This is a genomic window from Geodermatophilus sp. SYSU D00525, from assembly GCF_054050475.1.
In genome coordinates this window covers 1-57,671 of record NZ_JBJGZK010000015.1, presented here as the reverse complement: position 1 = coordinate 57,671, position 57,671 = coordinate 1, and the positions used below count along the sequence as shown (strand labels likewise).

Genomic DNA, 57,671 nt, shown 5'->3' with positions numbered 1-57,671 from the left:
GTAGGGCATCGTCGCGACGATCCCGGTGAGGGCCACCAGCAGAGCCATCGTCGGGGAGTCGAACCGGGAGCGCACGAAGTCGGCCGGCGTCACGAACCCGCGCACGTGGCTGACCGACCACAGCCGGATGACGACCAGGAAGACCAGCGGGTAGATCACGACCGTGTACGGGACGGCGAAGAACCCGGCCGCCCCGGCGCCGAACATCAGCGCGGGGACCGCGACGAAGGTGTAGGCGGTGTACAGGTCACCGCCCAGCAGGAACCAGGTGATCCAGGTGCCGAAGCTGCGCCCGCCCAGCCCCCACTCGTCCAGGTGCATGAGGCTCTCCGCCCGCCGCCAGCGCGACGCGACGAACCCCATCACCGTGACGACCAGGAACAGGACGACGACGATCGTCAGCTCGACGACGTTGACCCCGTCCACGGCTCAGCGCTTCCTGTCCCGCTCGATGGCGGCACGGGCGGCGGCCTGCTCCGCCGGGCTGCGCCGGGTGGCGCGGTAGACGACCACGGTGGTCAGCACGCCCAGCCCGACGAACAGCAGCTGCAGCCAGTAGAAGAACGGCCAGCCGAACAGGGTCGGCTCGACGCGGTTGTACAGCGGCACCAGCAGCGGCACCACGATCGGGACCAGCAGCAGCCAGTTCCAGGGGCTGCGGTCGCTCCTCCGGGGGACCGCACCCCCCGTCGGCGGTCGTTCGGCGGTGGCCACGGCGCCCCTCCCCGTCTCAGCCGGCCGTGCGGGCCGGGTCCCCTCCTGCCGTCCGGTCCCGGTGCACCGTCCACGGGTCGGTGCGGCGCCGGGAGGCGACCGCCTCGACCCTGCCGGACAGGTCCGTGGCCAGCACGTCGGCGACCACGGGCACCCAGGGCCACTCGGACGCGAAGTGTGCCACGTCACACAAGGCCGGTCCTGCCGCCTCCCCGGACTCGGAGACCGGGTGGTGCCGCAGGTCGCTGGTGAGGAGGACGTCGGCGCCGGCCGCCGTCGCCTCGGGCAGCAGCGAGCCGCCGCTGCCCCCGCAGACGGCGACGGTGCGCACCGGCCGGTCCGGGTCCCCGGCCGCGCGGACCCCGCCCGCGGTCTCCGGCAGGACGGCCGCGGCGTGCGCGGCGAACCCGGCCAGCGTCGTCGGCTGCGCCAGCTCCCCCACCCGGCCGAGCCCGGCGCGGGAGCCCGGTGCGACCGGCTGCAGCGGGCGGGTGCCGGTCAGCCCGAGGACGGCGGCCAGCGCGTCGTTGACGCCGGCGTCGGGGGCGCGGTCGGCGTTGGTGTGCGCGACGAACAGCCCGCAACCGGCGCGCACCAGCCGGTGCACCAGCCGCCCCTTCGGGTCGTCGGCGGGGACGCCGTGCACCGGGGTGAGGAACAGCGGGTGGTGGGTGACCAGCAGCCCGGCGCCGAGCTCGAGCGCCTCGTCGACGACGGCGGCCACCGGGTCGACGGCGACCAGCACCCGCTCCACCGGCTCGGCGGGGTCCCCGCAGACCAGGCCGACGGCGTCCCAGCCCTCCGCGAGCGCCGGGTCGTAGCGGGCCTCCAGCGCGGCGACGACCTCGCCCAGGGTGGCGGTCACGGGCGCCGACCCTAGGTCAGACCCCCGGCCGCGCGGTCAGCCGCCGCAGCACCTCGGGCAGGAACCGGCGGCGGAAGGGCCGCGTCAGCGCGAGCCGGGCCCGGCCGAGCGCGTCGTACCGCTGCGCGACGGTCACCGCCACCAGCTCGTGCCACCCGGCGACCGGCCGCACGTGCAGCACCAGCCGCAGGTCCAGGTGCCGGTCCCCGCCGCCGGCGACCACCGTGTCCGCCGTCGCCGCGCGGACCGTCCACGGGGTGCGCCGCCCGGCCGGCGCGCGCGCCGACGACCGGTCCGCGGCCGGGCCGACCAGCGCCCACCACTCGCGGGCGTCGACCGGGGACCCGGCCGGCAGCGGCACGGTGAAGGCGTCGGTCGCGTCCGGGGCGGCCAGGCCCGCGGCCGCGACCAGGCCGGGCGGTGCGAGCACCGGGCGGACCCGGGTGGCCGGGTGGCCACGCAGGCCCCGGGGACCGCTCCGGACGGGGCGTTCGTCACCGGGTCGGGCGTGGATGTCCACGGTGGGCCTCCGTAGGCGGGGGACGGCTCCGGCCACCGTGGCGCACAGGAGTCCGGGCGGACGAGGACGTCCGCGACCGTCGGGGTCCGCCGCGCTGCCCTGCCGCCGCGTCGCCACGTGCCGTGCCCCGCCGGTGCCGACGCGCTGCCGGACCGCGGGGCCGGCGTCCGGCCGGAGCCCCTCGTCGTCCGCACCGCCGCGTGCACCGGGTGAGAGGCTGCGGGGCGTGGCGGACAGGTCGCTGCGCGCACCGGCGTGGCTCGAGGAGCTGCTCCGCACCACTCCCCCACCGGTGCCCTGGCGCGACGTCGTCCGCTTCGCCGTCGTCGTGCCCGCGCCGCTGGCGGTGGCCCTGGCCGTCGGCGGGCAGACGGCGCTGGGCGCCGGCGTCTTCGCCACCACCGGCGCGCTCGCGGCCACCCTCGCCCCGCAGGGCGGCCCGCTGCGCGACCGGCTGCGCCGCACCGCCGCCGCGGTCGGCCTCGGCGCGGTCGGCCTGGTCGCCGGGCAGTTCGCCGCCGGCGGCGGCGTGTGGCCGGTGGTGGTCGTGGCGGTGCTGTCGGTGGCTGCCGCGGTGATCAGCGCCGTCAACTCGGCGATGTCGCTGGGCGCGCTGCAGCTGCTGGTCTACACCGCGCTGGCTTCCGGGTTGGTCACGCCGCTGCCCCAGGCGGCCGAGGTGGCGTTCTTCGCCGCCGGCGCGGCCTGGGCGACGCTGGCCACGCTGGTGCAGGCCGCGACCGAGCCCAGCGACCCCGACCGCAGCGCCGTCGCCGCGGTGTTCACCCGGATCGCCGGGCTGCTCACCGCCGTCGGCACCGAGGGCACCGACGACGCCCGCCGCGAGCTCACCACCGCGCTCAACGCCGCCTACGACCGGGTCATCCGCACCCGCAGCCTCGCCGCCGGCCGCAACCGGCAGCTGTCGGAGCTGGCCGGGGTGCTCAACGCCGCCGCCCCGCTGGTGGAGGCCGCGGTCGCCGCCGCCCGCGCCGGGGTGCACGCCGACCCGCACGACGTGACGGCGGTGCACGCCCTCGCCGCCGCCGTCTCCGGCAGCCGCGAGCTGCCCGCCGAGCGCCCACCCGCCCTCGACGACGGGCCCGCCGTGCGCCGCGCGGTGCGCCACGGCGTGCGGCTGGCGTGGGCCGTCGTCGGCGACCCCGAGGAGCGCGCGGGGGCCGCCGTCACCCCGCCCCGGCCGCCCTGGCGGGACCGGCTGCGCGACCTCGCCGACCGCACCCTCGGCAGCACCGACACCCGCGAGTTCGCCCTCCGGCTGACGCTGTGCATGACCATCGCGGAGGTCGCCCGCCAGCTGCTGCCCATCGAGCGGCCCTACTGGGTGCTGCTCACCGTCGCGATCGTGCTCAAGCCCGACTACGGCTCGGTGTTCACCCGAGCGGTGCAGCGCGGCGCGGGCACGCTGCTCGGCGTCCTCATCGGCTCGCTGCTGCTGTCGGTGCTGCCCCGCGACGGCTGGGTGGTGGTCGCCATGGCCGTCGCCGCCGGCCTGCTGCCCTGGGCGCGCGGCGCCAACTTCGGCCTGTTCTCCGTCTTCCAGACGCCGGTGATCATCCTGCTGCTCGACCTCGCCGTCCCCGGCGGGCCGGAGCTGGTCGGCGCCCGGCTGGTGGACACCCTCATCGGCTGCGCGATCGTGCTGGTCGCGGGCTACCTGCTGTGGCCGCAGACCTGGCGGGCGCCGCTGGAGGACGCCCTGCGCGCGGCCGCGCTGGCCCTCGACGCCTTCGTCGGCGCCGCCTTCGGCGAGGACCCCGTCGCGCGCCGCCGCGCCCGCCGCGCGACCTACCGGGCGCTCACCGAGCTGCACACCCAGCTGCAGCGCCGGCTGGCCGAGCCGCCGCCCATCAGCACCCGCGCCGCGGCCTGGTGGCCGGTCATCGTGCAGCTGGAGCGGACCGCCGACGCCGTCACCGAGGCGGTCATCGCCGTCCGCGGCGGGGAGCCCGGGCCCGACCCGGCGCAGGTCGCGGTGCTGCGGCGGGCGCTGCGCGAGCTGGAGGACGACGTCCGCGCGCACCGGGTGCCCGACGACGCCGAGATCCACGCCGACGGCGTCCTCGCCCCGGTCGCCCGCGAGGTCGACGCCGCCCGCCGGATGGTCCGCGACGCCGCGCCGGGCCGCCGCCCGGAGACGGCGGCGCCCGGGAGCTGAGCCCCCGCCGATCCCCACGGGACGGCGGCGCCCCGGAGCTGAGCCCCGGTCCGCCCTCCGCGCGAGAGGCGGCTGAGTCGCCGCTCCCCCGGAGCTGCGCTGTCATGGACGGGTGCCGCTCCGCCGCTACCGCCCCGCCCCCGTCCCGCCCCGCATCCCCGTCGTCCCGGGGATCGACGGACCCCCGCCGCCGGGCTCGCGCACCGTCCGCACCGACGACGGCGTGGACCTGCACGTGGAGTTCGACGGACCCGAGGACGCCCCGGTCACCGTGGTCTTCTCCCACGGGTTCACCGCCCGCCTCGGCGAGTTCCAGCTGCAGGTCGAGGCGATCCGCGACCGCGCCCGGATCGTGCTGTGGGACCAGCGCGGCCACGGCCGGTCCCGCTGGGTCGACCCGCGGACGGCGACCATCGACCGCACCGCCCGCGACCTCGGCCAGGTCCTCGACGCCGTCGTCCCCGCCGGGCGGCCGGTGGTCCTCGCCGGCCACTCGATGGGCGGCATGACGATCATGGCGCTGGCCCGGCAGCGGCCCGAGCTGTTCGGCACCCGCGTCGTCGGCGCGTTCCTGCTGGCCACCTCGGCCGGCGGCCTGGTCGCCCGCGGGCCCCTGGGGTTCGCGGTGAAGGCGATGCGCGCGCTGCACCTGCTGGGCCTCTACCTGTGGTGGCTGCGGCTGCTGGCCCCCGGGCTGGAGCGGTTGCGGCGGCGCGGCACGCGGCTGGGCCACCGGTTCACCCGCCGCTACCTGTTCGGCCGCGACGACGCCACGCGCGAGGCCGTCCGCGTCGTGCAGGCGATGCTCGAGGAGACGCCGCTGACGGTGACCATGGCCTTCTACGGAACCTTCCTCGACCACGACGAGACCGCGTCCCTGCCGGTGCTCGGGCGGGTCCCGTGCACCGTCGTCGCCGCCGAGTACGACCGGCTGACCCCGGCCGAGCACGGCCGGCAACTGGCCGAGGGGATCGGCGAGCGGGCCGAGCTGGTCGTCGTCCCGGGGGCCGGGCACAGCGTCAACCTCACCCGCACCGCCGTCGTCGACCGCGCCCTCACCGACCTGCTCGACCGGGTGGCAGCGGCTGGCCCCGGCAGCGTCCGGCAGGCAGGCTGACCGCGGACCTGCCTACCGTGTCCGGCACCACACGACCGTGTTCCGACGGCCGGGTCGCTGGATACGGGACCGGCCGACACCGTCTCGACGAGTTGGGGAGCGACCGTGGACCGCCTGAGCGCGACCGATGCCGGCTTCTACTACGCGGAGACCGAGAACGCACCGCTGCACGTGGGCTCGGTGGCGGTCTTCGAGGGACCGGCGCCGTCCTACGGCGACCTGGTGCGGCTGCTGCTGAGCAAGCTGCCGCTGGTGCCGCGCTACCGGCAGCGGGTGCGCGAGGTGCCCTTCAACCTGGGCCGCCCGCTGTGGGTCGACGACCCGCACTTCCAGATCCTCTACCACGTGCGGCACACCGCGGTGCCCAAGCCCGGCGGTGAGGAGCAGCTGCGCAACCTCGCCGGGCGGGTGCTCGGCCAGCGCCTGGACATGGCCAAGCCGCTGTGGGAGGTGTGGCTGGTCGAGGGCCTGGAGGACGACCGCTGGGCGATCATCTCCAAGGTCCACCACTGCATGGTCGACGGCATCGCCGGCACCGACCTGATGCAGGTCATGTTCGACCTCGACCCGAACGCCGAGCACAAGGCGCCGCGCGACTGGTCGCCGCAGCGCAGCCCCTCGGGCGTCGAGATGATCGCCGGCGCGCTCACCGAGACCCTCACCGCTCCCCTGCGCCAGCTCGTGCACGGCCCGGAGGCCGTCAGCACCGGCGCGAAGGGGCTGGTCGACAGCGCGAAGGCGGCGGTGTCGTCGGTCCCGCAGCTGGCCCGCCAGGCGCTGACCCCGATGGCCCGCACGCTCACCGGCCCGATCGGCCCGCACCGGCGCTGGGCGTGGGCCGACGCGGAGTTCGAGGACCTGCGCACCGCCCGCACCGCGCTCGGCGGCACGGTCAACGACGTCGTCCTCACCGCCATCACCCGCGGCTTCCGCGACCTGCTCAAGGGCCGCGGCGCGCTCGGCGGCGACACCGTCGTCCGCACGATGGTGCCGATCTCGGTGCGCAAGGAGGGCGAGCGCGGGTCGCTGGACAACCGGGTGACCGCCGTCTTCGTCGACCTGCCGGTCGGCGAGCCCGACCCGCGGGCCCGGCTGGCCGCCGTCAAGCAGCAGATGGACGAGTACAAGAGGACGATGCAGGCGGTCGACGCCCGCTCGATCATCGGGATGGGCGACTACGTCGCGCCGACGCTGCTGGCCCTCGGGGTGCGGTCGGCCATGCAGACCGGCCAGATGTGGTGCCAGGCGGTGACGACGAACGTGCCCGGCCCGCGGGTGCCGCTGTACGTGCTCGGCAAGCGCATGGTGTCGGCGCACCCCTACGTGCCGATCGCCGGCGGCACCCGGATCTCCATCGGGATCTTCAGCTACCTCAACTCGATGACCTTCGGCATCAACGCCGACTTCGACGCCTTCCCCGACGTCGACGTGCTGGCCGAGGGGATCTGCCGCGGCATCGCCGAGCTCGTCGGACTCGCCGCGGAGCCGCAGCCGGCCGCGGCCGCGCCGTGACCCGGCGGTCGCCGGGCGTGACCCGGTTCACGCCCGGCGACCGCGGGTAGCGCGCCGTCGTGACCGTTTCCGAGACCGATCTGACCGTCGCCGTCACGGGCCCCACCGGCACCTTCGGGGAGGGCCTGGTCCCCCTGCTGCAGGCCGACGACCGGGTCCGCCGGGTGGTCGGCATCGCCCGCCGCCCCTTCGACCCGGCCGCCCGCGGCTGGACGAAGATGGAGTACCGCCGGGGCGACGTGCGCGACGCCGACGCGCTGAAGGACGCGTTCGCCGACGCCGACGTCGTGGTGCACCTCGCGTTCCTCATCACCGGCAACGCCTCGCGGCAGACCACGCGGGCGATCAACGTCGACGGGACGCTCAACGCGTTCCGCGCCGCGGCCGCCGCCGGCGCACGCCGGTTCGTCTACGCCTCCTCGCTCGCCGCGTACGGCTTCCACCGGGACAACCCGGTCGGCATGACCGAGGACTGGCCGGTACGCCCCGCGTCCCGGCTGTTCTACGCGCAGGAGAAGGCCGAGCTCGAGCAGCTGCTGCGGCAGGAGGCGCAGGCCCACCCGGAGCTCGGGCTGTACCTCCTGCGCCCGCCGGTGGTGCTCGGCCCGCACACCGTCGGCGCCAAGGACCTGCTGCCCGGCCCGCTGGCCCCGCTGGGACGGTGGCTGGCCGAGCAGAGCACCCGGCGGCTGCCGGTCCCGGTGCCGGTCGCGGTACCGGCCCTGCCGCTGCAGTTCGTCCACGAGGACGACGTGGGCTCCGCGCTGCTGCAGTGCGTCGTCGCCGCCGGCCCGCCCGGGGCCTACAACATCGCCGGCGACGGCGTCCTGACCGCCGCCGACGTCGCCCGCGAGTACGGCGCCCTCCCGGTGCCGCTGCCCGCGGCGCCGGCGCAGTTCGCCGCCCGCGCGGTGTCCCGGCTGCCGTTCCTGCCGCCGGCCGCCGAGTGGGTGGAGGCGGTCAGCCACCCGGCGATCATGGACACCACCAAGGCCAAGCAGGAGCTGGGCTGGCGCCCCAACTACTCCGGCCTGGAGGCGCTGCGCGCCACCCTCGACCAGCGCTGAGACCGGCCCGCGCCACGCCGGGCGGGAGCAGGATCGGCTGCACCCGCCGGCGCCGGCCCCGTGACCGGCGGGGCGTCCCGACCGTTGTACCCGGCGCCGGCGAGCCGTGACGAGCCCCGAGGAAGGAGTGCGCATGAGCCCCGGAGCGGACGACGTCCCCCGCATCGTGCTGGTCGACGCCGCGAGCGAGGTCGAGCGGCGGATGGCGACCGAGGGGCTGCCCCCGGGCGGGACGGTCCTGCCGCTGAGCGGCTCGGCGCTGGCCAGGCCGCTGGCCGACGCCGACCCCGCCACCGTGGTGACCGCGACCCGGGTGGCGTGGACGCCGCGCGGCGGCGCCGAGGTGACCCGCCGCGGCCCCGGCCGGCGCGGGCGGTGGTCGGCGGCCCGGCCCTCGCTGCTGCGCCGCCCACCGGCCCCGCTGCAGGCGGCGGCGGTGCGCCGCGACCCGGACCGGGCGCGGGTCGTCGTCGCCGAGCCGGCCACCGTGGGCGAGCTGACCGGCCGGTGGGACGGCACGGGCAGCCTCGCCGCGTTCGTCGCCCACCAGGCGGCGCTGGCCCTCGACCGGGCCGAGCGGCAGGTGGTCGGCGACCGGGCCAAGGTGCCCCGGCACGTCGCCGAGGCGATCCGGCACAGCCCCGAGTGGCGCGCGGAGGTCGCCGCGCTGGCCGGGCGGCTGGAGCTGCCCGAGGAGGAGGTGGCCGCCGAGGCCGCCGCCGACCTCGACGAGCTGGTCGCGGCGATGGACCCGGCCGCCGTCGAGGTGTTCACCGGGCTGCTGCGGCCGGTGCACGCCCGCGCCTGGGACGTGCAGGCCGACACCGCACGGCTCACCGACCTGCGCGAGCTCAACCGGACCCACCCGCTGGTGTTCCTGCCCAGCCACCGCTCCTACGTCGACCCGCTGGTCCTCGCCGACGTCCTGGCGCAGCACGACTTCCCGCGCAACCACGTGCTCGGCGGGGAGAACCTGCGGTTCTGGCCGGTCGGGTCGATCGCCAAGCGGGCCGGGCTGATCTTCATCCGGCGCAGCTTCGGTGACGACCAGGTCTACAAGACCGCCGTCCGCGAGTACCTGGCGTTCCTGCTGGCCAAGCGGTTCAACCTCGAGTGGTACATGGAGGGCGGCCGCTCCCGCACCGGCAAGCTGCGCCCGCCGCGGCACGGGCTGCTCGGCTTCGTCGCCGACGCCGTCGAGCGCAAGCGGGTGGAGGACGTCTACCTGGTCCCGGTGTCGATCACCTACGACCAGCTCCGCGAGGTGTCGGGCATGGCCGCCGAGCAGGGCGGCGCGGCCAAGCGCGGCGAGGGCCTGTCGTGGATGGCGTCCTACATCCGCGAGCAGGTGCGCACGCCGCTGGGCACGGTGCACGTGGGCTTCGCCGAGCCGCTGTCGCTGGCCGCGGCGCTGCGCGGCGCCGACCCGGCCGACCCGGGCTCGCGCCGGCTGAGCCTGCAGAAGGTGGCCTTCCGGGTCGCCGTCGGCATCAACGACGTCACCCCGGCGACGGCTACGGCGCTGGTGACCCTCGCCCTGCTCGGCGTGCGGGACCGGGCGCTGACGCTGGCGCAGGTGCAGCGGGTGCTCGAGCCGCTGCTGCGCTACCTCACCGAGCGGGGCCTGCCGCACTCCGGCGCCGCGCTGGGGACGCCCCCCGGGGTGCGGCGGGTGCTCGGCGCGCTGGCCGGGCAGGGCGTGGTGACCGTGTACGAGGGCGGCGAGGAGCCGGTGTACGCGATCGAGCGCGGCCAGCACCTGGTGGCCGCCTTCTACCGCAACAACGCGATCCACCACTTCGTCGACCGGGCGATCGCCGAGCTGGTGATGCTGCGCGACCCAGCCGACCGCTGGGACGAGGCCTACCGGCTGCGCGACCTGCTCAAGTTCGAGTTCTTCTTCGAGGACCGCGACGCCTACCGCGCCCGGCTGGCCGCCGAGCTGGAGCGGCTGGACCCGGGATGGGAGACCGCCGACGGCCGCGACGTCCTCTGCCGCGCCGACCTGCTGGTGGCCCACCGGGTGCTGCGGTCCTTCGTCGACGCGCAGCTCGTCGTCGCCGAGCGGCTCGCCGCCCGCGACCCGCGGACGCCGGTCACCGAGCCCGAGTTCCTCGCCGAGTGCTCCGGCGTCGGGCAGCAGATGCTGCTGCAGGGCCGGTTGCACGGGCCCGAGTCGCTGTCCCGCGAGCTGTTCGCGGGGGCGCTGCGGCTGGCCGCCAACCTCGACCTGGTCGACCCCGGCCGGGAGGACGTGGCCCGCCGGCGGCAGGAGTGGGCCGCTCAAGTCCGGGACGTCGTCGGCCGAGTAGTGGTGATCGACGAGTTGGACGCCGCGGCGCGGCGGGAGAACGTGGGGGTGGAACCGTGACGGCCGAGACGTCGACGGGGGGCGGGCTGCGCGACCAGGCGGCCGCGATGGCCCGGAGCAACGTCTGGACCGAGGAGCAGCTGGTCGCCGACGTCGAGGCGGCGCCGCCCGGCCCACGGGTCGGGGCGTTCTTCGACTTCGACGGGACGGTGATCGACGGCTACTCGCTGGCCGCCTTCGCCCGACACCACCTGCGCTCGCTGCACGTCACCCCGACCGACCTCGGCCAGCTGCTGCTCACCGGCCTGCGCGGGGTCACCACCGAGGAGGACTTCGAGCGGTTCACCGTCGCCGGCATGCGCGCCTGGGCCGGCCGCAGCGAGGACGAGCTGGCCGAGCTCGGCGAGCGGCTGTTCGTCCAGGGCATCGCGGGCTCGCTGTACCCCGAGGCCTGGCGCCTGGTCACCGCCCACCTGCAGGCCGGGCACACCGTGGTCCTGGCCTCGTCGGCGACCCGCTTCCAGGTGGAGCCGGCCGCCCGCGCGCTGGGCGTGCAGCACGTGCTGGTCTCCCCCGTCGAGATCGTCGACGGCGTCTGCACCGGCCGCCCCGGCGGCCCGCTGCTGTGGCGGGCGGGCAAGGCCGCGGCCGTGCGCGCCTTCGCCGAGGAGCACGGCATCGACCTGCTGCAGAGCTACGCCTACTCCAACGGGGACGAGGACGTCCCCTTCCTGCGCACCGTCGGCCGCGCCCGCGCGCTCAACCCGGGCAAGGGGCTGACCGCCGCGGCCCGGCACTACTCGTGGCCGGTCGCCCGCTTCAAGCGCCGCGGGAGCACCTCCCCGGCCGACGTCGCCCGCACGCTGGCCGGCGTCGGCGGCATGTTCGGCGGCTTCGCCACGGGCCTCGCGGTCGGCGCGCTGGGCGGCTCGCGGCGGGAGGCGGTCGACCTCGGCCTCACCCTCGCGGGTGAACTCGGCAGCGCGCTGGCCGGCGTCCGGCTCGACGTCCAGGGCGCCGAGCACCTGGCCACCCGGCCCGCGGTGTTCCTGTTCAACCACCAGAGCCAGCTCGACGTCCTCATCCTCGCCAAGCTGCTGCGCGGCGGGTTCACCGGCGTGGCCAAGAAGGAGCTGGCGCGGACGCCGGGCTTCGGCCTGGCGTTCCGGCTGGCCGACGTCGCCTTCGTCGACCGCAGCGACCCCGCCCAGGCCCGCCGTGCCCTCGAGCCCGCCGTGCAGCGGCTCGAGGAGGGCATCTCGCTCGTCGTCGCCCCCGAGGGCACCCGCTCGGCCACCCCGACCCTCGGGGCGTTCAAGAAGGGCGCCTTCCACGTCGCGATGCAGGCCGGCGTGCCGGTCGTGCCGGTGGTCATCCGCAACGCCGGCGAGCTGATGTGGCGCGGCGCGACGACGATCTCCCCCGGCACCGTGCAGGTGCGGGTGCTGCCCCCGGTCGACACGGCCGGCTGGTCGGTCGAGGACCTCGACCGGCACGTGACCGAGGTGCGCGACTCCTTCGTCGCCACGCTGGCCAACTGGTCCGGGCGCACGCAGCGGCCGGTGGTCGCCGAGTCCCCCACCGCCGAGGAGGCCGGGCCCGCCCCCGCGGTCCCCGCCGCGCCGCTGGACTGGGGCACCTCGCCGGAGATGAACCCCATCGAGACGGCGATGTGGCGCGCCGAGGCGGCCGACCCGCGGCTGCGCGCCAACGTCACGCTGCTGGAGGTGCTCGAGACCGCGCCGGACTGGGACCGCTTCCTCGGCGCGCACGAGTGGGCCTCGCGCATGGTGCCGCGGATGCGCCAGAAGGTGGTCGAGCCGGCGCTGGGCGTCGGCGCGCCCCGCTGGGTGACGGTTGACGACCTCGACCTGGCCCGGCACGTGCGCCGGGTGCGGCTGGAGGAGCCCGGCTCGACGCGGCAGCTGCTCGACGTCGTCGGGGAGTTCGCCTCCGCCCCACTGGACCGCGGCCGGCCGCTGTGGGAGGTGCTGCTGGTCGAGGGCCTGGCCGAGGGCCGCGCCGGCTACGTCGTCAAGACCCACCACAGCACCACCGACGGGCTGGGCGCCGTCCAGCTCATGGGCCTGCTGCACCGCCGCAGCCCCGACCGCGACCCCGCCCGGCCCGAGCCGCCGGCCCCGGTGCCCGGCGAGGTCTCCCGCGTGGGCGCGCTGACGGAGCAGCTGGTCGGCACCGCGCGCTCGGTACCGCTGGCCGCGCTGCGCCGCGGCGTGGAGGCGCTAAGCACCCTGCGCCACCCGCGGGACGTGGCGGCGCAGGCGCTCGACGCCGCCCGCGCGGCCACGAAGACCCTCGCGCCGCCGCGCGGCAGCTCCCCCGCACTCGCCGCCCGCGGCGGCGACTGGCGGTTCGAGGTGCTCGAGGTGCCGCTCGCCGACCTCAAGCGCGGCGCGAAGGCGGCCGGCGGGAGCCTCAACGACGGGTTCCTCGCCGCGGTGGTCGGCGGCTTCCGCCGCTACCACGAGCGCACCGGCGCCCCGCTGGGCACGATGACCGTCGGCATCCCGATCAGCCTGCGGGCCCGCGACGACGCCCAGGGCGGCAACCGGTTCACCGGCGCCCGGTTCACCGCGTCGCTCGCCGAGGCCGACCCGGCCGCGCGGATCGCCACGATCCGGCAGTTCGTCCTCTCGGCCCGCGAGACCAGCGCCAGCGGCGTCACCGACGACCTGCTCGGCCCGGCGCTGCACTGGCTCCCCGCACCGGTGGTCGGCGCGGTCTCCGGGCGGCTGACCAGCGCCAACGACGTCCAGGTGAGCAACATGCCCGGCGTCGCGCACCCGGTGTACATCGCCGGCTCGCGGATCCTGCGGATGTACCCGTTCGGCCCGCTGCCGGGCTGCGCGGCGATGGTCACGCTGCTCTCGCACGAGGACCAGTGCTGCATCGGCGTCAACCTCGACTCCGCCGCCGTCACCGACCCGGCGGGCCTGGTGGCCGACCTGCAGGCGGGCCTGGACGAGGTGGTGGCACTCGGTCAGGTGTGAGCCAGGTCTCCTGCGGTACAGCACCGGGCGGAAGCCGGTGTCCCAGCCCAGGAGAGGCCATGACCTTCAACCTCGCCACCATGCTGCGCGAGTCCACCGCCGCGCAGCCGGACAAGCCGATGCTGCGGCTCGGCCCGCTCACCCTGACCTACGGGCAGGTCGACCAGCTCTCGGCGCAGGTGGCCGGCGGGCTCCGGGAGGCCGGGCTGCAGCGCGGCGACAGCGTCGCGCTGCAGCTGCCCAACGTGCCGCAGTTCGTGCTCGCCTACTTCGGGGCGCTGCGGGCCGGGATGACGGTCGTGCCGCTCAACCCGCTGCTCAAGGCGCCCGAGGTGAGCTACCACCTCTCCGACAGCGGCGCGAAGGTGCTGGTCACCTTCGACGCGTTCGCCGAGGAGGCGGTCAAGGGTGCGGCCGAGGCCGGCGGCGTCCGGGTGTACGTGGTCTCCGCGCCCGGCGGCCCGGACGCGCCGCCGGACACCACCCCGTTCGACGCCCTGGTCGCCGCCGGTGCCGGCGCCGACCCGGCCGACGTCGAGCAGATGTCCCCCGACGACACCGCCACGATCATCTACACGAGCGGGACCACCGGCCGCCCCAAGGGCGCCGAGCTCACCCACTTCCAGATGTACATGGCGGCGTCGGTGGCGGCGGAGACCTTCCAGTACCGGGACGACGACGTCGGCATGGCGGTGCTGCCGCTGTTCCACGTCTTCGGGCTGTCCAGCGTCATGAACTGCGCGATCCGCGCCGGCGCGACGCTGTCGCTGGTCCCCCGCTTCGACGTCGGCGCCGTCCTCGACGCGATGGAGGAGCACCGGGTCACCGTGTTCTGCGGCGTCCCCACCATGTTCGTGGCGCTCATGCACGCCGACCTGTCCGGCCGCGACGTCTCCCGGCTGCGGGTGTGCGTCTCCGGTGGCGCGTCGATCCCCGGCGAGGTCATCAAGGGTTTCGAGGCGGCCTACGCCGGGGCGACGATCCTCGAGGGCTACGGGCTGTCGGAGACCTGCGCGCTGGCCACGTTCAACCGCAGCGCCGAGGAGCGGCGGGTCACCTCGATCGGCAAGCGCATGTGGGGCTGCGAGGTCCGCGTCGTCGACGGCGAGGACCGGCCGCTGCCGCCCGGGCCGGACAACGTCGGCGAGATCGTGCTGCGCGGGCACAACGTCATGAAGGGCTACCTCGGGCGGCCCGAGGCCACCGCCGAGGCGATGCGCGGCGGCTGGTTCCACACCGGCGACCTCGGCTACGTGGACGAGGACGAGTTCTTCTACATCGTCGACCGCAAGAAGGACCTGGTCATCCGCGGCGGCTTCAACGTCTACCCGCGCGAGATCGAGGAGGTCCTGCACGCCCACCCGGCGGTGATGGAGGCCGCCGTCGTCGGCCGGCCCGACGAGCGGCTCGGCGAGGAGGTCGTGGCCTTCGTCAGCCTGCGCTCGGGCGCCTCGGTCGAGCCGGACGAGGTGATCGCGTTCTGCAAGGAGCGGCTGGCCGCCTACAAGTACCCGCGCGAGGTGGTCGTCATCGACGAGCTGCCCAAGGGCCCGAGCGGCAAGGTCCTCAAGACCGAACTGCGCGGCCGCTGACGGTCTCGCCCATCCAGGAGAGCACCAGGTCGGCCAGGCGGTCGGGCACCTGCAGCTGGGGCACGTGCCCGACCCCGGCCAGCTCCTCGTACCGCCAGCCGGGGTGCGCCTGCGCCAGCTCGCGGGCGGCGTCGACGGGGACCAGCCGGTCGCGGTCGCCGTGCACCAGCAGCACCGGCGCGGCCACCCGCGCCATCGCCGCCCGGTAGCGGCGCGGGTCGGCCAGGATCCCCAGCAGCGAGCGGGCCGCGGCGAGGAAGGCACGGTCCATCCCGGCGACGTCCTCGCGCTGCTCGAGCAGGGTGACCGCGCGGTCGACCACCGGGGCGGGCAGCTCGTCGGGGTCGATGCCGACCAGCTCGAGCATCTTCCGCACCCGGGTCAGCGGCGTCGAGCGGGCCCGCCGCAGCGCGAGGAACCGCTCCCCCAGACCCGGCAGGGCGTAGAGGGCGAAGGTGCCCGCGACGAGGGGGTCCAGCCGGCGCCGGCCGCCGGGCAGCGCGGGGTCGAGCAGCACCAGGCCCCGCACGAGGTCCGGCGTCGCCGCGGCGGTGAACAGCGAGACCATCCCGCCCATCGAGTTGCCGACCAGCACCGCCGGCTCGCGCACCACCTCGCGCAGGAAGCGCTGCAGGACCGCGACGTTCGCCGGCACGGTGGCGCGGCGCTCGCCCGGCTCGCTGCGGCCGAAACCGGGCAGGTCCAGGGCCCACACCCGGGCCGACGGCGTCAGCAGGGGCGCGAACAGGTCCCAGTTGCCGTGCGACCCGCCCAGCCCGTGCACCAGCACGACCACCGGGCCGTCGTCGGCGCCGCCGTGGTCCACGACGTGCACCGGGCCGCCCAGGTCGACGGTCCTGCTGGTCCCCGGCACCTCGTCCACCCTGACGGTCCCCTCCCGCTGCGCGTGCCGGCGGCACCCGGTGGGCCGCCGTCCGGTCATTGATACGGCACAGGAAAGTGCCCTGGTCGCGCGCCTGGGACCCCTGTGACGCATGTGATCGGGGCCACACTGGACACCGCGAGTCGTCGCAGTCAGGTGTGACCGGTACTCCAGGGTGGGTACCGGCCCGGGCGAGGCGGTGAGTGCCGCCGGCGAGGAGGACGACGTGTCGCGACAGCCCCACGACGGGCCCGGCCTGCCCCTGTACCTGACAGAGGTGAGCCGTGCGATGGCCGACTACGGCCTCTACCTGGCGGCCCGCCCGCTGCTGCCGCGACTACCGACCGGTGACGGCCACCCCGTCCTGGTGCTGCCCGGCCTCATGGCCGACGACATGTCGACGGCGACGCTGCGCCGCACGCTGCGGCGGCTGGGCTACCGCGTCCACGGCTGGCGGCTCGGGCGCAACATCGGCCCGACGCAGGAGTGCGTGGAGGGCATGAGCCGCCGGATCGAGGACCTCAGCGACCGCTACGGCCGCCCGGTCACCCTCATCGGCCAGAGCCTGGGCGGCATCTTCGCCCGCGACCTCGCCCGCAAGACCCCCGACGCGGTACGCCAGGTGATCACCCTGGGCAGCCCCTTCGGCCTGAAGCGCGACAGCCAGACCCGCGCGCACAAGGTGTTCGAGCGCTACTCGCACCTGCACGTGGAGAAGCGGACGCTGCCGCTGGAGAGCGAGTCGACGCCGCTGCCGGTGCCGTCGACGTCGATCTACTCGCACCAGGACGGCATCGTCGCCTGGCAGGCGTGCCTGGACCGGCTCTCGCCGCACGCCGAGAACATCGCCGTGTACGCGAGCCACCTGGGCATGGGCCACAACCCGGCGGTCATCTACGCCGTCGCCGACCGGCTGGCGCAGCGGGAGGGCACCTGGCGGCCGTTCCGCCCGCCGCTCACCCTGCGCCCGGCCTTCCCGCGCCCCGACGTCCCCGAGGTCCCGCTGCACCCGGCCGCCGCGGCCTGAGCCCACCGGTCGATCAGCTGTGGTGGTCCCCAGACGTCCGTGACCACCACGGCTGACCGCTGGGTGCCGGGACGTGCCGGACGGCGGGTCGCGGCGACGGGTACGGAGTGGTCGCGGCAGGGATCGGACGCGCGACCGCTCGCTCGTGGGCGTCGGGTCCGGTGTCACTCGGCCAGGGCCGCGAACTCACCGAGACGACGGAGTCCGAGACCGTCGACCGTTCGGCGTGCCTGTCGCAGGTGCTCAGCACGGGCAGCGGACCCCTCCGGGAGCTGCCCGGCCAGGCACAGCCGGAGCCGGGCTCCGTCGAGGAGGAGCCGGTCGTCCTCCGCGGTCCGCAGCCCACGACGCCAACAGCGCCGGGCGGCGTCGTCCCTGCCCTGGGCGGCTCGGTACCGACCGAGGAACAGCTCGTACCGGGTTCGCGCGAACGGGTAGATCCGCTTGTACGTCCTCAGCGCGCGGAGGGCCCGCCGCGTCACGTTGCGGACGTCCTTCTCGCGGGGAGTCCCCCGCTCCTGGTCGAGCATCTCGAGGCAGGCCTGCAGCAGCGCGGTCAGGCCGGCGAGGTGGGTGTAGGGGACCATCCCGAACGCATCCATGACCCGCCGGGCACGGGTGAGCGCAGCGGCCGGTCCCCCCCGGGCGAGGAGCGCCCGGACGTGGCCACCCTGGAGGACCGGGGCGAACAGCTTGTACTCGTCGCTGGACACCTCCATCGCCTCGTCGTCCACGGCCAGCGCCTCGGCGGTGCGGTCCAGGCTGAGCAGCAACGGCAGCAGCAGGGCCATGCCCCAGAGGACGTGCTCGGTGTTGCCCCGCCGCCGGGCCGAGGTGATCAGCTCCTCGAAGTCCGCCCGGGCCGAGCGCAGCTCCCCGGTCACCTCGAGGAAGAACCCCCGGACGACCAGACAGATCTCCACGGCCCAGTTCTGGCCGGAGCTCCGGTACTGGCGCAGGACGTCGTCCAGCATCGGGGTCACGTCCACGCTGCGGTTCATGGTCCGCAGGTAGACGGCTTCCGAGACGGTCGCCGTGAGGTCGTGCTCCCACACCGCGTCCGGCAGGACCTCGACGGTCAGCGGACCCGGACGGCCCGTGGACTCGCGCGCGAACTTCCACCGGGCCCGGTCGAAGTACCGCACCGCGAGCCGGTGCAGGCGCATCGTGCCCACGAGATAGGCCAGCTCGCCGTAGGCCCGGCCGGCGAGACCCTCGTTGCCGGCTCGCTCCGCCAGGTTGATGGCCGCCAGCTGGCTGGCGGCCGACGGCACAGCCTGGGCCCTGAAGTAGAGGATCTCGCCTAGCCTCGACAGGATCCAGGCGGCCTGGCCCAGCAGTGCGACGTCCCCCCGTGGCCTCCACCGGCGCGGGAGGACCAGGTGCACGATCTGCCCGACGACCTCCCGTCCGAGCCGTGTGGCCCAGCCGAGCCGGCTCGTCGGCACCCGGTGCCCCACGAGTGCGAGCGCCCTCCGGGAGTGGGTGACGGCATCCTCGAGCCGGTTCTGGGTGGCGAGGGCCTCGGCCAGCGCGTCCTCCCAGAAGGCCCTCCTGGCGTCCGGGACCGCGGGCAGGGGCACGTCCAGCCGCCCGTCGACCGCGAGTGCGGTCTCGAGGAGGGACGCGGCCTCCTCGGCCGCACCCTTGGCGAGCGCGTCGGTCGCCGCGGCCTCGAGGTACTCGATCTCGCGCGCCGGTTCGCCCGCCTCGGCCCAGTGGTGGGCGAGTACGGCGTACGTCTCGGAGCGCCGCCCCTGGGCCTCGTACCACTCCGCCAGCGCACGGTGCCTCTGCCTGAGCTCGGAGGGCAGCAGGGACTGCTGTGCGACGTCGCGGATCAGGCCGTGGACGAACCGCCAGCCCTCGGGCCGAGCCGCGATCACCTTCTTGCGCCCGAGGTCACGGAGGTCCTCGGCGAGGGACGCCGCATCGAGCCGGGGATCCGCGGCCAGGATCCGCTCGGCGTCGAAGCTGGTCCCGATGACGCTCGCCGCCCCGATCACCATGCGTTGGCGGGCGGACAGCGCGCTCAACCGGGCGCGGAAGACCTCCTCGACACGGACCGGCAGCCGGAGCCGGTCCAGGTCGACGGAGGGCACCGCCAAGCGGGCCCGCGCCAGGTCGCCGCGCCCGACGACCGAGATCAGCTCGTCCGTCCGCAGCTGGTACGCCAGCTCGACGGTGAACAGCGGGCTGCCGTCGACCTTGCCTCGAAACAGCGATCGAACCGGTTCGTCCAACGTCTTCACCTGCAGGAAGTCACGGGCGATCTGCTCGGTGACGTCCGCCGGGAGCGGACGCAGGCGCAGCACCAGGGCGCCGTGCTCGCGCAGGTGGGTGAGGACCTCCGCCGCCGTGCGGACGAGCCCCTCGTCCGGTCCGGGGGGCGGCGCGGGATCGGCCGGCTCGACGTCCTGTGGCGAGGGTTCCTGCACCGGCCGCGTGAACAGCGCGAGCATGCTGGGGGCGACACTGCGGTGCACCGCCCTGACCAGCTCCCAGGACGCCGAGTCCATCCAGTGGCAGTCGTCCAGCACGATGAGGAGCGGGGTCGTGGCGGCCACCTCGCTCAGCAGCTGGACCAGGACGCGGACGGTGTTCTCCCGCCGCGCCCGGCCGGTCATGCCCCGGAGCGCCGAGTCGTCGAGCGCGAGGTCGAGGACCTCGTTGAGCAGCGGCGTCCACTCCACGAGCTCGGGCCACTTCGCGAGCCGCTCCGTGACCAGGAGCGCTCGCCGGTGCGGGTCCCGCTCGGACGAAAGCCCCAGCGCCTTGCTGAACGCGCGCTTCCAGACGTGGTACGGACGCGGATCCACGTCGTCGCCGCTCCCGACCAGGACGGTGACGTGCTCATAGCTCTCGCTGGCCTGCAGGAGGTCCACGGCCAGGTGGGTCTTGCCCACCCCTGGCTCACCCTCCACGACCACGGCGGTCGAGGTCCCGAGGCCGAGCGCGACCAACCGCCCCATCAGTTCCTCGCGCTCGTGATCGCGCCCTCGGGTGAGCACGGCCGGTTGTTCGCCGGCCAGTCGGCGGATCGTCGGGAGCCCCGGCTCCGGTTCGTGCCATTCGGGCCGGTACACCTCCACCGGATCGGCGAAGCCCTTCACCCCCATGCGGCCCCGGGCGGAGAACCGAAGCCGATCACGGCTCAGGTGCTGACTCACGTGATCGCTGAGGACCTCGTTCTGGGCCCGCTGCATCAGTCGCGCCGCGAGGTTGACGACGGGGCCGACCATCATGTACTGCCGGTAGGCCGGACTCCCGCGCACCCCGCAGAAGGCGTGGCCCGTGGCGACGCCGATTCCGTGCTCGACGACCTGGCGCATGGCCCGGCTGATCTCTAGGGCCGCCTGGTTCGCCCGCGCTGCCTCCCGTTCCCGCACCAGCGGAGGGAGGCCGAAGCCTGCGACCAGCGTGAGGCCCTCTACGTCCTGGGCCGCGTTGACGACCGTGCCGGCGTAGCGGTCGAGGACGTCCAGCACCTGTTTCGAGGCCTCGGCCACCGCCCGGACCCCGTCCTCGTCCCACGGCCGTGGCCGGAGCGAGACGAACATGACGGTGATCGGGGCGAGTTCCGCGAAGTCCTCGTGGCCGGAGCTGACGACCTCGGCGACCCAGTCGGGCACGTAAGGGATGGCCAGGGCCGGAGGCACCGGCACCCGGGCGTGCGGAGGAGTCGCCAGCGAACGGGGCGCCGACCCGGCGATCGGGGCACGGACGAGCGGTTCCCCCTCTCCCGCGGCATCCCGACCCCCGCCTTCCCGGATCAGACGGCGCACCTCGGCGCTCATGCCGATCTCGCCCGCTGCCACGGCCTTCTGCGCCTGGGCCATCTCCTCCAACGCGGGCCCCACGGGGACGAAGAGCCGGTGCCCGAGTTCGTCCCCGACGTCCAGCAGCCAGGCCCGCCCCACTCCGAGCCCCGCGCGCAGGCGGATGGGGTACCCCCCCACCGGTGCGAGGCCGCCCACCTGGTCCCGGACGGCCGTGGCGGCGCGCGCGGCCCAGGCCACAGAGGCGACCGCGCCGCCCGTCTCGGCGGTCGGCCACACCGCGACGACCTCGTCGCCCGCCAGCGTGGCGATCGAGCCGCGATGCGCCGTGACCACGTCCGCCAGCAGCGAGAAGACACCGTCCAGCGCCCGTGCGATGGTCTCGGGTCCGTCCGGGGTCCACCGCACGAGGTCCTCGATGATCGCGGTGGACTCGGAGATGTCGAGCCCGAGCACCACCAGCTCGGCCGCCTCGCTCGTCCACGTGCCAGGAGGTTCCGAGCGGTCGAGGATGCGACGTGCCAGTACCTCCGGCACGAAGCTCGTCAGGACGTCGCTCGGAACCGTCATGACTCTCCGTTACGACGGTAGTCGCTCTCCGTGGGTGCGATCCGGGCAAGACTAGCGCTGTTCACCGGGGCAGGCGTACGGTCGACCGCCCCGTTTCCTGACGAGCGGTGAGGCGACCGTGCTCGACAGCCGGACGATCAAGTCCCGTGTGGACCAGCGGTTGATCGAGGCGCGGGACGAGATGCGGCCGCGGATCCGCGGGGCGTTCGACGGACTGCTCGACGAGCGCGGCCTGCTCCGCCTCGATCCCGCCCCGTACTCCCACCCCTTGGGGCATCCCGTCCTCGACCTCCCGGTCTGGGTGGTCGACCGCCTGGGTGACGAGGGGATCGAGATCCCCGAGAAGATCCTGACGGACGTCCTGGAGATCAGCGCCCTGGGTTACCTGTACGTCCGGGCGCAGGATGACTGGCTCGACGGCGCGTCACGGGACGACCCCACCCTCGTCGCCCTGGGTGAAGCACTCCTGGCGCTGTGCACCCGACGGCTGGTGGAGGTGGTGGGTGACTCCGCCCGGTTCTGGGAGTTCTGCTGCAGCGTGCTCCAGGGGTACTCGGAGTCGCTCCTGCACACCCAGGAGCTCCGGAGGGAACAGGCGCCGGTTCCGCAACGGGCCTTCGAGCAGCTCCTGGCGCAGTCCCGGCCGCTCGTCCTCCCTGCCGCCGCGCTGCTCGCCCGAGCGGACCGGTGGCAGTTCCTGCCTCTCCTCGAGGAGTTCGTGTTCACCGCGACCGCGGCGTCGCAGCTGTTCAACGACCTGACGGACCTCTACCCGGACCGCCGGCGAGGGCATCGCTCGTGGACCCTCGACGCCGTGGGCGGTCCGGCGACGGACCCCCTGCGACCGGAGACGGTGTGGGCCCCGGCCGGGCAGTCGTCGGGACGGGTCCACGAGCGGATCGACGAGGCACTGTCCTACCACGGACGTTCCGAGCGTGCTGCGGGGGCGCTGGCCCTCGCATCGGCCGAGGAATGGCTCGCCGTTCGACGGGCGCTGCTCGAGCAGCTGCCCTCGGCGCTCGATGAGCGCCTGCTCGCCACCTTCCTGGAGCGGATGAGCGGTCGGTTGCCGGACCGGGAGGACGAGCGGACGCAGGGGTCCTGAGAGGGGTGGGCGATGACGACACCGAGTGGATTCGCGCCGGACGGGATGACGGAGGAGGGAGGGCGGCGCTTGGCCGGGATCCCCGCGACGGTCGTGCTGAGAGCTGTGCAGAACAGGGACTTCGCGCTCGCCCTCCTGCACGAGGACACGCGGCGCCCGGCGCTCGACGACCCGACGCTGGGTCTGACGGACGAGCAGCGGACCGAGCTCTCGGCCCGTCTCGACGAGATGGCGCAGTTGTCCTTCGCCGAAGCCCTGGGGCAGTTGCGCGAAGAGGGCTTCCCCTTCCTGTGACGGGCAGGTCGTCCGCCCCGCACATCGAGGTCCGCCGGTTCTACGACCGCTGGACCCCGGTCATGGTGGAGGCCGCCGGCCCCATCCTCCAGGGCGGCCTCGTCAAGGCGTCGGCCGACGCCCCGATCCGGCCCGACTCGTCGGTCCGGTACCTGGCCGAGCTCGCCGGCATCGCTCCGGGCGACCGGGTCCTGGACGCCGGGTGCGGTGTCGGCGGCCCGGCGATGGCCATCGCCGGGGCGCTCCCGGGCGTCGTCATCGACGGAGTCACCGTCTCCGAGGTCCAGGCGACGATGGCGCGGGGGCTCGTCGCGCAGGCCGGCCTCGCCGACCGGGTGCGGGTCCACGTCGGCGACTTCCAGCGCCTCCCGTTCCGCGACGGGGCGTTCGACGTGGCGCTCTACCTGGAGGTGACCGGCTACTCGCCGGACCGTGGCGCCCTGTACTGCGAGTCGGCGCGGGTCCTGCGGCCCGGTGGCACCGTCTACGTCAAGGACGTCTTCTGCCGTGAAGGCCCCCTGACGGAACGGCAGCGCCGGTCGATGCAGGACTTCGACCGACTCTGGGCCTGTGTCCGGAGCCCCACCTTGAGCGAGACCGAGACGGCGATGCGCGCCGCGGGCTTCGTCGACGTCCGCGTGCGCGAGTACCCCTTCGTCGACATGAGCCACCACTATGAGTCGATGGTGTCCAGGGACGAGGGAGGGATGCGCCTGAACGCGTTCGGGGACGCCTTCCTCCGCTTCCTCCCCGATCTGCCGATCTTCTTCGGGGAGGCGACGGCGCACACGTCAGGCGGCTCCGCCACGGGGCCGGACGAGGCGTAGCGGAGGGTCCGCGATGAGCGCGCGGTACGACGCCGTCGTCGTCGGGGCCCGTTGTGCGGGTGCACCCACGGCCATGCTGCTGGCTCGCAGGGGGTGGCGGGTGCTGCTCGTGGATCGCGCGCGCTTCCCGAGCGACACCCTCTCCTGCCACTTCCTCCACCAGTCGGGGGTCGCGTCGCTCGTGGGCTGGGGCCTCCATCCGGTGCTCGCTGGCTCCCCCTGCCCACCGATCCGCTCGCTGGTCCTCGACACCGGCACCGTCGTGCTCCGGGGAACGCTGCCCGCCGCCGAGGGCGCGTCGGACGCCTACGCGATGCGGCGGACCGTGCTCGACGCCGCGCTCGTGGACGCCGCCGCGGCGGCGGGCGCCGAGGTCCGGGAGTCGTTCGACGTCCGGGAACTCCTCACCGACGACGACCGGGTGACGGGCATCCGTGGCCGGGGAGAGGCCGGCCGCGCAGTGACCGAGAGGGCCTCCGTCGTGATCGGCGCGGACGGCATGAGGTCGACGGTCGCCCGGGCCGCGGGTGCGCCGGCCTATCACGTGCACCCCTCGCTGACCTGCGCCTACTACAGCTACTGGCGCGACGTGGAGGTGGACGGCCTGGAGATCCACCTCCGACCCGGCCACCTGGTCATGGCCGCACCGACCAGCGACGGCCAGGTCTTCGTGGTCGTCTACTGGCGGGCCGCGGAGTTCAGCCGGGTCCGGCGCGACGTCGAGGGCAGCTTCGGAGACGTCCTGCACCTCGTCCCGGACCTGGCCACGCGCCTGCGCACCGGCACCCGGACCGAGCGTTTCCGCGGCACGAACGCCCTGCCGAACTTCTACCGGCGTCCCCACGGGCCCGGCTGGGCGCTGGTGGGCGACGCCGGCCACCACCAGGACCCGGTCACGGGTCTCGGGATGACCGACGCGTTCCGCGACGCCGAACTGGTCACCAACGCCCTGCACGCCGGCTTCTCCGGTGCCGAGCCGCTCGACGAGGCCCTCGCCGCCTACGAGCGCCGGCGCAACGAGTCGACCGGCCACACGCACGCCGCAGCCGTCCGCTGGGCCGAACTCGAACCCCTGCCGCCCGGGATGCAACTGCTGGCGGAGGGTCTGCGCGGCGACCCGGTGGCGGTGGGACGGCTCTTCGGGACGGCCGTCGGAACGGTTCCGCCCAGCGACTTCTTCTCCGAGGAGAACCTCGCGCTCCTGGTCCTGCGCGCTTCGATGCAGCAGGCAGCCGCACCCGCGGCGACGGACCAGGACCCCGGGCGGTCCGCCGGGAACGCGTGAACCGGGCAGCGTGACGCGCACGCCGCGGGACCGGGGGGTGGGCGCGGCCGGGATCGAACCGGCGACCGCTCGCTTGTAAGGCGAGAGCTCTCCCGCTGAGCTACGCGCCCCGCCCGCCCAGGGTAGGTGCCCCCGGGCGGTGGGTCCGGGACCCGGCCTCAGGCCGCGATCTTCTCGACGGCGTCCTTCCAGCCGGACTGCTCGCGCGCGTCACCGGGCGCGTTGACCTCGGCGAAGGCGATCGTGCCCTCGGCGTCGACGAGGAAGGTGCCGCGCAGGGCCATGCCGGCCTTCTCGTTGAACACGCCGTAGGCCTGCGCGGTGGCGCCGTGCGGCCAGAAGTCCGACAGCAGCGGGAAGTCGAGGCCCTCCTGCGCCTTGAACGCCTTGAGGCTGAACACCGGGTCGGTGCTGATCGCCACGACCTTCACGCCGGCGTCGGTGTAGGTGGTCAGCTCGTCACGGAGCTGGCACAGCTCGCCGGTGCAGATGCCGGAGAAGGCGAACGGGTAGAAGACGACGAGGACCGGCGTCCCGCGCAGCTCGGCGAGCGAGACGACCTGGCGGTCCTGGTCGGGGAGGCTGAACTCGGGCGCGACGTCACCGACGGAGAGGCTCATGAGCCCGATCGTGCCGCACGGGCGCGAGCGCCCCCGCGGCGGGACGGCGTCACCGTCTGCTGCGGGCGGCCTTCGGGGTGACCAGCCGGATCCCCGACCAGTCCTTGGCGGCCGAGATGCTGCTGGTCTGCGCGAGCCCGGCGGTGGGCGCCACCTCGGTGACGTCGCCCGGCTCGACGTGGCCCGGCCGCCCGGACTTGGGCACCAGCAGCCACACGACGCCCTCGTCGGCGAGCGAGGTGAGCGCGTCGGTGAGGGCGTCGAACAGGTCGCCGTCGTCCTCCCGCCACCACAGGACGACGACGTCGGCGACCTCGTCGGTGTCCTCGTCGACCATCTCGCTGCCGGAGACCTCGACGATGGAGTCGCGCAGGTCCTCGTCGGCGTCCTCGTCCCAGCCGAGCTCCTGCACGACCATGCCCGGCTTGATGCCCAGCCGGGCCGCCATGCCGGCGCTGCCCGAGTCGACGCTCATCCCTGCTGTTCCTCCGAGAGATCACGAACCGCCGGTGTCGCACCGGCGGGCACGAGGCGCCGGCTGACGGGCGCGTGGGGTGGACGGGGGCCGACGGCGGACACGACCGGCGGGGAGGACACCCGCTGCCTGGTCATGTCACCCCTCTCGTGCCCGGAACGCGCGGCTGCCGACGGCGTCGGTCCGCGTGGGCAGGAGCGTAGGGCATGCCTGGTCACGCGCAAGCCGTCGACGACGACGCGCCCGGAGCACCCCGCGCACCGCTGGCCGGGAGCTCCTGCGTGACGCGGACCATCCCGGCGCGCGACGATGGGGGCATGAGCGCACCGCAGCAGGGTGGAGACCCCACCCGCGACGCCGGACAGCCCCGCGCGGTCATCACCGACGGGCTCCCGAGCCAGCTGGTCGACACCGACCCCGACGAGACCCAGGAGTGGGTGGAGTCGCTCGACAGCGTCGTCGAGCACGCAGGCCGCGGGCGAGCCCGCTACCTCATGCTCAAGTTGTTGCAGCGCAGCCGTGAGCAGCAGGTGGGCGTCCCGTCCCTCCGCAGCACCGACTACATCAACACGATCCCGCCCGAGCGGGAGCCCTACTTCCCCGGTGACGAGGACACCGAGCGGCGCATCCGCGCCTACATCCGGTGGAACGCCGCGATCATGGTCCACCGCGCGCAGCGGCCGGGCATCGGCGTCGGCGGGCACATCTCCTCCTACGCCTCCTCCGCCAGCCTCTACGAGGTCGGCTTCAACCACTTCTTCCGCGGCAAGGACCACCCCGGCGGCGGCGACCAGATCTGGTTCCAGGGCCACGCCTCCCCCGGCATCTACGCCCGCGCCTTCCTCGAGGGCCGGCTCACCGAGCAGCAGCTCGACGGCTTCCGCCAGGAGGTCAGCCACCCCGGCGGCGGGCTGTCGAGCTACCCGCACCCGCGGCTGATGCCGGACTTCTGGGAGTTCCCCACCGTCTCCATGGGCCTCGGCCCGATGAACGCGATCTACCAGGCGCGGTTCAACCGTTACCTGCACGCCCGCGGCATCAAGGACACCTCCGACCAGCACGTGTGGGCGTTCCTCGGCGACGGCGAGATGGACGAGCCGGAGTCGCTGGGCCTGATCGGCCTGGCCGCCCGCGAGGAGCTCGACAACCTCACCTTCGTCGTCAACTGCAACCTGCAGCGCCTCGACGGCCCGGTGCGCGGCAACGGCAAGGTCATCCAGGAGCTGGAGTCCTTCTTCCGCGGCGCCGGCTGGAACGTGGTCAAGGTGATCTGGGGCCGCGAGTGGGACCCGCTGCTGGCCGCCGACCGCGACGGCGCCCTGGTCAACCTCATGAACCAGACGCCCGACGGCGACTACCAGACCTACAAGGCCGAGCACGGCGCGTTCGTCCGCGAGCACTTCTTCGGCCGCGACCCGCGCACGCGCAAGCTCGTCGAGCACATGAGCGACAAGGAGGTCTGGGACCTCTCCCGCGGCGGGCACGACTACCGCAAGGTCTACGCGGCGTTCAAGGCGGCCGTGGAGCACAAGGGCCAGCCCACGGTCATCCTCGCCAAGACCATCAAGGGCTGGACGCTGGGCAGCCACTTCGAGGGCCGCAACTCCACCCACCAGATGAAGAAGCTGACCGCCGAGGACCTCGCCGCCTTCCGCGACCGGCTCTACCTGCCCATCCCCGACGAGCAGCTCGACAAGACGCTGCCGCCCTACTACAAGCCGGCGCCCGACTCCGACGAGATGCAGTACATGCTCGAGCGGCGGCGGGCCCTGGGCGGGGCGGTGCCGCGGCGCCGCTCGGAGTTCAAGACGCTCAAGGCGCCCGACGACAAGGCCCTCGACGTCCTGCGCCGCGGCTCCGGCAAGCAGGAGGTGGCGACGACGATGGCGTTCGTCCGCCTGCTCAAGGAGCTGCTCAAGGACAAGGAGCTCGGCCCGCGCTTCGTGCCGATCATCCCGGACGAGGCCCGCACCTTCGGGATGGACAGCCTCTTCCCGTCGCAGAAGATCTACAACCCGGCCGGTCAGCGCTACACCTCGGTCGACCGCGAGCTGATGCTGGCCTACAAGGAGTCCGAGCAGGGCCAGATCCTGCACGAGGGCATCAACGAGGCCGGCTCGACGGCGTCGTTCACCGCCGTCGGGACCTCGTACGCCACGCACGGCGAGCCGATGATCCCGATCTACATCTTCTACTCGATGTTCGGGTTCCAGCGGACCGGCGACTCGTTCTGGGCCGCCGCCGACCAGATGACCCGCGGGTTCGTCCTCGGCGCCACCGCCGGCCGGACGACGCTCAACGGCGAGGGCCTGCAGCACGAGGACGGCCACTCGCTGCTGCTGGCGCAGACCAACCCCGCCGTCGTGTCCTACGACCCGGCCTTCTCCTACGAGGTCGGCCACATCGTCAAGGACGCGCTGGCCCGCATGTACGGCGAGGACCCGGGTGCGCCGCTGGGCGGGCACCGCAGCCCCGACGTCATGTACTACCTGACGGTCTACAACGAGCCGTTCCAGCAGCCGGCCGAGCCCGAGGGCCTGGACGTGCAGGGCCTGCTCGCCGGCATGTACCTCTACGCCCCCGGCTCCGGTGAGGGCCACAGGGCGCAGGTGCTGGCCTCCGGCGTCGCGGTGCCGTGGGCGCTGCGGGCACAGGAGCTGCTGCGCGAGGACTGGGGGGTGTCGGCCGACGTCTGGTCGGTGACGTCGTGGAACGAGCTGCGGCGGCAGGCCGACGAGGCCACCGAGCACAACTTCCTGCACCCCGAGGACGACCCGCAGGTGCCCTACGTGACCCAGAGGCTGCAGGACGCCGAGGGCCCGGTCGTGGCGGTGTCGGACTGGATGCGGGCGGTGCCCGACCTGATCGCCCCGTTCGTCCCGGGCGGCATGGCGACGCTCGGCACCGACGGGTTCGGCCTGTCCGACACCCGCCCCGCGCTGCGCCGGCACTTCCACGTCGACGCCGAGTCGATCGTCGTCCGGGTGCTCGCCTCCCTGGCCGACCGGGGGCTGGTCGAGCGTTCGACGGTCCGCGAGGCCGTGGAGAAGTACCGGATCCGCGACGTGCAGGCCGCCCCGGCCGAGGAGCGGACCGACCCGAGCCCCGCGACCTGAGCGGGCACCGGCCCGCTGCCGGCGGCGGCCCCCTCGCGGTGGCCGTCGTCGGCGGCGGGGTGGTCGGCCTGACCTGCGCGCTCGAGCTCGCGCGGGCCGGCCACCGGGTCCGGCTGCACACCGCCGACCCGTGGGCGGCGACCACCTCCGCGGTGGCCGCCGCCATCTGGTTCCCCTACCGGGCGTCGCCGGCCGACGCCGTCCTGCGCTGGGCGGCCGCCTCGCTCGGGGTCCTCACCGGGCTGGCCGACGACCCGGCGACCGGCGTGCGGATGCGCCCGGGCACCTACGTGCACCGCACGCCCGACCCCGACCCGTGGTGGACGCCGGGCATCCCGGGGGTGCGGCCGGCGACGCCGGAGGAGCTCCCGCCGGGTGTGCCCGCCGGCACCCGCTGCACGCTGCCGGTGGTCGACACCGGCAGCTACCTGCCCTGGCTGGCCACCGCGTGCGGCGCGGCCGGGGTCACCACCGTGCCCGGCCGGGTCGGGTCGCTGGACGACGTGCCCGGCGACGTCGTCGTGGTGGCCGCCGGGCTGGCCTCGGGGCCGCTGCTCGGCGACGACTCCGGCGTGCCCGTGCAGGGCCAGGTCGCGCGCCTCGCCGACCCCGGCGTTCCCGAGTGGCTGCTCGACGAGGACGGCCCGGCCGGGCTGACCTACGTCGTCCCCCGCGGCCGCGACGTCGTCGTGGGCGGGACGGCGGTGGAGGGCGCCACCGGCCGCGACCCCGACCCGGCGGTGGAGGCGGCGATCCTGGAGCGGGCGTGCGCGCTGGTCCCGGCGCTGCGCGGGCAGCCGGTGCTCTCGCGGGCGGTGGGGCTGCGGCCGGGGCGGCCGACCGTGCGGCTGGAGCTGCTCGACGTCGGCGAGCGGCCCGTCGTCGCCTGCTACGGGCACGGCGGCGCCGGCGTCACCCTCTCCTGGGGCTGCGCGGCCGAGGTCGCCGCCGAGGTGAGCGCCCTGGCCTGAGCGTCGGCCAGCAGCAGCCAGGCCTGCGCCTCGGGCGAGTGCCCGGGGCGGTCGAACCGGGGTGCGGCCGCGGCGCCGGTGACCCGCCCCAGGCCGTCGAGACCCGCGACGACGTGCGCGAGCAGCGAGCGGCCGACGTCGGCGTACCCCCGCGGCAGCCACCCCTCGCGGGCTCCGGTGAGCGCCGCCCAGGCGAGCACCGCGGCCACCGCGGTGTCCGGCGGCGAGGCGTCGTCGTCGAGGACGTCCCCGAAGCCGCCGTCGGGGCGGCGGGTGGCGAGGCAGGCGTCGAGGTGGGCGCGGGCCTCGGCGGCCGGCTCCGCCCCCGGCAGCCGGCGGACCGTCCGGGCGAGCGCGGCGGCCACCCAGCCGTTGCCGGTGCCCCAGGCGCGGCCGTCGGAGGGCCGCCCGGCGTCCTCGTCCCACCGCGCCCGCCACAGCCCGTCGGGCCGGCGCAGCCGGGCCCGGTGCCCGTCCAGCTGGGCCCGGGCGACGTCGGCGTACCCGGCCGCGGCCAGTGCCGGCACCACCATGAACACCGTGTCCGCCCAGACCTCGCGGGTGCCGACCAGGTGGAACAGCGTGCCGTCGGCGGCGCGCGGCGCCCGGCGCAGCAGCCAGTCGCGCTGACGGGCGGCCGCGGCGGCCAGCGCCCGGTCCCCCAGGCGCTGCGCCACCAGCTCCACGTACTCCCCGACGACGCCGCCGTTGACGCTGCAGGCCGGGTCGAGCTCGGCCAGCCGGCCGTCGGGCAGCTGCCGTGCCGCCGCGTCGTCGACCAGGGCGCGCAGCGCCGCCGCCTCGCCGGCGCCGTCGAGGACCGCCGCCGTCAGGCCCTGGTCCCAGGAGTGCCGCTGGCTGACCAGCAGGGCGGCCAGCACCCGCCGGCGGGCGGCGTCGGTCAGCACGTCGCCCGGCACCGGGTGCGGCGGGGGCCCGTGCGCGACCCCTCGCACGGGCCCCCGGTCCTCAGGACCCGTCGCGGTGACGGCGCAGCAGCTCGGCGTAGGCCCGGCCGCTGTCCTTCACCGTGCGCCGCTGGGTGGCGTAGTCGACGTGCACCAGCCCGAACCGCTGCGCGTACCCGCGGGCCCACTCGAAGTTGTCCAGCAGCGACCAGGCGAAGTAGCCGCGGACGTCGGCGCCGCGCTCCATCGCCGCCGCCATGGCGGTGAGGTGGCGGGCCAGGAAGTCGACCCGCTCGGGGTCGTGCACCGCGCCCTCGGCGTCGACCTCGTCCTCCCAGGCCGAGCCGTTCTCGGTGACCACCAGCGGCAGCCCGGGGGCGCGCTCGGTGAGCCACAGCAGCAGGTCGGTGAACGCCTGCGGGCTGATCCCCCAGCCCATGGTCGTCGTCGGGCCCTCGGGGTCCAGCTCGACGACGTCCCCGCCGCCGATGAACGACGTCGGCGGCATGTCCGCGGGGCGGGTGCCGGCCCGCACCGTCTGCTCGAAGTAGTAGTTGACGCCGAGCCAGTCCAGCGGCGCCGCGATCGTCTCCAGGTCGCCGTCGCGCACCGGCAGCGGGGCGCCGGCGGCCTCGAGGTCGGCGACGACGTCGGCCGGGTAGGCGCCGTGGACCACCGGCTCGAGGAACATCCGGTTCTGCTGGCCGTCGAGCCGGCGGGCGGCGTCGACGTCGGCGGGGTCCTGGCTCGCCGGGTGCATCGGCGTGAAGTTCAGCGTGACGCCGAGGGAGGTCACGCCGGCCTCGCGCAGCCGGGCCGCGGCCAGGCCGTGCCCGAGCAGCAGGTGGTGGGTGGCGCGGGCGCCGGCGACCGGGTCCTGCAGGCCGGGGGCGTGCGCGCCGGACACGTGGCCGAGCAGCGCGCTGCACATCGGCTCGTTGAGCGTCGACCAGTGCCGCACCCGGTCGCCGAGGGCGTCGACGACGACCGACGCGTAGTCGGCGAAGCGCTCGGCGGTGTCCCGGTCGGCCCAGCCGCCGCGGTCCTGCAGCGCCTGGGGCAGGTCCCAGTGGTACAGGGTCAGCCAGGGCGCCACCCCGACGGCGAGCAACTCGTCGACCAGCCGCCGGTAGAAGTCCAGCCCGCGCTGCTCGACCCGGCCGCCGCCCTCGGGCAGCACCCGCGGCCAGGCCACCGAGAACCGGTACGCCGACAGCCCGAGGCCCGACATCAGCGCGACGTCGTCGCGGTAGCGGTGGTAGTGGTCGACGGCGACGTCGCCGGTGTGGCCCTCGAACGTGCGGCCGGGCGTGTGGCTGTAGGTGTCCCAGATCGACGGTCCCCGCCCGTCCTCGGTCACGGCGCCCTCGATCTGGTACGAGGCGGTCGCGGCGCCGAACACGAAGCCGGGCGGGAAGGTCAGGCCGGCGAGGGCGTCCTCGCGGCTGTCGGTGGTGGTCACGGCAGGGGTGCTCCTCAGGGCAGGGGTGAGCGGGGCGAGGTCAGGGGGAGGCGCGGCGGCACGGGGCCGCCGTCGACGGGGAGGACGGTAGGGGCTAGTCGACGCGCAGCTGCGTCACGGGGTCGAAGACGTGCAGGCCGCCCTCGCGAACCCGCAGGTGCACGGTCTCCCCCACCGCCGCGGCCGAGCGCGGCTCGGTGCGGACGACGACGTCGGCGGTGTGCAGGACGTCGCCGTCGTCGGAGGCGCCGAGGGTGGCGTAGAGGTAGGCGTCCGAGCCGAGCTGCTCGACGACGTTGACCACCACGGGCACGCCCTGGCCGGGCCCTCCGTCACCAGGCGCAGCGGTCTCCAGCGCCTCGGGGCGGAAGCCGACGGTGACCTTCCCGGTGCCGGCGGCGGCCCGGTCGAGCAGGTCCCGCGGCACCGGCAGCACCGCGCCGGCGAGCCGGACGCCGCCGTCGACCGCGGTGCCGGTGACGACGTTCATCGCCGGCGAGCCGATGAACCCGGCGACGAAGGTGTTGGCCGGGCGGTCGTAGAGGGCGCCGGGGGTGTCGCACTGCTGCAGGACGCCGTCGCGCAGCACCGCCACCCGGTCGCCCATCGTCATCGCCTCGACCTGGTCGTGGGTGACGTAGACGGTGGTGACGGCCAGCCGCCGCTGCAGGGCGGCGATCTGGGTGCGGGTCTGCACGCGGAGCTTGGCGTCGAGGTTGGACAGCGGCTCGTCCATGAGGAACACCTGCGGGTTGCGGACGATCGCCCGGCCCATGGCCACCCGCTGCCGCTGGCCGCCGGACAGCGCCTTGGGCCGCCGGCGCAGGTAGTCCTCGAGGTCGAGGATCTTCGCGGCCTCGGCCACCCGCCGGCCGATCTCGTCCTTCGGGACGCCGGCGATCTTCAGCGCGAAGCCCATGTTCTGCTCGACGGTCATGTGCGGGTAGAGCGCGTAGTTCTGGAAGACCATCGCGATGTCCCGGTCCTTGGGCGGGGCGTCGGTGACGTCGCGCTCGCCGATCCGGATGCTGCCGGCGTCGATCTCCTCCAGGCCGGCGAGCATGCGCAGGGAGGTGGACTTGCCGCAGCCCGAGGGGCCGACGAGGACGAGGAACTCGCCGTCGCCGATCTCCAGGTCCAGGCCGTCGACGGCGGGCCGGTCGGCCTTCGGGTAGATGCGGGTCGCGGAGTCGAAGGTGACGGTGGCCATGGCTCAGGTGCCTTCCGGGGTGCGGGGGACGGGACGGTCGGACGGGCGCCTCATCCCTTCACCGCGCCCTGCATGATGCCGCCGACGATCTGCTTGCCGAGGACGACGAAGACGACGAGCACCGGCAGGGTCCCGACGAGGGTGCCGGCCATGATCACCGCGGTGTCGGGGACGTAGCCGCCGCCGAGTCCGGCCAGCGCGACCTGCACGGTCGGGTTCTCCGTGGTGAGGGCGATGATCGGCCAGAAGAAGTCGTTCCAGGCGGTGAGGAAGGTCAGCATCGCCAGCACCGCCATGGCGGGGCGGGCGACCGGGACGACGACGGACCAGAAGGTCCGCAGCGTCGAGGCGCCGTCGACGCGGGCGGCCTCGAGCAGCTCGTCGGGCAGCGCCTGGGACAGGAACTGCCGCATGAAGAAGACGCCGAACGCGCTGACCAGCGTGGGCAGCACGACCGCCTGCAGGTGGTCGACCCACTGCAGCTGGGCGATGAGGATGAACAGCGGGATGATCGCCAGCTGGGTCGGCACCATCATCGTGCCGACGACCAGCGCGAGCAGCGTCTTGTTGCCGCGGAAGCGCAGCTTGGCGAAGGCGAAGCCGGCCAGCGTGCTGCACAGGACGGTGCCCACGGTGATGCAGCCGGCGACGACCACCGAGTTGACGATCGCCAGGCCGATCGGCGCCTCGTCCATGGCCCGGCCGATGTTCGTGAACAGGTCGGCGTCGGGGAGGAACGGCGGCGGGGTGCCGGCGAGCTCGGCGTTGGTCTTGGACGCCGCGACCGCCGTCCAGTAGAGCGGGAAGACCGACAGCAGCGCGGTGAGCCCGAGCAGCACGTAGGTCACCGGCCCGGCGGAGGTCACCTTCCGGGCGCGCCGGCGGTGCGCGGCGGGGGCGGGGACGGACACGGTCCGCTCCGGCGGGGAGGCCAGGGTGGTCATGAGGGGCTCCTACCGCTCGGCCCGGGCGCGCCGGCGGGCGACCAGCCCGTAGAGGCCGACGACCACGAGGATGATCAGGAACATGGTCCAGGCGGTGGCCGCGGCCTGACCGAGGCGGAAGTTGGTCCAGCCCTGGTCGTACATGAGCAGGCCGAGGGTCTGGTACTGGTTGGAGACCCCGCCGCTGGTCATGCCGTTGCCGCTGAACAGCAGCGGCTCGCCGAACAGCTGCACCGCGCCGATCGTCGAGACCACGATCGTGAAGAGGATCGTCGGCCGCAGCGACGGGACGGTCACGTGGAGGAACTGCTTCCAGCGGCTGGCGCCGTCGATGGTGGCGGCCTCGTACAGGTCGTTCGGGATGGCCTGCATGGCGGCCAGGTAGATCAGCGCGTTGTAGCCGGTCCAGCGCCACGTGACGATCACCGAGATGGCGATCTGGCTGGTCCAGGTGCCGCTCTCCCAGTCGACCCGGTCGAACCCGACCGCCTCCAGGCCGGCGTTGATCAGTCCGTGGTCGTGGCCGAAGAGCTGGGCGAACACCAGCGTGGCCGCGGCGATGCTGGTGGCGTAGGGCATGAGCATCGCGACGCGGAAGAAGGTGCGGCCGCGGAGCCGGTAGTTCAGCAGGTGCGCCAGGCCCAGGGCCATGGCCAGCTGGGGCACGGTCGAGAGGACGCCGATGGTGAGGGTGTTCCTCGCGGCGTTCCAGAAGAACTCGTTCTGCAGCAGCTCGGTGTAGTTCCCCAGGCCGACGAACTCGGCGCCGTCGATGTCGGACAACCGCACCTCGTGCAGCGAGATCCAGGCGGTGTAGAGGAACGGGTAGAGGCTGAAGGCGGCGAAGAGGACGAAGAACGGGGCGACGTAGGCGTAGCCCCAGCGGTTGCGGGTGAGGCGGGACCGGCGCCGGCCGGCCGCGGGGCGGACGGGCGGGCTCGGTGGTGCCGGTGCGGCGGCCGCCGCGACCCGGGGGTCGTCGCTGGCGATGGTCATGCCGGGCCTTCCGGGGAGGTCTCGGGCGGGGTCCCCGCGAGGGGGTGGAGCCGGCCGGCGCCGGGGCGGGTGGACTCGCCCCGGCGCCGGCCGGGGTCTGTCAGCCCCCGACGATCTGTTCGATCTCGTCGAGAGCGGCCTGGAAGGCGTCGTCAGGACTGGTCCCCTCGGCGACGGTGCTCAGGGCGTTGGTGAACGCCTCCTGGATCTGGGTGTCGTAGGGGCCGATCGGCGTGAACCGCAGCGCCGCCGCCGACTCCCCGAAGATCTGGCCGACCGGCGCCCCGCTGAAGTAGTCGTTCGTCGCGTCGGACACCTGCGGGTCCTCCGCCGCCTGCTGGCTGGACGGGAAGTGCGCCTCCCGGGTGAACATCTTGACCTGCTGCTCGGGGGCGGTCAGCCACTCGACGAGGGCGACGGCCTCCTCCTTGTGCTCGCTGGACTCGGTCACCCCGAGCCACGAGCCGCCCCAGTTGCCGGCGCCGCCGGGCAGCGGCGCGACGTCCCAGGTGCCCGCGGCCTCCTCACCGGCCTGGCCGGTGATGTAGCCGAGCATCCAGGCCGGGCAGGAGATGGTCGCGAACGCGCCGTTGGCGAAGGCGGAGTTCCACTCGTCGCCGAACTGGATGAGGTTGGCCGTCATCTGCTCCGCGGCCGCCACGCTGGCGTTCTGCCACGCCGTGGTGACGCCGTCGCTGGAGTCGGGGATCGGGTTGCCGTCCGCGTCGTTGTACGCGGTCTCGCCCTGGTAGACGGCCGCGGAGAAGACGCTCGCCGGGCTGTCGACGAACGAGCTGCCCTCGGGCTTGGTCGGCGAGGCCTCGTACTGCCGGCCGAGCTCGAGGTAGCCCTCCCAGGTCGACCACAGCGAGGCGAGCTCGGCCCGGTCGGTGGGCAGGCCGGCCTGCTCGAACAGGTCGCGGCGGAAGCACATGGCCTCGGGGCCGGCGTCGGTGCCCAGGCCGATCACGCGGCCGTCGGAGGTGGTGGCCTCCTCGACCTTCCAGTCGTAGAAGTGGCCGAGGACCTCGTCGGCGTCCTCCCCGGCGGCGAAGTCGACGAAGGCGTCGGCGTGGTTCTCCACCACGTCGGCGACGAAGCCGATCTCGATGCCCTGGATGTCGGCGAGGCCCGAACCCGCGGCCAGGCGGGTCTGCAGCGCCCGGTAGTAGTCGGCCGACCGCTCGACCGACTCCTCCTCGATCCGGATCTCCGGGTGCAGCTCCATGTACTCGTCGTAGAGCCCGGCCTCCTCGAACCCGAACGTGCCGAACAGGCCCAGGTCGAGGGTGATCGTGCCGTCGTCGTCGGAGCCGGAGCCCCCACAGCCGGCGGCCATCAGCGTCGTGACGAGCGCGGCGCCCAGCGCCGCCCTGCGTCTCCGGGGAACGGTCATCGGTCCTCCTGGATCGGTTCCCGAACGGCTGTGTCCGGGCTACGGTGGCGTCCGTGAGAGCGCTCTCACGATCGGTGGGAGCAGAGTGGCGGGGATCACACCGCCGTGTCAAGAGAGCGCTCTCACGAGACGCCGCGGACCTGCGCCGTGCACCATGGACGCCCACGACGAGGACGGAGGAGGTCACGTGACGACGGTCGCCGGACGCGGCTCCTCCCCCACGCTCGACGAGGTCGCGCAGCTCGCCGGGGTGTCCCGCGCGACGGTGTCCCGCGTGGTCAACGGCTCGCCGAAGGTGCGCCCGGAGGCCCGGCGTGCCGTCGAGGAGGCCGTCGCGCGGCTGCACTACGTCCCCAACCCCGCGGCCCGCAGCCTGGTCACCCGGCGCACCGACACCATCGCGCTGGTGCTCTCGGAGTCCAACGCCCAGGTCTTCAGCGACCCGTTCTTCGCCCGGATCGTGCGCGAGCTGTCCGGGGCGCTGGCCGACACCGAGATGAACCTGGTGCTGCTGGCCGCCCGGGGCGGGCGCGAGCAGGAGAAGGTCGGCCGGTACGTGCGCCAGGGGCACGTCGACGGCGTCATCCTCGTGTCCCCGCACCGCGACGACACGCTGCCCGGCGTGCTCGCCGAGGCGGGCGTGCCGCTCGTGCTCTCCGGCCGCCCGCCGGACGGCCGCGCGGCCTGCTACGTCGACGCCGACAACGCCGGCGGCGCCCGCACGGCCACCGAGCACCTGCTCGTCACCGGCCGGCGGCGGGTGGCCACCGTGACCGGCCCGCAGGACATGATCGCCGGCCTCGACCGCTACGCCGGCTACCGCGCCGCGCTGGACGCCGCAGGTGTCGGGCTCGACCCCGCGCTCGTCGCCGAGGGCGACTTCACCGAGGCCGGCGGCGCCCGCGCGATGGCCGGGCTGCTCGAGCGGGCACCGGACCTGGACGGCGTGTTCGTCGCCTCCGACCCCATGGCGGTGGGGGCGCTGCGCGCGCTGCGGGAGGCCGGCCGCTCGGTGCCCGGAGACGTCGCGGTCGTCGGGTTCGACGACGCCGCGGTGGCCGCCACCACCGAGCCGCCGCTGACCACGGTCGCCCAACCGCTGGGCGAGATGACGCGCCACATGACCGACCTGCTGCTGCGCCAGGTCGAGGGCGACACCGGGGTGGAGGCGCGGGTCTGCCCGACCCGGCTCGTGCAGCGCGCCTCCGCCTGAGGTCGCGGCGGCGGCCGGGCCCCGGGCCGGCCCCCGCCGCGCGGGGCGGACCCCCGGTCAGGTCGCCCAGGCGGGGCGGGCCGGATCGACCCGCCACACGACGGCGACCCCGCCGCCGGGGCGCAGCACCACGCCGTCCGGGACGTCCGGACCGTCGGCCCCCAGCCACAGCCGGGCGTCGGGCCGGCCGAGGTCGACCCAGCCCGCGGGGGCGCGCACGACCTCGTGCGCCGGGGCCGCGGCCGGGTCGGCCGCGCGCAGGTAGCTCTGCAGCACCCGGGCGCCGTCGGGGCCGGCGACCTCGTCGTGGTCCAGCCCGGTGCCCGCGCGCAGCACGCCGACGTCGCCGGCGGCCAGCGGGGCGCCCCCGCCCCACCGGTGGGTGAGCGAGCCGGCCAGCACCACCGCGACGACGTCGACGGCGCGGTGCGCGTGCACGCCGTAGCCAACCCCGGGCGGCAGCCGGTCGTCGGTGACCCGCAGCAGAGGGCCCAGCGAGCCGTCGCCCGGCTCGAGCAGCGGCGTGCCCGCGATGCCGGTCACCGCGCGGCGTCCCGGCCGGGGAGCGCCGCGGGACCCCCGGGCAGGCCGCCCGCGACCAGCGCGACCAGCAGCGACCACGCCGTCCCCAGGCACAGCCCGCCGACGACGTCGGACGGGTAGTGCACGCCGAGCCACACGCGGGTCAGCCCGACCAGCACCGCGAGCGCGATCCCCGCGGCCACGGCGGCACGGCGGCCCGGCGCGGCCAGCCGCGGCCAGGCCAGCACCAGCGCGACGGTGACCAGCGTGGCGATGCCGCTCGAGTGCCCGCTCGGGTAGCTGAGACCCTCGTACACCAGGCCGCCGTTCTCGAACGCCGGGCGGGCGCGCCCGACCAGGTCCTTGAGCGCGGTGGTGAGCGGCCCGACCGCGGTGACCGCGACGGCGACCCACAGGACGGTGCGCCACGCGCGGCGGCGGACCAGCCAGACCAGCACGGGCAGGAACACCAGGACGCGGAACCAGGTGACGCCCGGGGTGGTGAGCGTCTCCAGCAGCGCGCTCACCGGCGCCGAGCGGTCGTCCCCGGCGTACAGCTCCCGGCTCACCGCGTCGTCGAGGCGCACCTGCGGGCCGAAGCGGGCGGCCACCCCGGTCCCGAGCAGGGCGAGGACGGCGAGGCCGCCCCCGATCGCGCGGAGCACCCGGCGGCGGGCCCGCGCGGGCGCGGTGGTCGGGGCGGTCACTCCCCCACTCTCCCCGAGGCGACCGGCCGTGACACGCTGACCGCGTGGCCCACCGGGTGATCGACCGCCCACCGTCCGCGGCGACGCTGCGGCGGCTGGAGCGCGCCTCCGGGGCCATCGCCACCCGCGCCGTCGCCCGGATGGACGAGGACCTGCCCTGGTTCCGGACCATGCCGGCCGACCAGCGCTCCTGGGTCATGCTCGTCGCGCAGGCCGGCATCGCCTCGCTGGTCGAGTGGTGCCGCTCCCCCGACCGGCCGCCCCGGCTGACCGGCGAGGTGTTCGGCGCCGCGCCGCGCGACCTGGTCCGCGCCGTGCCCCTCAAGCAGACCGTCGACCTGGTCGAGCTGACCGTCCAGGTGATGGACGACCACGTCGAGTCGGTGGCCGAGCCCGGCGACGCCGACGCGCTGCGGATGGCCGTGCTGCTGTTCAGCCGCGAGGTCGCCTTCGCCACCGCGCACGTCTACGCCAGCTTCGCCGAGAACCGCGGCGCCTGGGACGCGCGGCTGGAGGCGCTGGTCGTCGACGCGCTGGTCCGCGGCGAGCGGTCCGAGGAGCTGCCCGGCCGCGCCTCCGCGCTCGGCTGGGACGGCACCGGCCCGGTGGCCGTGCTGGTCGGGGTCGCCCCCGCCGACGGCGACACGCACGCCGACGTCCGCCGCGCCGCCCGCTCGCACCGCTGCGAGGTGCTCGTCGGCGTGCACGCCGAGCACCTGGTCGTGGTGCTGGGCGGCGCCGAGGACCTGCGCTCGGCGGCCGAGCGGGTCGCCGAGGAGTTCGGGCCGGGCCCGGTGGTCCTCGGCCCGGTCGTCGACCGGCTCAGCGCGGCCGGCGGGTCGGCCGCGGCGGCGCTGGCCGGGCTGCGGGCCGCGCGGGCCTGGCCCGGGGCGCCGCGGCCGGTGCCCGCCGACGCGCTGCTGCCCGAGCGGGCCCTCGACGGCGACCCGCTGGCCCGCGCGGCGCTCACCGAGCGGGTGGTGTTGCCGCTGCGCACCGCCGGCGGCGACCTGCTGGAGACGGTGCGCGCGGTGCTGGCCGGCGGCGGCAACCTGGAGGCCAGCGCGCGGGCGCTGTTCGTCCACCCGAACACCGTCCGGTACCGGCTCAAGCGGGCCGCCGAGGTGACCGGGCAGGTGGCCACCGACCCGCGCGGCGCCTGGACCCTGCAGGTCGCGCTGGCCCTGGCCGACCTGGGCGGCGAGCGCTCCCTCTGGCACTAGCGGGACCCGGGGCCGCAAGGGGTCCTGCAGTGTTGTCCACCACGGATCGCGGTGGCGACGGCCCGTCCGCGCCTTCCCGTTGTGGGAACCCTCCAAACGGCAGTGGTGACCTTTCGTTCCGGACAAGCGCGCGGGGAACCGTGACCAATGAGACGGTGAGGGGGTGCTGGCCGTCCTCGCGCCCGGGCAGGGTGCGCAGAAGCCCGGGATGCTCACCCCCTGGTTGGAGCTCCCCGGCGCCGAGTCCTTCTTCCGCTGGGCCGGGGCGATCGCCGACGCCGACCTGCTGACCCTGGGCACCACCGGCGACGCCGAGGCGATCCGCGACACCGCGGTCACCCAGCCGCTGGTCGTCGCGATGAGCCTGTTCGTGGCCCGCGAGCTCGGTGGCCTGCCCGGCCCGGTCGCGCACACGCCGCAGACCGGCCGCGACGTCGTCATCGCCGGGCACAGCGTCGGCGAGCTCACCGCCGCCGCGCTGGCCGGCGTGCTGTCGGTCGAGGCGGCGATCGCGCTGACCGCCGTCCGCGGCCGCGCGATGGCCCGCGCCTGCGGCCTCACCCCCACCGGCATGTCCGCCGTCCTCGGCGCGGACCCCGACGAGCTGGAGAAGGCGCTCGAGCGGCACGGGCTGGTCGCGGCCAACCTCAACGGCGGCGGCCAGGTCGTCGTCGCCGGGCCGCTCGACGGGCTGGCCGCGCTCAAGGCCGAGCCGCCGGCGAAGGCGCGGGTGATGCCGCTGTCGGTGGCGGGCGCGTTCCACACCTCCTACATGGGCCCGGCCCGCGAGGAGCTCGAGGGCCTGGTCGACGGCCTGCGCCCGGCCGACCCGAGCCGGCTGCTGCTGTCCAACGCCGACGGCGCCGCGGTCGACTCCGGCACCGAGGTGCTGTCCCGCCTGGTCAGCCAGGTCACCAGCCCCGTGCGCTTCGACGCGTGCCTGGCCACCCTGCGCGAGCTCGGCGTCACCGCGGCGATCGAGCTGCCGCCGGCCGGCGCGCTGGCGGGCCTGGCCAAGCGCGAGTGGAAGGGCGCCACCTCCAACGGGGACGCGGTCGAGGTGCTGGCGCTGGCCGGCCCCGGCGACCTCGACCGCGCCCGCGCCCTCATCGACGCCGCCCGCGGCCGGCCCGAGGCCGAGCACCAGCCCGACTGGCGGGTCGTCGTCTCCCCCGTCCGCGGCACGGTCAGCCCCGCCGACGTCCCCGAGGGCACCCACCTGCCCGCCGGCACCCCGCTCGGCTGCGTGCGCAGCCGCCGCGAGGAGGTCCGGGTCTCGGCCGGGTACGACGGCGTCCTCGCCGAGTGGCTCGTCCAGGACGGCGACCTCGTCGACGCCGGCGACCCGCTCGCCCGTCTCTACCCGGAGGTCCCCGCGTGAGCATCCGACTGCCGAAGGGCGCCCCCGGGGCGCGCATCCTGGGCCTCGGCGGCTACCGGCCGCGCCGGCGCGTCACCAACGACGAGCTCGCCCAGGTGATGGACACCAACGACGAGTGGATCCAGACCCGCGTCGGCATCGCCGAGCGCCGCTGGGCCTCGGAGGACGAGACCCTGCAGGAGATGGCCGTCGCCGCCGGCGGCAAGGCCCTGGCCGCCAGCGGCCTGGCGCCCGACGAGGTCGACCTGGTGATCCTGGCCAGCGCCAGCCTCAAGGAGCCGATCCCCGGCATCGGCCCGCAGGTGGCCCACCGCCTGGGCATCCCCCGCCCGGGCGCGTTCGACCTCAACGCCGGGTGCGCCGGCTTCTGCTACGCGCTGGAGGTGGCCTCGGCGGCCATCCGCGCGGGCTCGGCGCGCAACGCGCTGGTGGTCGGCGTCGAGCGGCTCACCGACGTCGTCGACAAGACCGACCGCTCGACCGCGGTGATCTTCGCCGACGGCGCGGGCGCGGCCGTGGTCGGCGCCTCCGACGAGCCGGGCATCGGCCCGGTGGCCTGGGGCAGCGACGGCGACCAGTTCTCCGCGATCGAGATCGTCGCCGGCTCCAGGGGCATCTCGATGGCCGGCCAGGCGGTGTACCGGTGGGCCACCACCCGGCTCACCGACACGCTCATCCAGGCGATGGAGGCCGCCGGCGTCGGGCCCGAGGACATCGACGTGTTCGCCCCGCACCAGGCCAACCTGCGCATCGTCGAGTCGATGACCCGGCGGCTCGGGTTCAGCAAGGAGACCGTCGTCGCCCGCGACATCGTCCAGGCCGGCAACACCTCCGCGGCGTCGATCCCGCTGGCGCTGACCGCGCTGATGGAGTCCGGCGAGGCGAAGAGCGGCGACCTCGCGCTCGTCCTCGGCTACGGCGCCGGCCTGACCTTCGCCGGCCAGGTGCTCGTCCTGCCCTGAGCGGCACCCCAGACCCCCGGGACGCCCGGGCCCGACGGCGGGCAGCGCCCGCCCCCACCGAGAGAGAGGACTCCCGCGTGAGCGAGGACATCCAGGCAGGTCTGGCCGAGATCCTGGAGGAGGTCGCCGGGGTCGCCCCCGCCGACGCCACCCCGGAGAAGTCGTTCACCGAGGACCTCGACGTCGACTCCCTGTCGATGGTCGAGATCGCCACCGCCGTCGAGGACAAGTTCGGCGTGGCCATCCCCGACGACGAGCTGGGCAACATCAAGACCGTCGGTGACGCCATCAGCTACATCCAGAAGAACCAGGGCTGAGCCGGATCCCCGGCCGCCCGCGCCCGCACGCCCCCAGGAGAGGACCCGTCATGAGCACGCACGACGACGTCGTCGTCACCGGCCTCGGAGCCACCACGCCGCTCGGTGGCGACGTCGCCAGCACCTGGGACGCGCTGCTGGCCGGACGGTCGGGGGTCCGCCGCCTCGACGACGACTGGGTGAAGGAGTTCCCCGCCCAGCTCGCCGCGACCCTGGCCGCCGACCCCATCCAGCAGCTGGACCGGGTCCGCGCGCGCCGGCTGGACCGCAGCCAGCAGGTCGCGGTCATCGCCGCCGAGCAGGCGTGGGCCGACTCCGGCGCCGCCGACGCCGGGGCCGCGCCCGAGCGCGTCGCCGTCGTCTTCGGCACCGGGATCGGCGGCGCGCTGACCCTGCTCGGCCAGGACGACGTCCTGGAGGAGAAGGGCCCCAAGCGGGTCTCCCCCTTCACCATCCCGATGCTCATGCCCAACGGCCCGGCCGCGGCCGTCGGGCTGGCCGTCGGCGCCCGCGGCGGCGTGCACGCCCCGGTCAGCGCCTGCGCCTCCGGCGCCGAGGCGATCCGCTGGGGCCTGGACCTGCTGCGCTTCGACCGCGCCGACGTCGTCCTGGTCGGCGGCGCCGAGGCCGTCGTCCACCCGCTGCCCATGGCCGGCTTCGCCGCCATGCGGGCGATGAGCACCCGCAACGACGAGCCCGAGCGCGCCTCGCGGCCGTTCGACAAGGGCCGCGACGGGTTCGTGCTCGGCGAGGGCGCGGCCGCGCTGGTCCTCGAGCGCGCGGGCTCGGCGAAGGCCCGCGGCGCCCGGGTGCACGCCCGGCTGGCCGGTGCCGGCGCCACCGCCGACGGCTACGACCTCGTCGCCCCGCACCCCGAGGGCGAGGGCGCCGCCCGCGCGATCGGCGCCGCCCTGCGCGACGCCGGCATCGACCCCGCCGACGTCGGCCACGTCAACGCGCACGCCACCTCGACACCGGTCGGCGACACCGCCGAGGCCGCCGCCATCCGCAGCGCCGTCGGCGACCACCCGCTGGTCACCGCGACCAAGAGCCAGACCGGCCACCTGCTCGGCGCCGCCGGCGCCCTGGAGTCGGTGTTCACCGTCCTCGCGCTGCGCGAGCAGGTCGTCCCCGCGACGGCGAACCTCGACGACCCCGACGACGACGCCGCCGTGCAGGCCCTCGACATCGTCCGCCGCGAGCCGCGCCAGGCGTCCCTGACCGCCGCGGTCAACGACTCCTTCGGCTTCGGCGGCCACAACATCGCGCTCGTCTTCACGACCGCCTAGCCCCTCCCCGCCCGGCCTCCGGGCCGGCCCCGCCGACTGGCCCGCCCTGGAGGTCCGGTGACCACCGTCCACGCCGTCCCGACGCTGCCCACCCCCGACCCGCGCGACCCCGAGGACCGCCTCTCCCGCTTCTTCGACGCCGGGTCGGTGGCCCTGCTCGCCCCCCGCGACACCTCGGGCGTCCTGGCCGCGCGCGGGACGGTGGCCGGCAGCCCCGCCGTCGCCTTCTGCACCGACGCCACGGTGATGGGCGGCGCGATGGGCGTCGAGGGCTGCCGGCACATCGTCGACGCCATCGACACCGCACTGCGCGAGCGCGTGCCGGTGGTCGGCATCTGGCACTCCGGCGGCGCCCGCCTGGCCGAGGGCGTGACCGCGCTGCACGCCGTCGGCGAGGTGTTCGCCGCGATGGTGCGCGCCTCGGGCCGGGTGCCGCAGATCTCGGTCGTCCTCGGCCCCGCCGCCGGCGGCGCCGCGTACGGTCCGGCGCTCACCGACCTGGTGATCATGGGTCCGGCCGGGCGGGTGTTCGTCACCGGTCCCGACGTCGTCCGCTCGGTCACCGGTGAGGACGTCGACATGGAGCGCCTCGGCGGCCCGGACACCCACGGCCGGCGCAGCGGCGTCGTGCACGTGGTCACCGAGTCCGAGGCGGCGGCGCTGGAGACCGGCCGGCAGGCGGTGGACCTGTTCGCCGCGCAGGGCTCCTTCGCGCCGGCGGCAGACGCCCCCGACGTCGACCTGCGATCCCTGCTGCCCGAGCAGCCGCAGCGGGCCTACGACGTCAAGCCGCTCGTTGCTGCCGTGCTCGACGGGCCGGGGCTGGAGCTGCACCCGCGCTGGGCGCCGAACATCGTCACCACGCTGGGCCGGCTCAACGGGCGGACGGTCGGCGTGATCGCCAACAACCCGCTGCGCCTGGGCGGCTGCCTGGACTCGGCGTCGGCGGAGAAGGCCGCCCGCTTCGTGCGGATGTGCGACGCCTTCGGGGTGCCGCTGGTGGTGCTGGTCGACGTCCCCGGCTACCTGCCCGGCGTGGGCCAGGAGTGGGACGGCGTGGTGCGGCGGGGCGCGAAGCTGCTGCACGCCTTCGCCGAGGCGGTCGTGCCGCGGGTGACGCTGGTGACCCGCAAGTCCTACGGCGGGGCCTACATCGCGATGAACTCGCGCTCGCTGGGCGCCACCGCCGTGTTCGCCTGGCCCGGCGCCGAGGTCGCGGTCATGGGCGCCAAGGCCGCCGTCGGCATCCTGCACCGCAAGAAGCTGGCCGCGGTCCCACCGGCCGAGCGGGAGGCGCTGCACGCGCAGCTGGCCGCCGAGCACGAGCGGATCGCCGGCGGGGTGAACCGGGCGCTGGAGATCGGCGTCGTCGACGAGGTGGTGGAGCCCTCCCGCACCCGGCGGCGGCTGGTGGAGGCCCTCGCCTCCGCCCCGGCCGGCCGCGGGGCGCACGGCAACATCCCGCTCTGAGGCCGTACGCACCGAGGGGCCCGTCACCGCTGCAGGGGGGACGGGCCCCTCGATCGAGGTCGTCCGGACGCCGCTTCCCCGACGGCGTCCGGACGACCTGGTGTGCAGCCTACGACGAGGACGCGGGGTGCCTCACGTCGTGTGCCCTGATCGTGACCTGCGACTTCGCCCCGGACCCTCAGACGACCTGGTGCAGCCAGGTGGTCTGGCTGCCGTCACCGGCGTAGCGGTAGACCTCGAGATCGGCGTCCCAGGCCGCGCCGAGGAGCTGGTCCACGCCGTGGCGGAACGCCTCCACCGACGTGGCGGTCGCCGCGAGGGTGCGCAACTGCTGCTCGGTCACCACGATGTCGCCGTTGGCGCTCGTGGGGGCGCGGAAGACGCCGTGCCCCGGCACGTAGGACATGCGCTCGCCGTCGTTGCCGTGACTGGCCTCTTCGGTCACCTCGAACCGCAGCATCGGCCACGCGCGCAGCGCGGCGACCAGCTTGGCGCCCGTGCCGGGGGACCCGGTCCAGGCCACCTCGGCACGGTAGGCACCGTGCGCCGCGGGCTGGTCGGCCCACGACAGGGAGACCGGCGCGCCGATGACGCGTTCGAGCGCCCACTCGACGTGCTGGCAGAGCGCCTTCGGGCAGGAGTGCACGAAGACGACACCCTGGGTAGACCGTCGCTGCACGAGGCACCTCCATCGACTCGATCGGTCTCGTCTTCCCCAACGGACGATCGATTCGGTGACAGGCTGTGGTCAACGGCGGTGGGCCAGGGCTTCCGGGGACAGTGTGCACGATGAGGTGCCGGTCGCGCCAGTGCGGATGCAGCGACTGTTCCGGATGTGACCACACCCGCCCCGCAGGTCACGGAAGTGCTGGTCAGCGCCATACCACGACCGGTGGCGCGGCGTCCAACCCGAGGTCGGACGGGCCTGACGGTACACCGTGGCTCCCGTCACCGGCCGTTGCGGGAGCCCGTGTCGTATACGGAACTCTGTCGACCGTCGGTGACGCACGGTGAACGCCCCGCGGGAGTGTCGGTCACCCTGCGAGATCGTCCGCGGGGTGGGTAGGGGCCCGGCATGGGACGCGACGACGGGACGCACGGGATGGCCGACGCCGGCCGGGACGTGGTCGGGCCGATGGTGCTCGGCGCCTGGGACGCCTTCCTCGAGCAGGCGGCCGCGGTGGACCTCGACCGGCCGACGCGGCTCCCGGGCTGGCGGGCGCACGAGGTGTGCGTGCACCTGGGCTGCTGGCCCGACCACGCCGCCCTGGCCGACCTGACGGCGTCCGCCCGGGCCGGCGGCACCGGGACGCCGGCCGACGTCGACGCGACCAACGCCCAGGTGACCACCGCCCACCGGGACGCCTCGCGGGAGGAGGTCCTCGCCGCGCTGCGCCGCAACCGGGAGGCGACCGCCCGCTACCTGGCCGAGGAGCCCACGGAGCTGGACACCGCGCCCGCCGTCTCGACGGTGGGGCGGCTGCCGATGCTGTCGGTGGTCCTGGGCCAGGCCTACGAACTCGCGGTGCACGGCCTGGACCTGGTGCCGCTTGGCGCTCCCCCGGTCCCGCCGGCGGTCCTGGACGCCGGGCTGGCCGCGCTGGCCGACGTCACCGGCGCACTGGCCGCCTCGTCGGGCATCGCCGGCGGCGCCGCACTGGTCACCCCCGGCGGCGGCTGGGTCTTCGCGGCCGACCCGCCGGGCTGGACGGTACGGCGGGTCGCCGGAGGACGGCCCCGCGGCGCCGTCGTCGAGGCCGCGGCCGACGTGCTGCTGGAGGCGGCGTCGGGGCGGACCAACCCGGCCGCGGCGCTGGTGCGGCGCCGGCTGCGGGTGCGCGACCTGCCCGAGCTGATGCGGCTGGCGCCGATCGTCGAGTCGGCGCCGGGCATCCCCGGCGGCCCGATCCTGGCGCTGGCCGCGCGGACCGTCGGGGGCGCCGGCGACCTGCTCGGCCGGTTCCGCGGGCGCCGCTAGCAGGCGCCGCCCAGCGAGACGCCGTGCGCCTGCAGCCACGGCATCGGGTTGACCCGGCTGGCGTACAGCCCGCCCTCGTGCACCTCGAAGTGCAGGTGCGGTCCGGTGGACTGGCCCTTGTTGCCGACCTCGGCGATCTGCTGGCCGGCGGTCACGACCTGGCCGGCCGAGACGAAGAACCGGTTGACGTGTCCGTAGAGGGTGATCGAGCCGTCGTCGTGCTGCACGTAGACGGCCTGGCCGAAGCCGCTGGCGGGACCCGCCTGCAGGACGACGCCGCCCTCCGGGGCGAAGACCGGGGTGCCGATCGGGGCGGCGATGTCCACGCCCTGGTGCATGGTCCCCCAGCGCGGGCCGTAGCAGGAGGTCACGCGGCCGGTGGTGGGGGCGATGCCACCGCCGGCGCTGGACTGGACGTTCACCGCAGCCTGCTGCTCGGCGGCCTGCTGGGCCTCCCAGGCGGCCTCGGCCTCGGCGATGCCGCGCAGCCGCAGCAGCTCGACCTCGGCCGCGCGCAGCTGCTCGTCGAGGCGGGCCTTCTCACCGGCCAGGGCGTCATAGTCGCCCTGCGCCTCGGCCAGCCGGGCGTCGGCGGCGGCCTGGGCCTCCGCGGCGGCCGTGGCGGCCGCGTCGCGCTCCTGGACGGCGGCGCGGGCGGCGGCGTCGGCCTCCTCCTCCTGGGCCTCGAGGACCTCGTACTGCTGGAGGGTCTCGGCGCGCTGGGCGCCGAGCAGGTCGAGGGTGGCGGCGCGCTCGAGGACCTCGCGGGGGCCCTGGCTGTCCAGCAGCACCGAGGCGGTGCCGCCGAGGTCTCCCCCGTTGCCCATGTAGGCCTCGCGGCCGAGCTCGACGACCTCGTCCTGGGCCTGCGCGACGGCGTCGCGCGCGGCCTGCAGCTCGGCAGCGGCCGCGGTGGCGGCCTCCTGCGCGGTGGCGAGCTCGGCCTGGGCGACCAGCGCGGCGTCCGCGGCGGCCTCGGCCTCGACGGTCATCCGCTGCAGCTGCTCCTCGGCGGTGGCGACCTCGCCCTGGATCCGGCTCACCTCGGCGACGAGGGCGGCCTCGGCGGCCTCGGCCGCGGCGACGTCGTCGTCGGGGTCCGCCATCGCCGGGACGGGCGCCGCCATCAGGAGCGCGGCGGCGCCGGCGGCGAGCACGGCGCGGCGCAGCCGCCGGGTGGCGGGGCGGGCGTGGCGGGCGGTCCGGTGGTGCACGGTCGCCAACGGGGCGGATCTCCCTCTCCTCGCGGCCGCCTGCCGGGTCGGGCCCGTCCGGCGGGACGGGCACCCTGCCCGCGTCCGCGGGCGCGACCGAGCCGGGGACCTCCGTGCGGTCCCCGCTCCCGGTCCGGACCGGGACGGTCAGGCGGAGTCCGGCCGGGGTCCTCGTCGGTCCGAGGCGCAGCGGCCCGGCAGGACCGCGGGCGAACGTACTACGGATGGGACGGGTGAGGTCACGGGGACATAACGGTCCCGGCGTGTCCGCTTGCGCTCTCAACCGTTTCGGCACCCCTCTGACCTGCGGGTCTCACGGTGCGTGTCCGGCATGACACCCGGTGCCACTCCTGCGTCCGAGGCATGTCCCACGGTGCCCCGCCTCACAGGTCCGTCACAGGAACGGCGGGCAGGCTGACCGGCCGGACCGGCTCTCGTGGGGAGGAACGACATGGACGGGACCCCGATCCCAGGACCGGCGACGCCGTCGGACGGCCGGGTGCGGTACACGGCCGCCGTGAACGGCACGGCACGGCCGGGCGCCACGCCGCAGGCGCCGCCGGTGCGCGCCACCGACGCCGACCGGCTCGCGACGGTGCACCGGCTGCAGGACGGCGTCGCCCGCGGGGCGCTCACGCCCGACGAGGGCGGGGACCGGATGGCGGCGGCCTGGGCCGCCGTCCACCTGCGCGACCTCGCGCCGCTGACCGCCGACCTCCCGCCGGTGGCGGCCGCGCCGCGGCCCACCGCGCCGGGCTGGCGGCCGCTGGGGCTCATGGCCTGGGAGCAGGTGCGGACCACCGTCGCCGGGGCGCGCGCCGGCCGACCCGCGGCCGTGCGCATCGCACTGGTCGGCCTGGTGACCCTGCTGGTGCTCGTGGCGTTCGGCTCGCTGGTCCTGCACGGGCTGGCCGAGGGGTTCGGCGGCGGTCCGGACGGGTTCCCCGGCGGGCCCGACGGGTTCGGCGGCTTCGGCGACGGGCCCGGCCGGGGCTGATTCCCCCCGGCCGGGCCCGCCCGCGCACGGGGTCAGGCGCTGTCGCCGGTGGTCCGTCGTCGGGGACGGTGCCGGTCGTGCCGTCGTCGGCGGTCCCGTCGTCGAGGCCGGGCGGGGTGCCGGGGAAGCCGCCGGTGCCACGCGGGAGGCCCTGCCCGCTGCCGGACCTCCGGGGACAGGGCGCGGCGGAGAGGCGGCCGGCGCCTGCGCCGGGGGCGGCGCGGCTGCGGTCGTGACGGACGGCGAACCGGGGGCCGCACCCGCCGAGGTGTGCTCGGGGTACCAGGCCAGGACGGCGGGGGCTCCCAGCGGGTGCCGTTCGGGGTCTGCTGGTCGTTCACGGTGCTCCTCGTGGTCCGGGCAGCACCCACGGTGGCGACCGTCGCTGGGGCGCAGCCACGCGGAGGCCGTGAGGTCACTGCGGGACCCCTCCGGCGTCAGCTCCGGAGCGCGCGTCGAGGACCGGGTCCTCGGTCGTCCACCGAGCAGGGCGGCTCCCGGCCGACTCACCACCGGCGCGAGCGCCGCCGGGGTGATCAGGCGAGGGGCCGCTCGAAGGTGACCAGGAGGCCCTCCACGCTGCCCGGCCCGATGCGGCCCTTCACGTCGACGGACGTGATCGCCTTGAGCTGCCAGCCCTCGTGAGCGTGCTCGTTGAGCACCCTCTCGAGCTTGTCGCCGGACATCTTGCCGCCGATCATGCCCTCGCGGAGTTCCTCGACCTTGTACTCGTAGCGTCCGGCCATCGATCGCTCCTCCCGGTGGTGCTCGAGGGGTCAGTCTGGCGGGCCGGACGCCCGCGCGTCCCACGACCGCATCCCGCTGTCGCCGTCCCCGCAGCGGGACGACCGACCGGCCGACGGCGCACTGCGCTGCCCGGACAGCCGCGCCCGCGACGAGGACCACCGGGCGCGGACCGGTGGACGCGCCCGGTCGCCGCGAGTAGACCGGACGTCTCACCCGAGTGGAGGGAGCGGGCCATGACCACCACCAGCGGCCAGGAGGCCGGACAGGTCACCGGCACCCAGGACAAGGACTACAACCTCATCTGGTTCACCGAGCAGTGCCTGAGCAATGCACTCCGGCTGGAGACCTACATCCAGGACGCCGACCGCGACGGCGACGGCGAACTGGCGGAACTCTTCCGCAAGGCGCAGGCGGACAGCCGCAAGGGCGCCGAGCAGGGCAAGCAGCTGCTCCGGTCCCGGCTCGGCGGCTGAGCCGGCCGGTCCGACGGACCCCTGGGAGGCGCAGTGCCGGTCTCCCAGGGGTCCGTGGTGTCACGGGCGGGCCCGCCCGGCCGGATCGGTACCCTCGGGCACGGCCCGGCACCCGGTGGAGCGACGGCCGCCACGACCGGGGCCGGACGACGGGGACGGACCGCTGAGCAGCGGGTCCGTCGCCGGGGCGGTAGCTCAGCCGGTCAGAGCATGGGACTCATAATCCCTGGGTCGTGGGTTCGAGCCCCACCCGCCCCACCATCAGGCAGTACGCGGGTACTCGGTCCCGCACAGCGCTCGAACAGCCGGGTACCGTGCCTGATGGCGGACATGGCGCACGCGCGCACCGCCTACATGGCTGTCGACGACCTCTCTGTCCTGTTGCCCGACTGGCGGACCCATCTGCGGCCCGCAACGTCGCGCCGAGCACGATCGTGAGCTATCCCCGTGCCGATTGATGCTGCGGTGACGTGCTCGTGATGAGCAGTACGCCAACCTACGTGAGAGGTGGCGGCCCCGTTTCCTGCGGAAACGTGACACCTGGCTTGATCCTGCCTCGCACGGTTGGGGAGGCACTGTGAGCACGTCCCGAGACATGAGCAGGCTCGACGCGGAGCTTTCCCACCTACTGGACGTCACCCTGAGTGACGGCACGAAGTCTCAACTCGAAGCCATGCGTGGTCGGGGCATGCCGTCGGGGTCGATGGACGAGGAACCGGACTCACCGCTGGCCGAAGTGGCCCCTACCTCCCCGGCTAACGCTGACCCAAACCATGCTCGCTTGCGACGACCAGATGTCTTGGCATCCGTCACTGTTGGCGACGGCGCCTTTCATTTCCTCGGAGTCCCGGAGCATGGGGAGATTGGATTATCGTTTAGCGGAGACTGCGGGGACACCTTCAATGCGATTGTGCAGCGCTTCCCGTCACCGCTTCGCCTGTACGCATCAGTAGCGCCCCCCGACGCGCCGATCCCTTGGCTGATCGCCGCTGTTGACCATGATCAAGAAGACCGCTTGGACCTGGTTGGCACAAGGCGATTCTGCGATCGTGTCGAGGACGCTCTCACAGCGAGGTTGGGGTCGGACGGTAAGGTGCAACTGCAAGCCCCCACGGAGTCGGGTGGCATCTGGACGCCGGATCCAACACCTGCGGTCAGGACGCCGATCGCATACTGTGCGCCCATTGTGGGGCGCCTTCTATTTCATCGGGAATACTGTGAGGCTGAGTGGGATCCCGGGCCAGCTTCTGAGTGGAACATCATCAAGTGCAGCTCTGAATTGAATAAGAATCTCACTCACACGTCGGAGAGCGGTGGCGATTGGCGAAGAAGGAGGTGCTCAACCGGTCACGCCTGGGTTTGCGATTCGCCTGTCTATATCACCCATCTCTACTGGGAGGCTGGGAACTGGCTGATCGCAAAACACGGGCAGTTCGGACAGTTCGGTCCATCGAAGACAGCACCGTTCAAGAGTCCGTGGCAGGGACTAGTTCGACGGTTCCGTATGGTCGAGTACAGGCACGGGCTCACGGCTACAACCGGGGGTTTTCGCGCGTACAGCTTCTTCAGCCGACATCTTGACCTCCACGGATAGCGAGAGTTGCTGCTCGGCTGACACGAGTCAGCGCCGCGTACAACCCGCACTTTGCTGCACGGAACCACATGGACGCCGTGACGACCACTCCATTCACCGGCTCGAAGCCGACACCGCCGCTAGCTACGCCAGGAGTAAGCCCGCGACGCCGAGGGTGTCCCGCCGCACCTGCGGGCTGACGGCCAGGGGTACCGAATAGGGCAACCGCTACAACCTGACGAGTCGGCCACCATCACGGCCAGGAGGGTCCGCCCGATCGCCGAACGGGCGACCTTCGACCATCAGTTGCAGCCGCGCCCGAAGTCTCGGGATAGAGCGAGGGATTGGGGCTGTCACGCTCGTCAGCCACCTGCACACGCGCAGGTCAGCACAGCGCACCACCATCAGTGCTCATAATCCCTCGGTCGTGGGTTCGAGCCCCACCCGCCCCACCGGTCCGGACCTGCGGTCCCGTCCTCCTGGCCGGGCCCGGACGCAGGTCCGACGACGGCCGTGGACCCCTGGTCCGGAGCAGCCCCGTGGTCCTACTGTCCCCCGGTGGAACCGGCTCGGGCGGGGAGCAGCTGCGCTGCCGCCCGGCTGCTCCGGTCGACGGACGACGCCCCGTCGTCCCGCCGCCGGTGACGCTCCCGCCCCGGCGTCCACCGTGACCCCCGGGTCCCGACCGAGCCCGGGCAGGGGCCGGTCCCAGCCGTGGCGAAGGGGGGCGTGGTGCTGTTCTTCGGGCTGAACACCTGGGTCCTGGCGGTCCTGCTCGGCCTGCTCATGATCGGCGTGACGCTCGGCGGGCTGTCCGTCGGTCAGCGGGTGGGTCGCGCCTCGGACAGGTTCCGGGAGCCGCTGGGCGTGCTGCAGGGGGCGCTCATCGGCTTCATGGGTCTGATCCTCGCCTTCGGCCTCAGCCTGGCGCTGGGGCGCTACGAGTCGCGGAGAGCCGCCACCGTCGACGAGGCCAACGCCATCGGCACGACGTACCTCCGCGCGCAGACCCTCCCCGAGCCGGTGCGCACGGAGACGCTCGACCTGCTGCGGCAGTACACGGGCACCAGCATCGAGATCGCCGAGTCGGTGCCGGGGAGCCCCGCTCAGCAGGAGGCGCTCGCGGCGAGCGAGCGCGACCAGCGCCGGCTCTGGTCGCTGGCCGGAGAGGCCCTCGACCGGGAGCCGGACGCAGCGCCCCCCGCCTCTACGTCGAGTCGCTCAACGAGATGTTCGACGCGCAGTCCACCCGCGTGTACGCCCTGACCAACCGCGTGCCGACGGCCGTGCTCGTCGTGGAGGTCGCCGGGGCCGCCGTGGCCCTCGGCGCGCTGGCCCTCCACCTCGCCCTGCACCTGTCCAGCATCCGGCGCGGGCTGGCCACGACGGTGGTCGCGGCGCTGCTCGTCACCGTCCTGCTGGTGGTGACCTTCGACCTCGACCGCCCGGCCCGGGGCCTCATCCGGGTCCCGGCGACCCCGCTGGCGGACGTCCACGACTCCATGTCCGCTCCCCCGGCAGCCGGCGCTCCCGACTGAGCGCCGGGCACGCGGGTCTCCTCAGGACGCCCCGGGTGGACCCGCGAGGACCGTGGGGACGTACTCGAGCAGCTGGAGCCGGCCGTCGAACAGGCGGCTGTCGACGAGCTCGAGGGCGACGTCGGGATAGCCGTCGTAGACGCGGTCGGCCCCGGTGGCGCCGGTGATGACCGGGAAGACGATCACGCGGAAGCGGTCCACCAGGCCGGCGGTGAGCAGCGACCGGCACAGGCTGACGCTGCCCACCGTGCGCAGCGGCCGCTCGCCGCGTTGCTTCATCTCCCGCACGGCGGCCACGGCGTCGCCGTCGACCAGCTCGGTGTTCGCCCACGACAGCGGCGCCCGCAGGGTGGACGAGAACACCACCTTCGGCATGGCCGTCAGGCCGGCGAGACCGGGGTCGTCGGGGATCTCGGCGGCGAAGCCGGACATCAGCCGGTACGTCGTCGCCCCCATGAGGACGGTCTGCTCCAGGGCGCCGTCCTGCGCCAGCCAGCCGAGGTACTCGGGCCCCTCCATGCCCCAGTAGCCGGGCCAGCCCTCGGCGGCCCCGTAGCCGTCGAGCGAGACGATGAAGTCCACCATCAGGTCAGACATCGGACCCTCCTCCCGTGTCACGGGGGACGACCGGCCACCGGGCAGGAACTCATCGCCGGGTGCAACCGCGGGGGCGCCTCCGTCCGAAGACCGTCCGTGAGCGCGATGCCGGTGGACCCGCGGTGGATCCTGCAGCCCCTGAGCGACGCGGGTCTGGGAAGCGATCAGGTCAGCGACCTCGTCTTCCGCCTCGCCTTCGACGCCGTCGTCGACCCGGGCCGGCTCACGCCCGCGCACCTCGGCTCCCTAGTCGACGGCCAGCCCGCGCACGTCCGGCGGGCGTGGTCGGAGGTGCTGGACCGGTTGACGACGGGGCCGGTGAGCTGACCGGCAGCCGGTGACGGCGGCGGCCCGGCGATCCGGACGTCGGCGGTCGCGCGAGGGGACCGGGAGAGGGAGCCCGTTCGTCCTCCCACCTCAACGTATAGCGGGCCCCGGGGCTTGCGGCAAGACCCGGTCCGGGGCCCACACTCGCCCGCCGTGAGCCCCCTGAGCACCACCGTCTTCGCCCTCCCCGACGACCTCGCCGCCAAGGCGGACCCGGCGCTGGTCGCCGACGACGTCGCGCACTTCGCCGCCGTCGCGGCGAGCCTGGAGCAGACCGTCGCCGAGCTCACCGACCGCCTCGACGCCGAGCGCCGGTCCCCCGGCGGACACGGTCAGGCGGCGCTGGACCGGGACCTCGAGGTGCACCGGCTCACCTCGCGGCTGCGGACCCTGCGCCGCTTCGGCCTGGACCTGTGCCTGGGGCGGATGGTGCCCGCGGACGGCGGCGAGCCGGTCTACGTCGGGCGCCTCGGCCTCACCGACGGCGCGGGCCGCCGGCTGCTGGTCGACTGGCGGTCGCCGGCCGCCGAGCCGTTCTTCGGCGCGACCCACGCGGACCCGATGGGGCTGGCCAGCCGCCGCCGGTACCGCTGGACCCGCGGCCGGATCACCGACTACTGGGACGAGGTGTTCACCCCGGACGGGCTCCGCGGGCACGCCGCGCTCGACGACCAGTCCGCCTTCGTCGCCAGCCTCGGCAGCGACCGGTCGGACCGCATGCGGGACGTGCTGGGCACCATCCAGGCCGACCAGGACGCGATCGTCCGCGCGGGCTCCCGCGGCGCGCTCGTCGTCGACGGCGGCCCGGGCACGGGGAAGACCGTCGTCGCCCTGCACCGCACCGCCTACCTCCTCTACTCCGACCCCCGCCTCGGGCACCACCGGGGCGGGGTGCTGTTCGTCGGCCCGCACGAGCCGTACCTCGCCTACGTCTCCGACGTCCTGCCCAGCCTCGGCGAGGAGGGCGTGCGGACCTGCACGCTGCGGGACCTGGTACCCGAGGGCGCCGCGGCGGGGACGGAGGCCGACCCGCGCGTGGCCGGGCTCAAGGCGTCCGCGCGGATGGCCGAGGCGGTCGAGGCGGCCGTGCGCTTCCACGAGGAGCCGCCCACCCGGGGGACGACGGTGACGACGCCGTGGGCCGACGTCCGGCTGGGCCCCGACGACTGGGCCGAGGCGTTCGAGGCGCCGGACCCCGGCACCCCGCACAACGAGGCGCGCGGGCAGGTGTGGGAGGCGCTGGTCTCCATCGTGGTGGACGCGCACGACGACGAGGACGCCGAGCCGGACGAGGTGCGGCGGGCGGTGCGGCGGGACGGCGACCTGCGCGCGGCGTTCGACCGCGCGTGGCCGCTGCTGGAGGCGGCCGACGTCGTCGGGGACCTGTGGTCGGTGCCGGCCTACCTGCGCCGGTGCGCGCCCTGGCTCGGCGCCGACGAGGTCCGGGCCCTGCAGCGCGCGGACGCGCAGGCGTGGACGGTGTCGGACCTGCCGCTGCTCGACGCGGCGCGGCAGCGGATCGGCGACCCGGAGGTGGAGCGGCGGCAGCGCCGGCACGACGCCGTGGTCGCGGCCGAGCGGGAGCGGATGGCCGGCGTCATCGACGAGCTGATCGCGGCCGACGACTCCGAGCTGCTGCTGATGACCACGCTGCGCCACCAGGACCTCCGCGACGCTCTCGTCGACGGGGCCGCGCTCCCCCAGGCCGACCCGGACGTGCTCGCCGGCCCGTTCGCGCACGTCGTCGTCGACGAGGCACAGGAGCTGACCGACGCGGAGTGGCAGGTGCTGCTGCGCCGCTGCCCGTCACGCAGCCTCACCGTGGTCGGAGACCGCGCGCAGGCGCGGCACGGGTTCACCGGGTCGTGGGAGGAGCGGCTCGGGCGGATCGGCCTCACCGACGTGCGCCTGGCCTCGCTGACCGTCAACTACCGCACGCCCGAGGAGGTCATGGCCGAGGCCGCGCCGGTCATCCGGGCCGCGATCCCGGACGCCAACGTGCCGACGTCGGTCCGCAGCACCGGCGTCCCGGTCGTCCACGGGTCCGTCGCGGACCTGCGGGCTGTCGTGGACGGCTGGCTGGCCGCGCACGCCGAGGGGATCGCCTGCGTCATCGGCGACCCGGCGTTCCCGGCGACGTCCCGCGTCCGGTCGCTGACGCCGGTGCTGGCGAAGGGGCTCGAGTTCGACCTGGTCGTCCTCGTCGACCCGCAGCGGTTCGGCGAGGGCATCGAGGGGGCGGTCGACCGGTACGTCGCGATGACCCGGGCGACGCAGCGGCTCGTCGTCCTCACCGGCTCCTGACACCGGCGGGGGGGGGGGGGGGGGGGGGGGGGGGGGGGGGGGGGGGGGGGGGGGGGGGGGGGGGGGGGGGGGGGGGGGGGGGG

48 protein-coding genes and 2 tRNA genes (1 of these 50 running past the window's edge) are annotated in these 57,671 nt (G+C 74.9%); 29 read left to right on the top strand and 21 right to left on the bottom strand.

All coding sequences use genetic code 11. From position 1 onward, the window contains the following. The 4 genes in view from mctP to ACI796_RS14260 are tightly spaced (at most 16 nt apart) and all read right to left on the bottom strand, a layout consistent with a single transcriptional unit that may run on beyond the window. Positions 1 to 426, bottom strand: the 5' portion of a protein-coding gene (mctP, locus tag ACI796_RS14275; RefSeq protein ID WP_456941887.1) for a monocarboxylate uptake permease MctP. Its footprint begins 1,230 nt before the window's first position; the window shows 426 of its 1,656 coding nt (coding positions 1-426); the start codon lies at positions 424 to 426; the stop codon falls past the left edge of the window. A gap of 3 nt (positions 427 to 429) precedes the next feature. After that, a complete protein-coding gene (locus tag ACI796_RS14270; protein ID WP_456941886.1) occupies positions 430 to 714 on the bottom strand; it encodes a DUF3311 domain-containing protein in 285 nt (94 codons plus the stop codon). A 16-nt stretch (positions 715 to 730) separates the two neighbouring features. Beyond that, a complete protein-coding gene (locus ACI796_RS14265) occupies positions 731 to 1,579 on the bottom strand; it encodes a Nif3-like dinuclear metal center hexameric protein (RefSeq protein ID WP_456941885.1) in 849 nt (282 codons plus the stop codon). A gap of 16 nt (positions 1,580 to 1,595) precedes the next feature. Continuing rightward, positions 1,596 to 2,009, bottom strand: coding sequence for a DUF2867 domain-containing protein (locus ACI796_RS14260; RefSeq protein ID WP_456941884.1), 414 nt, complete (start codon positions 2,007 to 2,009; stop codon positions 1,596 to 1,598). Between the two features lie 316 nt (positions 2,010 to 2,325). Between ACI796_RS14260 and ACI796_RS14255 the strand changes: the two genes are divergently transcribed. The 7 genes from ACI796_RS14255 (at position 2,326) to ACI796_RS14225 (ending at position 14,888) form a co-directional block, all read left to right on the top strand. Beyond that, positions 2,326 to 4,278 carry an FUSC family protein gene (locus ACI796_RS14255; RefSeq protein ID WP_456941883.1) on the top strand — a complete coding sequence of 651 codons (1,953 nt, stop codon included), beginning with the start codon at positions 2,326 to 2,328 and terminating at the stop codon, positions 4,276 to 4,278. A gap of 112 nt (positions 4,279 to 4,390) precedes the next feature. After that, the gene (locus ACI796_RS14250) at positions 4,391 to 5,395 is read left to right on the top strand and encodes an alpha/beta fold hydrolase (protein WP_456941882.1); all 1,005 of its coding nucleotides are present in this window, start codon (positions 4,391 to 4,393) and stop codon (positions 5,393 to 5,395) included. A gap of 105 nt (positions 5,396 to 5,500) precedes the next feature. Next, positions 5,501 to 6,907: a WS/DGAT/MGAT family O-acyltransferase gene (locus ACI796_RS14245; protein ID WP_456941881.1), complete on the top strand. Its 1,407-nt coding sequence runs from the start codon at positions 5,501 to 5,503 to the stop codon at positions 6,905 to 6,907. Positions 6,908 to 6,966: 59 nt separating this feature from the next. Beyond that, positions 6,967 to 7,974, top strand: a complete 1,008-nt coding sequence (locus ACI796_RS14240) for an NAD-dependent epimerase/dehydratase family protein (RefSeq protein WP_456941880.1) — start codon at positions 6,967 to 6,969, stop codon at positions 7,972 to 7,974. Positions 7,975 to 8,107: 133 nt separating this feature from the next. Next, positions 8,108 to 10,345 (top strand): glycerol-3-phosphate 1-O-acyltransferase, encoded by a 2,238-nt coding sequence (locus ACI796_RS14235; RefSeq protein WP_456941879.1) that lies wholly within the window; start codon positions 8,108 to 8,110, stop codon positions 10,343 to 10,345. After that, positions 10,342 to 13,296, top strand: a complete 2,955-nt coding sequence (locus ACI796_RS14230; RefSeq protein WP_456941878.1) for a wax ester/triacylglycerol synthase family O-acyltransferase — start codon at positions 10,342 to 10,344, stop codon at positions 13,294 to 13,296. The genes ACI796_RS14235 and ACI796_RS14230 overlap by 4 nt, the downstream gene beginning before the upstream one ends. A gap of 59 nt (positions 13,297 to 13,355) precedes the next feature. Continuing rightward, on the top strand, positions 13,356 to 14,888 hold the full coding sequence (locus ACI796_RS14225) for a long-chain-fatty-acid--CoA ligase (RefSeq protein ID WP_456941877.1): 1,533 nt from the start codon (positions 13,356 to 13,358) through the stop codon (positions 14,886 to 14,888). Here ACI796_RS14225 and ACI796_RS14220 read toward each other — a convergent pair. Continuing rightward, positions 14,863 to 15,771 (bottom strand): alpha/beta fold hydrolase, encoded by a 909-nt coding sequence (locus ACI796_RS14220; protein WP_456941876.1) that lies wholly within the window; start codon positions 15,769 to 15,771, stop codon positions 14,863 to 14,865. The two genes, ACI796_RS14225 and ACI796_RS14220, sit on opposite strands and share 26 nt — an antisense overlap. A gap of 226 nt (positions 15,772 to 15,997) precedes the next feature. Here ACI796_RS14220 and ACI796_RS14215 point away from each other — a divergent pair, with 226 nt between their 5' ends. After that, the gene (locus ACI796_RS14215; protein WP_456941875.1) at positions 15,998 to 16,798 is read left to right on the top strand and encodes an esterase/lipase family protein; all 801 of its coding nucleotides are present in this window, start codon (positions 15,998 to 16,000) and stop codon (positions 16,796 to 16,798) included. A gap of 164 nt (positions 16,799 to 16,962) precedes the next feature. Here the strand turns inward: ACI796_RS14215 and ACI796_RS14210 are convergent, their stop codons facing one another. Then, positions 16,963 to 21,147 (bottom strand): AAA family ATPase, encoded by a 4,185-nt coding sequence (locus ACI796_RS14210; protein ID WP_456941874.1) that lies wholly within the window; start codon positions 21,145 to 21,147, stop codon positions 16,963 to 16,965. A gap of 118 nt (positions 21,148 to 21,265) precedes the next feature. Here ACI796_RS14210 and ACI796_RS14205 point away from each other — a divergent pair, with 118 nt between their 5' ends. The 4 genes from ACI796_RS14205 to ACI796_RS14190 are packed head-to-tail and all read left to right on the top strand — an operon-like array spanning position 21,266 to position 24,658. After that, positions 21,266 to 22,252 carry a hypothetical protein gene (locus tag ACI796_RS14205; protein WP_456941873.1) on the top strand — a complete coding sequence of 329 codons (987 nt, stop codon included), beginning with the start codon at positions 21,266 to 21,268 and terminating at the stop codon, positions 22,250 to 22,252. A 12-nt stretch (positions 22,253 to 22,264) separates the two neighbouring features. Beyond that, on the top strand, positions 22,265 to 22,546 hold the full coding sequence (locus ACI796_RS14200) for a hypothetical protein (protein WP_456941872.1): 282 nt from the start codon (positions 22,265 to 22,267) through the stop codon (positions 22,544 to 22,546). Next, entirely contained in the window at positions 22,543 to 23,373 is an 831-nt protein-coding gene (locus ACI796_RS14195; protein ID WP_456941871.1) for an SAM-dependent methyltransferase, read from the top strand. The genes ACI796_RS14200 and ACI796_RS14195 overlap by 4 nt, the downstream gene beginning before the upstream one ends. Positions 23,374 to 23,386: 13 nt before the next feature. After that, positions 23,387 to 24,658: an NAD(P)/FAD-dependent oxidoreductase gene (locus ACI796_RS14190; protein ID WP_456941870.1), complete on the top strand. Its 1,272-nt coding sequence runs from the start codon at positions 23,387 to 23,389 to the stop codon at positions 24,656 to 24,658. A 38-nt stretch (positions 24,659 to 24,696) separates the two neighbouring features. Here ACI796_RS14190 and ACI796_RS14185 read toward each other — a convergent pair. The 3 genes from ACI796_RS14185 to ACI796_RS14175 all read right to left on the bottom strand — a co-directional run bounded on the left by ACI796_RS14185 (position 24,697) and on the right by ACI796_RS14175 (position 25,753). Next, positions 24,697 to 24,768, bottom strand: a tRNA-Val gene (locus tag ACI796_RS14185). Between the two features lie 48 nt (positions 24,769 to 24,816). Then, positions 24,817 to 25,278 (bottom strand): peroxiredoxin, encoded by a 462-nt coding sequence (locus ACI796_RS14180; protein ID WP_456941869.1) that lies wholly within the window; start codon positions 25,276 to 25,278, stop codon positions 24,817 to 24,819. 49 nt (positions 25,279 to 25,327) lie between these two features. Then, positions 25,328 to 25,753: a DUF3052 domain-containing protein gene (locus ACI796_RS14175; RefSeq protein ID WP_387984824.1), complete on the bottom strand. Its 426-nt coding sequence runs from the start codon at positions 25,751 to 25,753 to the stop codon at positions 25,328 to 25,330. A gap of 317 nt (positions 25,754 to 26,070) precedes the next feature. On the opposite strand from ACI796_RS14175, the gene aceE reads away from it, so the two are divergent. Beyond that, a complete protein-coding gene (gene aceE, locus ACI796_RS14170; RefSeq protein ID WP_456941868.1) occupies positions 26,071 to 28,869 on the top strand; it encodes a pyruvate dehydrogenase (acetyl-transferring), homodimeric type in 2,799 nt (932 codons plus the stop codon). Between the two features lie 38 nt (positions 28,870 to 28,907). Next, complete coding sequence (locus ACI796_RS14165) at positions 28,908 to 29,840, top strand: FAD-dependent oxidoreductase (protein WP_456941867.1); 933 nt, start codon at positions 28,908 to 28,910, stop codon at positions 29,838 to 29,840. Here ACI796_RS14165 and ACI796_RS14160 read toward each other — a convergent pair. The 6 genes from ACI796_RS14160 to ACI796_RS14135 form a co-directional block, all read right to left on the bottom strand. After that, positions 29,759 to 30,796 (bottom strand): glycoside hydrolase family 88 protein, encoded by a 1,038-nt coding sequence (locus tag ACI796_RS14160; protein WP_456941866.1) that lies wholly within the window; start codon positions 30,794 to 30,796, stop codon positions 29,759 to 29,761. The two genes, ACI796_RS14165 and ACI796_RS14160, sit on opposite strands and share 82 nt — an antisense overlap. Positions 30,797 to 30,809: 13 nt before the next feature. Further along, complete coding sequence (locus tag ACI796_RS14155; protein WP_456941865.1) at positions 30,810 to 32,210, bottom strand: GH1 family beta-glucosidase; 1,401 nt, start codon at positions 32,208 to 32,210, stop codon at positions 30,810 to 30,812. A 94-nt stretch (positions 32,211 to 32,304) separates the two neighbouring features. After that, positions 32,305 to 33,420 (bottom strand): ABC transporter ATP-binding protein, encoded by a 1,116-nt coding sequence (locus ACI796_RS14150; protein WP_456941864.1) that lies wholly within the window; start codon positions 33,418 to 33,420, stop codon positions 32,305 to 32,307. 50 nt (positions 33,421 to 33,470) lie between these two features. Next, positions 33,471 to 34,364, bottom strand: a complete 894-nt coding sequence (locus tag ACI796_RS14145) for a carbohydrate ABC transporter permease (RefSeq protein WP_456941863.1) — start codon at positions 34,362 to 34,364, stop codon at positions 33,471 to 33,473. A 9-nt stretch (positions 34,365 to 34,373) separates the two neighbouring features. After that, the gene (locus ACI796_RS14140; protein WP_456941862.1) at positions 34,374 to 35,360 is read right to left on the bottom strand and encodes a carbohydrate ABC transporter permease; all 987 of its coding nucleotides are present in this window, start codon (positions 35,358 to 35,360) and stop codon (positions 34,374 to 34,376) included. 100 nt (positions 35,361 to 35,460) lie between these two features. Further along, entirely contained in the window at positions 35,461 to 36,756 is a 1,296-nt protein-coding gene (locus ACI796_RS14135) for an extracellular solute-binding protein (RefSeq protein ID WP_456941861.1), read from the bottom strand. 187 nt (positions 36,757 to 36,943) lie between these two features. Between ACI796_RS14135 and ACI796_RS14130 the strand changes: the two genes are divergently transcribed. Continuing rightward, positions 36,944 to 37,969 carry a LacI family DNA-binding transcriptional regulator gene (locus tag ACI796_RS14130; protein ID WP_456941860.1) on the top strand — a complete coding sequence of 342 codons (1,026 nt, stop codon included), beginning with the start codon at positions 36,944 to 36,946 and terminating at the stop codon, positions 37,967 to 37,969. Between the two features lie 57 nt (positions 37,970 to 38,026). Here ACI796_RS14130 and ACI796_RS14125 read toward each other — a convergent pair whose 3' ends face one another. Together ACI796_RS14125 and ACI796_RS14120 are read right to left on the bottom strand one after the other, a co-directional pair. Continuing rightward, entirely contained in the window at positions 38,027 to 38,512 is a 486-nt protein-coding gene (locus ACI796_RS14125) for a pirin family protein (protein WP_456941859.1), read from the bottom strand. Next, positions 38,509 to 39,198 carry a phosphatase PAP2 family protein gene (locus tag ACI796_RS14120; protein ID WP_456941858.1) on the bottom strand — a complete coding sequence of 230 codons (690 nt, stop codon included), beginning with the start codon at positions 39,196 to 39,198 and terminating at the stop codon, positions 38,509 to 38,511. Before ACI796_RS14120 ends, ACI796_RS14125 begins: the two co-directional genes overlap by 4 nt. A 44-nt stretch (positions 39,199 to 39,242) precedes the next feature. Between ACI796_RS14120 and ACI796_RS14115 the strand changes: the two genes are divergently transcribed. The 6 genes from ACI796_RS14115 to ACI796_RS14090 all read left to right on the top strand — a co-directional run bounded on the left by ACI796_RS14115 (position 39,243) and on the right by ACI796_RS14090 (position 45,840). Then, positions 39,243 to 40,421 (top strand): PucR family transcriptional regulator, encoded by a 1,179-nt coding sequence (locus tag ACI796_RS14115; RefSeq protein WP_456941857.1) that lies wholly within the window; start codon positions 39,243 to 39,245, stop codon positions 40,419 to 40,421. A 163-nt stretch (positions 40,422 to 40,584) separates the two neighbouring features. Beyond that, a complete protein-coding gene (locus ACI796_RS14110) occupies positions 40,585 to 41,802 on the top strand; it encodes an acyltransferase domain-containing protein (protein ID WP_456941856.1) in 1,218 nt (405 codons plus the stop codon). Further along, positions 41,799 to 42,764 (top strand): beta-ketoacyl-ACP synthase III, encoded by a 966-nt coding sequence (locus tag ACI796_RS14105; protein ID WP_456941855.1) that lies wholly within the window; start codon positions 41,799 to 41,801, stop codon positions 42,762 to 42,764. Before ACI796_RS14110 ends, ACI796_RS14105 begins: the two co-directional genes overlap by 4 nt. A gap of 77 nt (positions 42,765 to 42,841) precedes the next feature. Continuing rightward, positions 42,842 to 43,081 (top strand): acyl carrier protein, encoded by a 240-nt coding sequence (locus ACI796_RS14100; protein ID WP_387984847.1) that lies wholly within the window; start codon positions 42,842 to 42,844, stop codon positions 43,079 to 43,081. A 50-nt stretch (positions 43,082 to 43,131) separates the two neighbouring features. Next, the gene (locus tag ACI796_RS14095) at positions 43,132 to 44,370 is read left to right on the top strand and encodes a beta-ketoacyl-[acyl-carrier-protein] synthase family protein (RefSeq protein ID WP_456941854.1); all 1,239 of its coding nucleotides are present in this window, start codon (positions 43,132 to 43,134) and stop codon (positions 44,368 to 44,370) included. 57 nt (positions 44,371 to 44,427) lie between these two features. Further along, positions 44,428 to 45,840 (top strand): acyl-CoA carboxylase subunit beta, encoded by a 1,413-nt coding sequence (locus tag ACI796_RS14090; protein WP_456941853.1) that lies wholly within the window; start codon positions 44,428 to 44,430, stop codon positions 45,838 to 45,840. 178 nt (positions 45,841 to 46,018) lie between these two features. Here the strand turns inward: ACI796_RS14090 and ACI796_RS14085 are convergent, their stop codons facing one another. Next, positions 46,019 to 46,519 (bottom strand): DUF3145 domain-containing protein, encoded by a 501-nt coding sequence (locus ACI796_RS14085; protein ID WP_110007004.1) that lies wholly within the window; start codon positions 46,517 to 46,519, stop codon positions 46,019 to 46,021. A gap of 396 nt (positions 46,520 to 46,915) precedes the next feature. On the opposite strand from ACI796_RS14085, the gene ACI796_RS14080 reads away from it, so the two are divergent. Then, positions 46,916 to 47,818: a maleylpyruvate isomerase N-terminal domain-containing protein gene (locus tag ACI796_RS14080; RefSeq protein WP_456941852.1), complete on the top strand. Its 903-nt coding sequence runs from the start codon at positions 46,916 to 46,918 to the stop codon at positions 47,816 to 47,818. Here ACI796_RS14080 and ACI796_RS14075 read toward each other — a convergent pair. After that, positions 47,815 to 49,032, bottom strand: a complete 1,218-nt coding sequence (locus tag ACI796_RS14075; protein WP_456941922.1) for a M23 family metallopeptidase — start codon at positions 49,030 to 49,032, stop codon at positions 47,815 to 47,817. The two genes, ACI796_RS14080 and ACI796_RS14075, sit on opposite strands and share 4 nt — an antisense overlap. Positions 49,033 to 49,549: 517 nt before the next feature. Between ACI796_RS14075 and ACI796_RS14070 the strand changes: the two genes are divergently transcribed. Next, on the top strand, positions 49,550 to 50,029 hold the full coding sequence (locus ACI796_RS14070; RefSeq protein WP_456941851.1) for a DUF1707 SHOCT-like domain-containing protein: 480 nt from the start codon (positions 49,550 to 49,552) through the stop codon (positions 50,027 to 50,029). A gap of 536 nt (positions 50,030 to 50,565) precedes the next feature. Here the strand turns inward: ACI796_RS14070 and ACI796_RS14065 are convergent. Beyond that, positions 50,566 to 50,775, bottom strand: a complete 210-nt coding sequence (locus tag ACI796_RS14065) for a DUF4177 domain-containing protein (RefSeq protein ID WP_456941850.1) — start codon at positions 50,773 to 50,775, stop codon at positions 50,566 to 50,568. 234 nt (positions 50,776 to 51,009) lie between these two features. On the opposite strand from ACI796_RS14065, the gene ACI796_RS14060 reads away from it, so the two are divergent. The 4 genes from ACI796_RS14060 (at position 51,010) to ACI796_RS14045 (ending at position 54,360) form a co-directional block, all read left to right on the top strand. After that, positions 51,010 to 51,249 (top strand): hypothetical protein, encoded by a 240-nt coding sequence (locus ACI796_RS14060; RefSeq protein ID WP_456902659.1) that lies wholly within the window; start codon positions 51,010 to 51,012, stop codon positions 51,247 to 51,249. A gap of 184 nt (positions 51,250 to 51,433) precedes the next feature. Further along, positions 51,434 to 51,510 (top strand) — tRNA-Ile (locus ACI796_RS14055). A 2,026-nt stretch (positions 51,511 to 53,536) separates the two neighbouring features. Continuing rightward, positions 53,537 to 54,088 carry a bestrophin-like domain gene (locus tag ACI796_RS14050; RefSeq protein WP_456941849.1) on the top strand — a complete coding sequence of 184 codons (552 nt, stop codon included), beginning with the start codon at positions 53,537 to 53,539 and terminating at the stop codon, positions 54,086 to 54,088. After that, on the top strand, positions 54,052 to 54,360 hold the full coding sequence (locus ACI796_RS14045) for a hypothetical protein (protein ID WP_456941848.1): 309 nt from the start codon (positions 54,052 to 54,054) through the stop codon (positions 54,358 to 54,360). Before ACI796_RS14050 ends, ACI796_RS14045 begins: the two co-directional genes overlap by 37 nt. 21 nt (positions 54,361 to 54,381) lie before the next feature. On the opposite strand, the gene ACI796_RS14040 is transcribed toward ACI796_RS14045, so the two are convergent. Next, positions 54,382 to 54,957 (bottom strand): dihydrofolate reductase family protein, encoded by a 576-nt coding sequence (locus ACI796_RS14040; protein WP_456941847.1) that lies wholly within the window; start codon positions 54,955 to 54,957, stop codon positions 54,382 to 54,384. Between the two features lie 96 nt (positions 54,958 to 55,053). Here ACI796_RS14040 and ACI796_RS14035 point away from each other — a divergent pair, with 96 nt between their 5' ends. Then, the gene (locus ACI796_RS14035) at positions 55,054 to 55,284 is read left to right on the top strand and encodes a hypothetical protein (protein WP_456941846.1); all 231 of its coding nucleotides are present in this window, start codon (positions 55,054 to 55,056) and stop codon (positions 55,282 to 55,284) included. Positions 55,285 to 55,437: 153 nt separating this feature from the next. Continuing rightward, positions 55,438 to 57,588 (top strand): RNA polymerase recycling motor ATPase HelR, encoded by a 2,151-nt coding sequence (gene helR / locus ACI796_RS14030; protein ID WP_456941845.1) that lies wholly within the window; start codon positions 55,438 to 55,440, stop codon positions 57,586 to 57,588. Positions 57,589 to 57,671 lie beyond the last annotated feature (83 nt).

Excerpts from the sequence above, each read along its gene's own strand:
- ACI796_RS14235 (WP_456941879.1), top strand. The coding sequence starts at position 8,108 with ATGAGCCCCGGAGCGGACGACGTCCCCCGCATCGTGCTGGTCGACGCC.
- ACI796_RS14225 (WP_456941877.1), top strand. The coding sequence starts at position 13,356 with ATGACCTTCAACCTCGCCACCATGCTGCGCGAGTCCACCGCCGCGCAG.
- ACI796_RS14210 (WP_456941874.1), bottom strand. The coding sequence starts at position 21,147 with ATGACGGTTCCGAGCGACGTCCTGACGAGCTTCGTGCCGGAGGTACTG.
- ACI796_RS14200 (WP_456941872.1), top strand. The coding sequence starts at position 22,265 with ATGACGACACCGAGTGGATTCGCGCCGGACGGGATGACGGAGGAGGGA.
- ACI796_RS14190 (WP_456941870.1), top strand. The coding sequence starts at position 23,387 with ATGAGCGCGCGGTACGACGCCGTCGTCGTCGGGGCCCGTTGTGCGGGT.
- ACI796_RS14180 (WP_456941869.1), bottom strand. The coding sequence starts at position 25,278 with ATGAGCCTCTCCGTCGGTGACGTCGCGCCCGAGTTCAGCCTCCCCGAC.
- ACI796_RS14175 (WP_387984824.1), bottom strand. The coding sequence starts at position 25,753 with ATGAGCGTCGACTCGGGCAGCGCCGGCATGGCGGCCCGGCTGGGCATC.
- aceE (WP_456941868.1), top strand. The coding sequence starts at position 26,071 with ATGAGCGCACCGCAGCAGGGTGGAGACCCCACCCGCGACGCCGGACAG.
- ACI796_RS14150 (WP_456941864.1), bottom strand. The coding sequence starts at position 33,420 with ATGGCCACCGTCACCTTCGACTCCGCGACCCGCATCTACCCGAAGGCC.
- ACI796_RS14145 (WP_456941863.1), bottom strand. The coding sequence starts at position 34,364 with ATGACCACCCTGGCCTCCCCGCCGGAGCGGACCGTGTCCGTCCCCGCC.
- ACI796_RS14140 (WP_456941862.1), bottom strand. The coding sequence starts at position 35,360 with ATGACCATCGCCAGCGACGACCCCCGGGTCGCGGCGGCCGCCGCACCG.
- ACI796_RS14135 (WP_456941861.1), bottom strand. The coding sequence starts at position 36,756 with ATGACCGTTCCCCGGAGACGCAGGGCGGCGCTGGGCGCCGCGCTCGTC.
- ACI796_RS14095 (WP_456941854.1), top strand. The coding sequence starts at position 43,132 with ATGAGCACGCACGACGACGTCGTCGTCACCGGCCTCGGAGCCACCACG.
- ACI796_RS14080 (WP_456941852.1), top strand. The coding sequence starts at position 46,916 with ATGGGACGCGACGACGGGACGCACGGGATGGCCGACGCCGGCCGGGAC.
- ACI796_RS14065 (WP_456941850.1), bottom strand. The coding sequence starts at position 50,775 with ATGGCCGGACGCTACGAGTACAAGGTCGAGGAACTCCGCGAGGGCATG.
- ACI796_RS14060 (WP_456902659.1), top strand. The coding sequence starts at position 51,010 with ATGACCACCACCAGCGGCCAGGAGGCCGGACAGGTCACCGGCACCCAG.
- ACI796_RS14045 (WP_456941848.1), top strand. The coding sequence starts at position 54,052 with ATGTTCGACGCGCAGTCCACCCGCGTGTACGCCCTGACCAACCGCGTG.
- ACI796_RS14040 (WP_456941847.1), bottom strand. The coding sequence starts at position 54,957 with ATGTCTGACCTGATGGTGGACTTCATCGTCTCGCTCGACGGCTACGGG.